59 protein-coding genes, 1 other RNA gene and 1 pseudogene (2 of these 61 cut by a window edge) are annotated in these 56,422 nt (G+C 51.6%); 41 read left to right on the top strand and 20 right to left on the bottom strand.

The genetic code is table 11. From position 1 onward, the window contains the following. Both edd and ACP15Y_RS07170 read left to right on the top strand, forming a co-directional pair. Positions 1–905 carry the end of a phosphogluconate dehydratase gene (edd, locus tag ACP15Y_RS07175; RefSeq protein WP_424982318.1) on the top strand. It extends 922 nt beyond the left edge of the window, so the window shows 905 of its 1,827 coding nt (coding positions 923–1,827); its start codon lies beyond the left edge, outside the window; the stop codon is at positions 903–905. Positions 906–967: 62 nt separating this feature from the next. Then, complete coding sequence (locus ACP15Y_RS07170) at positions 968–1,549, top strand: hypothetical protein (protein ID WP_424982317.1); 582 nt, start codon at positions 968–970, stop codon at positions 1,547–1,549. 11 nt (positions 1,550–1,560) lie between these two features. Here ACP15Y_RS07170 and ACP15Y_RS07165 read toward each other — a convergent pair whose 3' ends face one another. The 4 genes from ACP15Y_RS07165 to ACP15Y_RS07150 are packed head-to-tail and all read right to left on the bottom strand — an operon-like array spanning position 1,561 to position 5,969. Then, positions 1,561–2,328 (bottom strand): class I SAM-dependent methyltransferase, encoded by a 768-nt coding sequence (locus tag ACP15Y_RS07165; RefSeq protein ID WP_424982316.1) that lies wholly within the window; start codon positions 2,326–2,328, stop codon positions 1,561–1,563. Between the two features lie 3 nt (positions 2,329–2,331). Next, positions 2,332–3,807, bottom strand: a complete 1,476-nt coding sequence (locus tag ACP15Y_RS07160) for a hypothetical protein (RefSeq protein WP_424982315.1) — start codon at positions 3,805–3,807, stop codon at positions 2,332–2,334. Positions 3,808–3,817: 10 nt separating this feature from the next. Beyond that, positions 3,818–4,747, bottom strand: a complete 930-nt coding sequence (locus tag ACP15Y_RS07155) for a DUF6384 family protein (RefSeq protein ID WP_424982314.1) — start codon at positions 4,745–4,747, stop codon at positions 3,818–3,820. A gap of 34 nt (positions 4,748–4,781) precedes the next feature. After that, a complete protein-coding gene (locus ACP15Y_RS07150) occupies positions 4,782–5,969 on the bottom strand; it encodes a cell surface protein (protein ID WP_424982313.1) in 1,188 nt (395 codons plus the stop codon). Between the two features lie 132 nt (positions 5,970–6,101). On the opposite strand from ACP15Y_RS07150, the gene ACP15Y_RS07145 reads away from it, so the two are divergent. From ACP15Y_RS07145 to ACP15Y_RS07065, 17 genes are all read left to right on the top strand, one after another. After that, positions 6,102–6,599, top strand: a complete 498-nt coding sequence (locus ACP15Y_RS07145; protein WP_424982311.1) for a CoxG family protein — start codon at positions 6,102–6,104, stop codon at positions 6,597–6,599. 122 nt (positions 6,600–6,721) lie between these two features. Then, a complete protein-coding gene (locus ACP15Y_RS07140; protein WP_424982310.1) occupies positions 6,722–7,975 on the top strand; it encodes an ABC transporter substrate-binding protein in 1,254 nt (417 codons plus the stop codon). Continuing rightward, positions 7,975–9,693 (top strand): ABC transporter permease, encoded by a 1,719-nt coding sequence (locus ACP15Y_RS07135; protein ID WP_424982309.1) that lies wholly within the window; start codon positions 7,975–7,977, stop codon positions 9,691–9,693. Before ACP15Y_RS07140 ends, ACP15Y_RS07135 begins: the two co-directional genes overlap by 1 nt. Next, a complete protein-coding gene (locus ACP15Y_RS07130; protein WP_424982308.1) occupies positions 9,694–10,338 on the top strand; it encodes an ATP-binding cassette domain-containing protein in 645 nt (214 codons plus the stop codon). 209 nt (positions 10,339–10,547) lie between these two features. After that, positions 10,548–11,564: a BMP family lipoprotein gene (locus ACP15Y_RS07125; protein WP_424982307.1), complete on the top strand. Its 1,017-nt coding sequence runs from the start codon at positions 10,548–10,550 to the stop codon at positions 11,562–11,564. Between the two features lie 32 nt (positions 11,565–11,596). Continuing rightward, positions 11,597–13,174, top strand: a complete 1,578-nt coding sequence (locus tag ACP15Y_RS07120; protein WP_424982306.1) for an ABC transporter ATP-binding protein — start codon at positions 11,597–11,599, stop codon at positions 13,172–13,174. 23 nt (positions 13,175–13,197) lie between these two features. After that, entirely contained in the window at positions 13,198–14,316 is a 1,119-nt protein-coding gene (locus ACP15Y_RS07115) for an ABC transporter permease (protein WP_424982305.1), read from the top strand. A gap of 3 nt (positions 14,317–14,319) precedes the next feature. Next, on the top strand, positions 14,320–15,288 hold the full coding sequence (locus ACP15Y_RS07110) for an ABC transporter permease (RefSeq protein WP_424982304.1): 969 nt from the start codon (positions 14,320–14,322) through the stop codon (positions 15,286–15,288). Between the two features lies 1 nt (position 15,289). Continuing rightward, the gene (locus ACP15Y_RS07105; RefSeq protein WP_424982303.1) at positions 15,290–15,691 is read left to right on the top strand and encodes a cytidine deaminase; all 402 of its coding nucleotides are present in this window, start codon (positions 15,290–15,292) and stop codon (positions 15,689–15,691) included. A gap of 6 nt (positions 15,692–15,697) precedes the next feature. Beyond that, a complete protein-coding gene (locus ACP15Y_RS07100) occupies positions 15,698–16,498 on the top strand; it encodes a purine-nucleoside phosphorylase (protein ID WP_424982301.1) in 801 nt (266 codons plus the stop codon). After that, positions 16,495–17,484: a deoxyribose-phosphate aldolase gene (gene deoC / locus ACP15Y_RS07095; RefSeq protein WP_424982300.1), complete on the top strand. Its 990-nt coding sequence runs from the start codon at positions 16,495–16,497 to the stop codon at positions 17,482–17,484. Before ACP15Y_RS07100 ends, deoC begins: the two co-directional genes overlap by 4 nt. 9 nt (positions 17,485–17,493) lie before the next feature. Beyond that, positions 17,494–19,863, top strand: coding sequence for an aldehyde dehydrogenase family protein (locus tag ACP15Y_RS07090; protein WP_424982299.1), 2,370 nt, complete (start codon positions 17,494–17,496; stop codon positions 19,861–19,863). An 11-nt stretch (positions 19,864–19,874) separates the two neighbouring features. Beyond that, entirely contained in the window at positions 19,875–20,168 is a 294-nt protein-coding gene (locus tag ACP15Y_RS07085; protein ID WP_424982298.1) for a DUF6958 family protein, read from the top strand. Between the two features lie 22 nt (positions 20,169–20,190). After that, positions 20,191–21,507: a thymidine phosphorylase gene (gene deoA, locus ACP15Y_RS07080; RefSeq protein ID WP_424982297.1), complete on the top strand. Its 1,317-nt coding sequence runs from the start codon at positions 20,191–20,193 to the stop codon at positions 21,505–21,507. 8 nt (positions 21,508–21,515) lie between these two features. After that, entirely contained in the window at positions 21,516–22,733 is a 1,218-nt protein-coding gene (locus ACP15Y_RS07075) for a phosphopentomutase (RefSeq protein ID WP_424982296.1), read from the top strand. 10 nt (positions 22,734–22,743) lie between these two features. Further along, positions 22,744–23,373 (top strand): uracil phosphoribosyltransferase, encoded by a 630-nt coding sequence (gene upp / locus ACP15Y_RS07070; protein ID WP_424982295.1) that lies wholly within the window; start codon positions 22,744–22,746, stop codon positions 23,371–23,373. After that, on the top strand, positions 23,373–23,792 hold the full coding sequence (locus ACP15Y_RS07065; RefSeq protein WP_424982294.1) for a hypothetical protein: 420 nt from the start codon (positions 23,373–23,375) through the stop codon (positions 23,790–23,792). The genes upp and ACP15Y_RS07065 overlap by 1 nt, the downstream gene beginning before the upstream one ends. Here the strand turns inward: ACP15Y_RS07065 and ACP15Y_RS07060 are convergent. From ACP15Y_RS07060 to ACP15Y_RS07045, 4 genes are all read right to left on the bottom strand, one after another. Further along, entirely contained in the window at positions 23,789–24,406 is a 618-nt protein-coding gene (locus ACP15Y_RS07060; RefSeq protein ID WP_424982293.1) for an HAD family hydrolase, read from the bottom strand. The two genes, ACP15Y_RS07065 and ACP15Y_RS07060, sit on opposite strands and share 4 nt — an antisense overlap. Before the next feature lie 35 nt (positions 24,407–24,441). After that, positions 24,442–24,996, bottom strand: a complete 555-nt coding sequence (locus ACP15Y_RS07055) for a TadE/TadG family type IV pilus assembly protein (RefSeq protein ID WP_424982292.1) — start codon at positions 24,994–24,996, stop codon at positions 24,442–24,444. Positions 24,997–25,006: 10 nt separating this feature from the next. Beyond that, a complete protein-coding gene (locus ACP15Y_RS07050; protein WP_424982291.1) occupies positions 25,007–25,555 on the bottom strand; it encodes a TadE/TadG family type IV pilus assembly protein in 549 nt (182 codons plus the stop codon). A gap of 90 nt (positions 25,556–25,645) precedes the next feature. Further along, positions 25,646–26,128: a pilus assembly protein N-terminal domain-containing protein gene (locus ACP15Y_RS07045; protein WP_424982290.1), complete on the bottom strand. Its 483-nt coding sequence runs from the start codon at positions 26,126–26,128 to the stop codon at positions 25,646–25,648. Positions 26,129–26,523: 395 nt separating this feature from the next. On the opposite strand from ACP15Y_RS07045, the gene ACP15Y_RS07040 reads away from it, so the two are divergent. The 8 genes from ACP15Y_RS07040 to ACP15Y_RS07005 all read left to right on the top strand — a co-directional run bounded on the left by ACP15Y_RS07040 (position 26,524) and on the right by ACP15Y_RS07005 (position 34,686). Continuing rightward, the gene (locus ACP15Y_RS07040; RefSeq protein WP_424982289.1) at positions 26,524–26,700 is read left to right on the top strand and encodes a Flp family type IVb pilin; all 177 of its coding nucleotides are present in this window, start codon (positions 26,524–26,526) and stop codon (positions 26,698–26,700) included. Positions 26,701–26,828: 128 nt separating this feature from the next. Then, the gene (locus tag ACP15Y_RS07035; RefSeq protein ID WP_424982288.1) at positions 26,829–27,332 is read left to right on the top strand and encodes an A24 family peptidase; all 504 of its coding nucleotides are present in this window, start codon (positions 26,829–26,831) and stop codon (positions 27,330–27,332) included. Positions 27,333–27,431: 99 nt separating this feature from the next. After that, positions 27,432–28,412: a Flp pilus assembly protein CpaB gene (gene cpaB, locus ACP15Y_RS07030; RefSeq protein WP_424982287.1), complete on the top strand. Its 981-nt coding sequence runs from the start codon at positions 27,432–27,434 to the stop codon at positions 28,410–28,412. A 5-nt stretch (positions 28,413–28,417) separates the two neighbouring features. Then, the gene (locus ACP15Y_RS07025; RefSeq protein ID WP_424982286.1) at positions 28,418–29,851 is read left to right on the top strand and encodes a type II and III secretion system protein family protein; all 1,434 of its coding nucleotides are present in this window, start codon (positions 28,418–28,420) and stop codon (positions 29,849–29,851) included. Positions 29,852–29,882: 31 nt separating this feature from the next. Then, complete coding sequence (locus ACP15Y_RS07020; protein WP_424982285.1) at positions 29,883–31,142, top strand: AAA family ATPase; 1,260 nt, start codon at positions 29,883–29,885, stop codon at positions 31,140–31,142. A gap of 30 nt (positions 31,143–31,172) precedes the next feature. Next, positions 31,173–32,681, top strand: coding sequence for a CpaF family protein (locus ACP15Y_RS07015; protein WP_424982284.1), 1,509 nt, complete (start codon positions 31,173–31,175; stop codon positions 32,679–32,681). 5 nt (positions 32,682–32,686) lie between these two features. Then, entirely contained in the window at positions 32,687–33,682 is a 996-nt protein-coding gene (locus ACP15Y_RS07010; RefSeq protein ID WP_424982283.1) for a type II secretion system F family protein, read from the top strand. A gap of 20 nt (positions 33,683–33,702) precedes the next feature. Continuing rightward, complete coding sequence (locus ACP15Y_RS07005) at positions 33,703–34,686, top strand: type II secretion system F family protein (RefSeq protein ID WP_424982282.1); 984 nt, start codon at positions 33,703–33,705, stop codon at positions 34,684–34,686. A 96-nt stretch (positions 34,687–34,782) separates the two neighbouring features. Here ACP15Y_RS07005 and ACP15Y_RS07000 read toward each other — a convergent pair whose 3' ends face one another. Continuing rightward, entirely contained in the window at positions 34,783–35,565 is a 783-nt protein-coding gene (locus ACP15Y_RS07000) for a tetratricopeptide repeat protein (protein WP_424982281.1), read from the bottom strand. Positions 35,566–35,740: 175 nt separating this feature from the next. Here ACP15Y_RS07000 and ACP15Y_RS06995 point away from each other — a divergent pair, with 175 nt between their 5' ends. Next, positions 35,741–37,093, top strand: coding sequence for a leucyl aminopeptidase family protein (locus tag ACP15Y_RS06995; protein WP_424982280.1), 1,353 nt, complete (start codon positions 35,741–35,743; stop codon positions 37,091–37,093). A gap of 2 nt (positions 37,094–37,095) precedes the next feature. Here ACP15Y_RS06995 and ACP15Y_RS06990 read toward each other — a convergent pair whose 3' ends face one another. After that, the gene (locus ACP15Y_RS06990; RefSeq protein ID WP_424982279.1) at positions 37,096–38,040 is read right to left on the bottom strand and encodes a 2-hydroxyacid dehydrogenase; all 945 of its coding nucleotides are present in this window, start codon (positions 38,038–38,040) and stop codon (positions 37,096–37,098) included. A gap of 87 nt (positions 38,041–38,127) precedes the next feature. Next, on the bottom strand, positions 38,128–38,946 hold the full coding sequence (locus ACP15Y_RS06985; protein WP_424982278.1) for a c-type cytochrome: 819 nt from the start codon (positions 38,944–38,946) through the stop codon (positions 38,128–38,130). Positions 38,947–39,228: 282 nt separating this feature from the next. On the opposite strand from ACP15Y_RS06985, the gene ACP15Y_RS06980 reads away from it, so the two are divergent. The 7 genes from ACP15Y_RS06980 to ACP15Y_RS06950 all read left to right on the top strand — a co-directional run bounded on the left by ACP15Y_RS06980 (position 39,229) and on the right by ACP15Y_RS06950 (position 43,449). Further along, positions 39,229–40,059, top strand: coding sequence for a prephenate dehydratase (locus ACP15Y_RS06980; protein WP_424982277.1), 831 nt, complete (start codon positions 39,229–39,231; stop codon positions 40,057–40,059). Between the two features lie 70 nt (positions 40,060–40,129). Beyond that, an RNA gene (gene ffs, locus ACP15Y_RS06975) (signal recognition particle sRNA small type) lies at positions 40,130–40,225 on the top strand. Between the two features lie 59 nt (positions 40,226–40,284). Continuing rightward, on the top strand, positions 40,285–42,084 hold the full coding sequence (locus ACP15Y_RS06970) for a DNA polymerase III subunit gamma/tau (protein ID WP_424982474.1): 1,800 nt from the start codon (positions 40,285–40,287) through the stop codon (positions 42,082–42,084). Beyond that, a complete protein-coding gene (locus ACP15Y_RS06965; RefSeq protein WP_236113048.1) occupies positions 42,081–42,404 on the top strand; it encodes a YbaB/EbfC family nucleoid-associated protein in 324 nt (107 codons plus the stop codon). The genes ACP15Y_RS06970 and ACP15Y_RS06965 overlap by 4 nt, the downstream gene beginning before the upstream one ends. Positions 42,405–42,421: 17 nt before the next feature. Further along, a complete protein-coding gene (recR, locus tag ACP15Y_RS06960) occupies positions 42,422–43,030 on the top strand; it encodes a recombination mediator RecR (RefSeq protein ID WP_424982276.1) in 609 nt (202 codons plus the stop codon). Positions 43,031–43,044: 14 nt separating this feature from the next. Beyond that, on the top strand, positions 43,045–43,179 hold the full coding sequence (locus ACP15Y_RS06955) for a hypothetical protein (RefSeq protein WP_424982275.1): 135 nt from the start codon (positions 43,045–43,047) through the stop codon (positions 43,177–43,179). Positions 43,180–43,206: 27 nt separating this feature from the next. Continuing rightward, on the top strand, positions 43,207–43,449 hold the full coding sequence (locus ACP15Y_RS06950; protein WP_424982274.1) for a hypothetical protein: 243 nt from the start codon (positions 43,207–43,209) through the stop codon (positions 43,447–43,449). 7 nt (positions 43,450–43,456) lie between these two features. Here ACP15Y_RS06950 and ACP15Y_RS06945 read toward each other — a convergent pair whose 3' ends face one another. Both ACP15Y_RS06945 and ACP15Y_RS06940 read right to left on the bottom strand, forming a co-directional pair. Next, positions 43,457–44,077, bottom strand: a complete 621-nt coding sequence (locus ACP15Y_RS06945; protein ID WP_424982273.1) for a LysE family translocator — start codon at positions 44,075–44,077, stop codon at positions 43,457–43,459. A 73-nt stretch (positions 44,078–44,150) separates the two neighbouring features. Beyond that, a complete protein-coding gene (locus ACP15Y_RS06940) occupies positions 44,151–44,591 on the bottom strand; it encodes an Lrp/AsnC family transcriptional regulator (protein ID WP_424982272.1) in 441 nt (146 codons plus the stop codon). Between the two features lie 150 nt (positions 44,592–44,741). Here ACP15Y_RS06940 and ACP15Y_RS06935 point away from each other — a divergent pair, with 150 nt between their 5' ends. Further along, positions 44,742–45,815, top strand: a complete 1,074-nt coding sequence (locus tag ACP15Y_RS06935) for an ornithine cyclodeaminase (RefSeq protein ID WP_424982271.1) — start codon at positions 44,742–44,744, stop codon at positions 45,813–45,815. 64 nt (positions 45,816–45,879) lie between these two features. Beyond that, a pseudogene (locus ACP15Y_RS06930) lies at positions 45,880–47,092 on the top strand (SulP family inorganic anion transporter). A 10-nt stretch (positions 47,093–47,102) separates the two neighbouring features. Here ACP15Y_RS06930 and ACP15Y_RS06925 read toward each other — a convergent pair. Further along, on the bottom strand, positions 47,103–47,513 hold the full coding sequence (locus ACP15Y_RS06925) for a hypothetical protein (protein WP_424982270.1): 411 nt from the start codon (positions 47,511–47,513) through the stop codon (positions 47,103–47,105). 129 nt (positions 47,514–47,642) lie between these two features. Here ACP15Y_RS06925 and ACP15Y_RS06920 point away from each other — a divergent pair, with 129 nt between their 5' ends. Next, positions 47,643–48,656 carry an AraC family transcriptional regulator gene (locus ACP15Y_RS06920; RefSeq protein ID WP_424982269.1) on the top strand — a complete coding sequence of 338 codons (1,014 nt, stop codon included), beginning with the start codon at positions 47,643–47,645 and terminating at the stop codon, positions 48,654–48,656. Between the two features lie 54 nt (positions 48,657–48,710). Here ACP15Y_RS06920 and ACP15Y_RS06915 read toward each other — a convergent pair whose 3' ends face one another. The 3 genes from ACP15Y_RS06915 to ACP15Y_RS06905 all read right to left on the bottom strand — a co-directional run bounded on the left by ACP15Y_RS06915 (position 48,711) and on the right by ACP15Y_RS06905 (position 51,875). Further along, the gene (locus tag ACP15Y_RS06915; RefSeq protein ID WP_424982268.1) at positions 48,711–49,193 is read right to left on the bottom strand and encodes a pyridoxamine 5'-phosphate oxidase family protein; all 483 of its coding nucleotides are present in this window, start codon (positions 49,191–49,193) and stop codon (positions 48,711–48,713) included. Between the two features lie 245 nt (positions 49,194–49,438). Further along, positions 49,439–50,563, bottom strand: a complete 1,125-nt coding sequence (locus ACP15Y_RS06910) for a hypothetical protein (protein ID WP_424982267.1) — start codon at positions 50,561–50,563, stop codon at positions 49,439–49,441. A 163-nt stretch (positions 50,564–50,726) separates the two neighbouring features. Then, positions 50,727–51,875: a DNA recombination protein RmuC gene (locus tag ACP15Y_RS06905; RefSeq protein WP_424982266.1), complete on the bottom strand. Its 1,149-nt coding sequence runs from the start codon at positions 51,873–51,875 to the stop codon at positions 50,727–50,729. Between the two features lie 176 nt (positions 51,876–52,051). Between ACP15Y_RS06905 and def the strand changes: the two genes are divergently transcribed. From def to truA, 3 genes are read left to right on the top strand one after another with little or no spacing between them, the layout of a single operon-like run. Then, entirely contained in the window at positions 52,052–52,567 is a 516-nt protein-coding gene (gene def / locus ACP15Y_RS06900; RefSeq protein WP_424982265.1) for a peptide deformylase, read from the top strand. Position 52,568: 1 nt separating this feature from the next. After that, a complete protein-coding gene (fmt, locus tag ACP15Y_RS06895; protein WP_424982264.1) occupies positions 52,569–53,495 on the top strand; it encodes a methionyl-tRNA formyltransferase in 927 nt (308 codons plus the stop codon). Further along, positions 53,495–54,247, top strand: coding sequence for a tRNA pseudouridine(38-40) synthase TruA (gene truA / locus ACP15Y_RS06890; RefSeq protein WP_424982263.1), 753 nt, complete (start codon positions 53,495–53,497; stop codon positions 54,245–54,247). Before fmt ends, truA begins: the two co-directional genes overlap by 1 nt. On the opposite strand, the gene ACP15Y_RS06885 is transcribed toward truA, so the two are convergent. The 3 genes in view from ACP15Y_RS06885 to dapD are tightly spaced (at most 1 nt apart) and all read right to left on the bottom strand, a layout consistent with a single transcriptional unit that may run on beyond the window. Next, complete coding sequence (locus ACP15Y_RS06885) at positions 54,236–54,841, bottom strand: hypothetical protein (protein WP_424982262.1); 606 nt, start codon at positions 54,839–54,841, stop codon at positions 54,236–54,238. The genes truA and ACP15Y_RS06885 overlap by 12 nt on opposite strands. Before the next feature lies 1 nt (position 54,842). After that, on the bottom strand, positions 54,843–56,003 hold the full coding sequence (gene dapE, locus ACP15Y_RS06880; protein ID WP_424982261.1) for a succinyl-diaminopimelate desuccinylase: 1,161 nt from the start codon (positions 56,001–56,003) through the stop codon (positions 54,843–54,845). After that, a protein-coding gene (gene dapD, locus ACP15Y_RS06875) for a 2,3,4,5-tetrahydropyridine-2,6-dicarboxylate N-succinyltransferase (RefSeq protein ID WP_424982260.1) crosses the window boundary here: on the bottom strand, positions 56,004–56,422 show its 3' portion. It continues 430 nt past the right edge of the window; 419 of the gene's 849 nt are visible here — the last part of the coding sequence; its start codon lies beyond the right edge, outside the window — the gene reads right to left on this strand; its stop codon occupies positions 56,004–56,006. It abuts the gene before it with no gap.

Here is a 56,422-nt window from a genome sequence, read left to right as displayed (position 1 = left end):
ATTTGATCGCCATGGCTGCCGCCGCAGGCATTCAAATCAACTGGCAAGACATGTCTGACCTGTCAGACGTGGCGCCATTGCTGACCCGTGTCTATCCAAACGGCATGGCCGATGTGAACCATTTCCATGCAGCAGGCGGCATGGGCTTTTTGATTGATCAATTGCTCAATGCAGGCCTGGCCCATGACGATGTGAAGACCATTTGGGGTTCCGGCTTGCATGTTTACGCGCAAGAACCAAAGCTGATTGATGATCGCATTCAAATGGAACCTGCGGCCAAAGAATCCGGCAATGAAAATGTGCTCACGCCGTGCAACAAGCCCTTCGCGAAAAATGGCGGTTTGAAACTGCTTAAAGGCAATTTGGGTCAGTCCGTCATCAAAATTTCGGCGGTGAAGCCAGAACATCGTGTTGTGGAAGCGCCAGCCAAAGTGTTCCATTCGCAAGATGAGCTGAATGACGCCTTTAAAGCAGGTGAACTGAACGAAGATGTGGTTGCTGTGGTGCGGTTCTCTGGGCCAAAAGCCATCGGGATGCCAGAGCTACATAAGCTGACACCACCATTATCCGTGCTGCAAAATCGCGGCATCAAAGTGGCTTTGATCACCGATGGCCGGATGTCTGGTGCATCAGGCAAGGTGCCTGCCGCCATCCATATGACGCCGGAGGCTGTCGATGGTGGCCCCATCGCCAAGATCAAAGATGGCGACATCATCCGCCTTGATGCTGAAGCTGGCGTACTGGAAGTGCTGGTGGATCAAGCTGAATTTGATGCCCGTCCGGTGGCCACGCAGGACTTGAGCGCGTCGCATCATGGCTTGGGCCGTGAACTGTTCACAGGCATGCGTCAATTGGTCGGTGCCGCCGATCAAGGTGCAAGCGCTCTCGGTGAATTAATCAAATAAGACTTGAATTTTTTAAAATAAAAACTAAATACTCTCTCATTGAAAGATGAGAGGGTATTTTCATGTTTAAGTTTGCCCGAATGGCAATGCTTTTGGCTGTGCCATTCACTTTGAGCGCCTGTGTTTCGCTCAGCACAATTGGCACCATCCAAACCATGTCGAAACTGGATGTGGTCAATGATCCGATTGAAGAAATGGTGTTTGCGGTGGAAGCAGAACGCAGCCTCAAGCCCGTGACTGAAAAGACATTTTTCGTCTTTGCACTGACGCCAGAAGGCGGCAAAACGCAAAAAACATATGTAGGATTGCGCAAAGCAAGCGCGGGCGAAATTCCAGGCGCCAATAGAAGCGTTCCGGCCGGACAAAACTTGCACGTTTTTGTATTTCCCGAAGCGGAAAAACCAAAGCTGCGCGCCATCCAAGCAGAAATTCGCAGATTTAAATCAGAAAAGGTGAAGGGCAGCCTGTCGATTGGCGTCGAGCCGGAATTTTGCAGAACCACGCCACAAATTGCGCCCAACTCAACATTCAGTATCTATGTGGCGCGCACCCAAACAGAAAATTTGATGCCGCTATTGGCAGATATGAAAGTGAAAGAACTAGAGGCAAAGAGTGGCCCAAACTTTTTGGCGCCTTGCCCCTAACGGGAAAAGCACTAAAGCCGCGTTGCGCTATAGGCTTCGGTGACATAGGGGAAAGAGACATGCTCTTTCCCTTTGATCGCAGGATGATTTGCCGCCAAATCGCGCAATTTTTCTGCAATATCCGCTTGCACCTGTTCGTCCTGCGCGGCGATAAAGCTGACCGACAGGAAGCGGTTGACGATCACGTCTTCGGCAGTCCCATCATGGCTTTGCGCAAAGCTTTGCTTTTTTAAGGGAGAAAAATGCGCTGAGGGCAAAGGCTTTTTCCAATCGCCTTTGTAATAGCGCGGTGCATCACCCTCAAACGGCGTGATCAGTTTGGTGATCGCTGCCACCCAGTCCACAGTTTCATCGCGCACATTCCAGATCAGACCCAACTTGCCGCCGGGGCGAAGCACGCGGGCCATCTCATTCACCGCCATGTCGCTGGCGAACCAGTGAAAGGATTGTGCGCAAATCAGCGCGTCGACACTCTGATCTGGTAAGGGAATGGCCAACGCATTGCCCTCTAGTGTTTCGACTTGTGGCAAATTGGCGTGCAATGTTTTGCGCATGGCTGCGACTGGTTCCACGGCGATCACATGATCGGACAGTTCACAAATGCGCTTGGTGAACTTGCCTGTACCTGCGCCCAAATCCACCACTTTGCTGCTTTGGCCAATTGCCAACGCGTCCCGCATCCAATCCAAGCTCGCCGCCGCATAATCTGGACGCCCAGATTGATATTTATCGGCATTCTTTTGATAGCCGGTGCGGGCGCTTTGGTGGATGTCGGTCATAAACTAGAACTTGCCGCCTGTTTTAAAGCCGCCATGATCGCGCTTACCTTTAGAACCACGTGGCGTGCTGCGCGGGCGGGAAAACTCTGAAGAGCTGGACCCGAAAGTGCCATAATCTTTCGATTTACGGCGTTTTTTCGAGCTATAGGACTTGCTTCCCCAGGGGTTGCTATATTTGTTTTTTGATCGACTGCGCTTCGGGCCACGATATTTCTGTGCATCTTGCCATTTGCCCCAATAGCTGGAAGCGGTGATGGCACCTTTCAGAAATTCACCCAAAAGATCCTCAACAAGATCATCGTCAAAATCAAATGAAGGGCGATCATAGCGTTTTTGCTTGAACTCCCATTCAATATCTTCCAATTCGCGCCGACGCGCCGCCAGCATTTTCAAACGGTCTTTACTGGCGTGTAACTCGGTTTCCAGCGAGACGATTTCTGAGCGTACCGCATCAATCTTGCGTACAATTTGGTCGTCTTCACGCGTCGCCGTTTGGCGTGCCGCAGCATAAAGATCTTCCAAGCCTTCACGTTGCAATCCAGAGGCCAGCAAGTCTACCGCTTCGCGATAGGCCGGGTTTTGGCCTTGCGAAAATTTGCGTTGGCGATGCACAAGCTCGTCACGCTTATCCTCGAGTTCGATCAAGCGAGCATCAATTGCCGACATAATCTCTTCGGAGCGATCTGCTGTCTCTCGCGCTTCCTTGCCGCCATGCGCATCAAATGCCGCATCTTCAAGCACGCTTAGCTTTTGCCGCTCAGCGTCGATATCCTCTTGCAGCTGGTCTGCATGTTCGCGCAAGCGCATCGGAATTTCATTCAAAATAACGAAATTCGGCTTCGCATCATGATAGCGCACCATCCGCGCCACCCAGCCATCTAACATACGTGTAATGTTGCTGGCCTTGTAGGCATTGGTGTTGTAGCCGCGTTCGAACAAATACATAAACAATGGATCGTTGCGGTAAGGCGCGCCTTTTTCCTCACGATCCTGCTCCGCCACTTCGGCCTTTTCATTGGCATGGTCAAAGGTGGCGATGGCATCGTCTACGGCTTGCTTTTGCGCCTGATATTTCGGGTCTTTATCGAGACTGTCAAAAACTTCAGTGCTTAGCTGATCCAGTTTTTTCTGCGCAGCTTCAAATTCCGCCATGGCCGTGTCGCGCTTGTCGCGCGTGGATTCAATATCCTTATCCACTTCCGCTAAGAGGCCCGAAATCTCGTCCAGCTTGCCCGCCTGACGCGATAAAATCAGGTTGGCTTCTTTTTCCGCGCGGGAAATATATTCGGTAACTTCCTGGCGCTTTTGCGGGTCAAGGCGCACTTTGGCCAGGGCCAAAAACTGCTCGCTTTCCACTTCGCGTAGCCGCGCAATTTTTGATGACGCATCCGCCGACGAGCGGTTGAGCGCGCGTTCTTCATCGCGAATGTCGCGCATGGAGCGATCTAAGCGCCGCAGTGCTTCTGGACCTGATACCATTATTGCTGCCCTACCACTTTGTTATCGCGCCGCCCAAAACTGGCTGCGTGTAATCCACGTTCAAGTAGCCAAATTGTTTCAAGCCCATAATGTTGTTTTGAATGATGCCATCATCCAGCTTGTCGTCGCGCACGGCTTCAAATTGAACTTCGCTAACGCGCACGCCCCATTGTTCCACCAATTCGGCCACGCCGGATTCTTCATTGGTGATGGTTTGCGGCAATATGTTGCCGTCCGGCCCAATGGCCTCAACAATCACATAATAATTGCGGGCATCTTGATTGACCTCGGGATAAACCCAAACGCCAGTATCCGCACCTTCGCGATTGACAATTTCAACGCGATATTCGCTTTGTAGCGTTGTCAAAAGCCCGTTGAGATCGTCCAAAAACTTCTCAGCTGCGACCTGATCACCCGCGCTGGCGGCAAGTTTGCCGCGGTCAGCAATTTCTGCCGCTTGCACATTGGCTGCATCCACTTTTGACGTGGCCTCAATTTGCATAACCAGCTGATCAAATTGGCTTGGCAATTCCTGATTGAGATAGGCCTGCGTTGCCGCCACTTGGCCGGCCTGCATGGGCTGGTAAACCAAAAAATAGCCTGAAAGGCCGATGCCAAGCGCTAGGCCAATACCCAGCGCCCATTTGCCCCAACTGCCGCGCGACACATAGGCGCGCGCCAGCATATAGCCGAACCCGCCAGTGGGCGGATTATAAGTGAAACGAGATTCTTTAAGCGCACTCACACCTTCTTGCAAAATGTGATCAGGCACATCAATGCCCTGCTGGTGATAGATTTCACGCAGGCGATCCACCAGCGTGGAGGCACGGTTCTCTTCATTCAGTTCCCGCGCCACCAGATCATTGCGATGGCGCAGTGTATCCACCACGTCCATCGCCATCATCACATCGTCAAGCGGTAAAGACTTGTCTTTGCTCAAAACGCTTATCCCGTTTCGTCTCTATGCCGTTTGCTTAGCTTTGTTTCTCTTCAACCAAAATGGTGTTGCCTTCGGCTGCCAATTTGGCCAAACGTTGCTTGCCATCTTCAACGGCATCGCGAATTTCAGCAGAGTTCTTTGTGCTTTGTTCGCGCATATCATTGATGATTGAGCGCGACTTCTCTTGGAAGTTGACAACGCTATCAACAAGCTTCTTCACCGCATCGGCGCGAATGGTTGGGCCGTAGCCAGCTTTAAGCGCTTCTTCCTGCACGGTGTCGCCAATTTCAGCCAATGTCTCAAGGCTTTTAGACATGCCTTCTTTCATCGCATTCAGCGTTTCGGTGCTCTCATGCAAACCAAACAGGCCGGTGAAGGACGCGCTCAGGGCGGTCAACACGGTTTCGTTTGTGGAGAAGAAGGAGATGGATTGCTGATAAACCCGCTCTTTGGCGTTGGTGGTTTGCATCAAGCGCGCCATGATCACTTCAGACGTGTTGTATGAAATGGTCAAATTGTCGGAAAGATCTTTCGCAATCTGATAGCGACGCTCTTCCTGCTGCATTTCGCGCAAGCGCTCATCGCGTGCCATTTCCAAACGCGCCCGATCGGCTGGTGTGCCATCTGCAAAATTCTCAAGCTCTTTCGTGGCGTTGCTCAAATGCTCTTTGCGCTCATTCAGCTTTGCCTCAGCTTTATCAAGTACTTCCAAAGCCATCACTTCTGATTGCTTCAGGGCACCGCGGAAATCGCGATAGGCTTCCAAAATTGTATGTTCGCGGTCAACCTGATCTTTGGTGTCTTTGGTGACTTCAAGATAGGTGGTGCGGATTTTTTCAAAACGGGTCGGAATATCGCCGCGTGTGACCTTCATCCAAACGTTAGAAGCGCGCTCCAGCATATCCAGCTTGCCATCTTCAAGCTGATCAACCATGCCCTTGGCATCGTCGCGGATGCTGTCAAAACCGTTGGTGATGTCTTCGTAGCGTTCACCAATGTTCATGGCTGCGATTTGCTCGCGCACAACTTCATTGAACACGCTGGCTTGGTTCAATGTCCGCCCGATCAAAATGATGCGGGTTTCATCCAATTCGGTAATTTCTTGCAAAAGCCCGGTGATCGGGGCTTCTTCAACTGTTGTCGGCCAGAGGCCCATTTCGCGGATCGCGCCCACTGCCTTGTCCAAATATTGCAATGGTTTTTCAGCAATCTCATTTGCCATAATCTTTTCCCCGTTCAGCCTTGGAACCAAAAGTGTTAGATATTTCTTTTATCGTCATCAATTGACACAGTGCAAGCATGTTACCATGTGTTGTTGATATTGGAATTGTTTCGCTTGAGGTAAAGGCCTTTTATGAAATTTGTTGGACATTACCGCATTACTGCACCGCGATTGTCGGTTTGGGAGGCGTTAAACGACACCGAAGTTTTGAAGGCTTGTATCCCTGGATGCGACCGAATTGAGTGGGTGGATAGCGAAAACCTTGAAGCATCCATCACCGTCAATCTTGGCATAATGAAGCCAACTTTTTCGGGTGATTTAACGCTATCCAATGTTGAACCTGCGCGGGCTTACACCCTTTCGGGCGGCGGTCGCGGTGGTCTGCTGGGATTGGCGCGCGGGTCAGCAGATATTGAATTGCAAGATTGGGGCTTGGCCAATGAAGCCTGCATTTTGAAGTTTGAGGCCCATGGTGAGGTCTCCGGCTCTATTGAAAAGCTGGGTTCAAAAATTGTCGGCAAAAGCGCTCAAGGCGTCATTGATCGGTTCTTTAGCCGCTTTGCCGCGCAAATTGACGCAGAGGCCATTCCCGTCGAAACGGAAGACGCGGCAGATGCCCAGCAAAACTAAATGCATTTCACACTTATGTGAGTAAAAGTTGTAGCCTTAAGGGGCTGTACTTCTGCCAGCAATAGCGTAACAAATGTCCTTAATGTTCAATCATTAAGCACCGCAGGTGCGAAGGATATTTTATGCGTAAAAGCCGGTTTTTCCGACCATTATCTGCAAAACAACTCGCTTTGGCGTCGATACTGGCCCTAAGCGCGGGTACGCCCACTTTGGCGCAAGACAGCGCGCCAGATCCTGCCGATTGGCAAAATGTGTTGGAGCAGGCAAAGGGTCAAACCGTATATTTCAACGCATGGGGCGGTGCACCAAATATCAATAATTACATTGCTTGGGCGGGCGAGCAGGTCAAAGCCGAATATGGCGTGACCATTGAGCATGTGAAGCTGGAAGATACTGCCACCGCCGTTGGGCGCGTAATTATGGAAAAAGCAGCGGGTCGCAATACAGATGGTTCTGTCGATCTCATCTGGATCAATGGTGAGAACTTCGCCGCCATGAAAGAACAGGGCCTCCTGATCGATAGCAATTGGGCCGAAAAACTGCCCAACTATCAATTTGCCGATATTGAGGGCAAGCCGACCCTAACTTATGATTTTACCGTGCCAGTCGAAGGGCAGGAAAGCCCGTGGGGCATGGCGCAATTGACCTTTTACTATGACAGTGAAATTTTGGCGGAACCGCCAACCACGTTGGAAGAGCTTGCCACTTGGGCAGAGGCAAACCCCGGTCGCTTTACCTATGCTGCACCACCAAACTTTATTGGCACCACTTTCTTGAAACAGGTGCTTTACGGTGTGGTGGATGACCCATCTATCTTGCGAGAGCCCGCAACCAAAAAGGTTTTCGAAGAAGCCACAGCGCCACTTTGGGCCTATTTGGAAGAGCTCAAGCCAAATCTTTGGCGAGATGGCGTGATCTACGCAACGGACACAACACAATTGAAGAACCTGCTTGCTGACGGCGAAATCGACATTGCCATGACCTTTAATCCCGGTGAAGCGTCATCTGCCATCAATGCCAGCGAGCTGCCGCCAAGCGTGCGGTCATTTGTGATGGATTATGGCTCCATGGGCAATTCGCACTTTGTGACAATTCCTTACAATGCCAAGGCCAAGGCAGGTGCAATGGTGGTTGCCAATTTCCTCCTATCTGCTGAAGCACAAGCACGCAAAGCAGATGAGAATGTTTGGGGCGACCCTTCTGTGCTGGCCATCAATGATTTGCCAGACGAGCAAAAAGCCTATTTCGATGCGCTCGAATTGGGTGCGGCCACATTGCAGGGTGAAGAGTTTGGCCAAACCTTGCTGGAGCCACATGCAAGCTGGGCCACTATGCTTGAGGAAGAATGGTCCAAACGCTTCATGCGCGATAATTAATGACCATGACTAACCGGGCGCTAAATGCACTTTTTTGGGTGGCGCCCGCCCTGGTGATTCTGTTGCTTACAGGCCCGCTGCTGGCGGGCCTGATTGGCGTAGCGGCGCCGGCATTGGGCTATTTCCCCACATTGGGCGGGGTCGATTTAACGTTGGAGCATCTGCATAAGGCGATGCATGTGCCTGGGTTTTGGCATTCAGTGCATTTGTCCATTTGGATTGGCCTGTCCACCACAATCATTTCATTCGTGATCGTTATCGGCTTCTTCGCCGCATTTTGGGATGCCCCATTTTTTGCAAAAATCTCCCGCTTTGTTTCGCCACTAATGGCGGTGCCCCATGCGGCAGCGGCCTTCGGTTTTGCGTTTCTGTTTGCCCCTTCCGGTTGGCTGGTCCGCCTGTTGTCGCCTTGGGCGACAGGGTTTGATCGCCCACCAGATTGGTTGATCATCAACGATCCTATGGGCTATGCGCTTTTGGCAGGCTTGGTGTTGAAGGAAGTGCCTTTCCTGTTTTTGATGAGCTTAAGTGCTGCATCGCAAGTCAATGTAGATCAACGCCTTAAACTTGCGCGATCCATGGGCTATGGCCGTGTTTGGGCATGGATGATCGTCGTGATGCCCGCTTTATATCGCCAAATCCGTTTGCCGATATTCGCGGTCATTGCCTTTTCCAGCTCAGTCGTCGATGTCGCCCTGATCCTTGGCCCCAATTTGCCACCAAGCCTACCCGTTCAGATATTGCGGTGGATGAACGACCCAGATTTTGGTATGCGCTTTGTGGCGGCGGCGGGTGCCATTTTTCAGCTTGGCGCCACCCTATTTGCACTGCTTATTTGGTGGCTGCTGGAATGGGTCTGCCGCTATGTGATGGCGCAAATGCAGATCAAAGGCGCGCGCTATCAAAATGATCAGTTTGTGCGTGTGTTCTTTAATGTCGCCATGCTCGGCATGGTCACCATTTCTGCCGCTAGTTTGGTGATTTTAGGTATCTGGTCCATCGCTGGCTATTGGCGTTTCCCTGAGGCTTTGCCGCGCACAATGGATTTGATGCGCTGGGTCGATAATGCGTCAAATCTTTGGGGGCCGGTGTTCAACGCGATTAAGATTGGTCTCGCCGCAGCACTGATTTCGCTCATGCAGACTTTGATTTGTCTTGAGAATGAAACGCGGCACAATATTCGCCTAACGCAAAATGCCTTGCGCCTGATCTATCTGCCACTGATCGTGCCGCAAATCGCGTTCATTTTCGGCATTTCAATTTTGCTGCTGCGGTTCGGCATCGATGGCAGTTTCTGGCCCGTCACCATCATGCATATGGTGTTTGTATTCCCCTATATGTATTTGGCGCTGGAAGCGAGCTTCCACAATTTGGACCCGCGCTACATGCAAACGGCCACAGCGTTGGGCAAATCGCAAAACCGAATTTTCTTCCAGATCAAATTGCCGATGCTGCTTAAACCAATCCTCACCGCGCTTGCGCTGGGGTTTGCCATCTCAGTGGCGCAATATCTGCCAACGTTGTTGGTTGGTGCAGGGCGGGTGCCCACAATCACAACTGAAGCGGTGGCGCTGGCGTCTGGTGGCGATCGTCGTTTGATTGGCATTTATGCACTGGTGCAAACATTGCTGCCCGCAATTGGTTTCGCGCTGGCATTGGCCTTGCCTAAATTGATTTATCCCAACAAAATCTATTTCACGAAACAGCGGGAGGCGTAATTGCCCGATCACAGTTTGGTTCTCAAGGATTTGCGTATTTTGCTGGGAGATGAAGTTCTGTTTCACCTCAATGCAGAAATCGGGGCGGGCGAAGTGTTGACTGTGATGGGACCGTCCGGTTCGGGTAAATCCACACTCCTAAATGCTATTTCAGGCTTCTTATCGCCCCGCTTCACATGCGAAGGGCGGATTATTTTGGATGGGGAAGACATTACCCACAAAGACCCAAGCGCCCGCAAAGTCGGGTTGATGTTTCAAGAACCCCTTTTGTTTCCGCACATGAGTGTGGAAGACAATATGTTGTTTGCGTTGCCTCGCGGTGGCTCTAAGCATGAGCGGTGTGAAAAAGTGCGTGAAAAGCTGCGTGCCGTGAATCTGGAAGAGCTGGGCGCACGCGATCCGCTTACCCTTTCTGGCGGGCAACAATCGCGCATTGCATTGATGCGTGTGCTGCTGTCACAACCACGCGCACTTTTGCTGGATGAGCCATTTTCTTCGCTTGACGTCGACCTGCGTGAGCGGGTTCGCGAGTTTGTTTTTACACAAGCAAAGCAGAATCGATTGCCTGTTTTGATGGTGACCCACGACAAAGCTGACGCAGAGGCCGCTGCAGGCCCGATTATTAACCTGTTGAATCACAAATAAAAATTTCGTCCTTCTGGTCAAAAATGCAATTATTTTTACCAACTGGTTAAAAAAATCTTGAACTTTTTGTAGGGGATAGGTAACGATTGCGTGGGGATTTAGGCGTTTTTACTTGCGGAGGGACCAAGAAAGCGCTTGAATTAAAAACACCACATTCGGACCTTATTCTAGGTCCTGTACGTGTGGATAAGTTGACAAGGGAGATATTCATGTCAGTCCAGAATAAAAAGTTCACCGGCGCGAAAGCCGTTCTCGGTACAGCCGTTTTTGCTGCATTGATGACAGGCACCGCATTGGCAGAACCTGCATTGATTTATGATGCTGCCGGCAAAAACGATAAGTCGTTCAACGAAATGGCTTACAATGGTGCCGAAGCATTCAAAGAAGAAACCGGTAATTCATACCGTGACTTTGAAATTCAAACTGATGCGCAGCGCGAGCAAGCCTTGCGCCGTTTCGCACAGCAGGGCTCAAGCCCAATCGTTGTGCCAGGCTTCACATGGGCAGAGCCACTCAACGTTGTTGCTCAAGAATTCCCAGACACACACTTTGCCATTATCGACTCTGTAGTTGATCTGCCAAACGTGCGTTCTGTGTTGTTTAAAGAGCAAGAAGGTTCATACCTTGTTGGCGCTTTGGCGGCCATGAAGTCTGACTCAGGCACAATCGGCTATGTAACAGCGTTTGACTTCCCATTGTTGCAAGCGTTTGGTTGCGGCTATGTGCAAGGTGCAAAAGCTGTAAATCCTGACATTGAAGTGCTTCAAAACTTCATTGGTACTGACTTTGGTGCGTTTAACGACATCAACACTGCAGGCGAAGTTGGCCGCTCACAGCTTGAGCGTGGTGCAGACGTAATTTACGCCGCAGCAGGTGCTGCTGGCGAAGGTGCGTTGCAAGCTGCCGCAGACGCTGGCAAATTCGGCGTTGGCGTTGATAGCAACCAGAACTATTTGTTCCCAGGCAACATGCTCAGCTCAATGGTGAAGCGTGTTGACGTTGCAGTGCAAGATGCATTCAACGACGAAGCCAATGGCGAATGGACTTCTGGTGTACAAACACTTGGCCTTGCAGAAGGTGGTGTTGGTGCAGCTATGGACGAATACAACGCAGATTTGGTGACCGACGAAATGATGGCGAAACTCGACGAATTGACTGCAAAAATCAATTCTGGCGAGATTGAAGTCCATGATTACCGGTCAGACAATTCCTGCCCTGTTTCATAAGTCGAAAATAAAGACAGGAATGGTTACTCGACATGGTTGAGCACCAGACAACAACTGCCCAGCAGCCTTCAAAGGCTGCTGGGTCTGAATATGCCATTGACTTGAAAAAAGTGTCCAAAGCGTTTGGACCAGTTCAAGCCAATAAGGACATTGACCTCGCTGTAAAGCGCAATTCCATCCATGGTATTGTGGGTGAAAATGGCGCGGGTAAATCTACCCTGATGTCAATTCTTTATGGCTTTTACACTGCCGATAGCGGGCAGATCTGGGTCAATGGGCAATTGGTGAACATCAAGGACTCCAGTCACGCGCTGGAGTTGGGCATCGGCATGGTGCACCAGCACTTCATGCTGGTTGAAAATTTCACCGTTTTGGAAAACATTATTCTGGGTGCAGAAGGCGAATATTTGCTTGCATCCAGCATGGCAAAGGCGCGCGAGGAATTGGAGCGACTGGCCAAAGATTATGGGTTGGATGTTAACCCGGATGCGTTGATCGAAGACCTCTCTGTGGGTCAGGAGCAACGCGTTGAGATCTTGAAAGCGCTTTATCGCGGCGCGGATGTGCTGATTTTGGACGAACCGACAGGCGTGTTGACGCCGACGGAGGCCGACCAGCTGTTCCGTATTCTCGAGCAATTGCGCGATGAAGGTAAAACCATCATTTTGATCACGCATAAATTGCGTGAGATTATGGCCGTCACCGACACTGTTTCGGTGATGCGGCAAGGCGAAATGGTCGGCACTGTCGCTACAAAGGACACGTCACCCGAGCAATTGGCCGAGATGATGGTCGGGCGTCGCGTGCTGTTGCGCGTCGACAAAACGCCCGCTGTACCCAAAGACAAGGTTTTGGAAGTCAAAGGCTTGTCGGTAACCGATGATATTGGTGTGCCACGGGTCAAGGACGTGAGCTTCGACGTGCGCGCTGGTGAGATTGTCGGTATTGCAGGGGTTGCTGGTAATGGCCAGTCAGAACTGTTGCGCGCCATCTCAGGCATGGAAGCGCCGTTGCTCGGCCAAATTCGCATCAACGGCGAACTGGTGCGATTTGATGGTGATGATAGCGCTGCCAAAGTGCGGAAAATGGGCTTGGCCCATGTGCCGGAAGATCGGCTCAAAATGGGCCTGGTCACGAACTTTGAAGAATGGGAAAACTCCATTCTCGGCTATCACGATTCTGAAAATTATGGCTCTGGGCCGTTTCTTTCGCCCAAGCAATCTATTGCTGAAGCGGAGCGGCGGATCGAAATGTTCGATATTCGCCCGCGCAATCCACGTTTGAAAACCGCAAACTTCTCTGGCGGCAACCAGCAAAAAGTTGTGTTGGCGCGAGAAATGGATCGGGATCTGGATGTGCTTATCGTGGGGCAACCCACACGCGGCGTAGATATCGGTGCGATCGAGTTCATTCACAAGCATATTATTGAATTAAGGGATAAAGGCATTGCTGTTTTGCTGGTCTCAGTGGAGCTGGACGAAATCCGCGCACTTTCCGACCGGGTCTTGGTGATGTTTGACGGGGAAGTCGTCACCGAATTGGCACCGGATGCCAGCGAACGTGATTTTGGCCTGTCCATGGCCGGGGTTGATCCCAAAGAGGGGGCTTAGCAAATGTCTGGAGTAATCAAACTATGAGTGCGCGCCAGCCTTTGCCCAATTGGGTAACAATTGTTTTGATGCCAGTGCTCAACGTGCTGCTGGCATTTGTGATCGGCGGTCTGGCCGTGGCCATCATCGGTGAAAATCCGCTTGATGCTATGTGGGCCTTGTTTTACGGGGCCTTTGGCACTGGCATGGGGTGGGGCTTTACGCTTCACTACGCCACCAACTTCATCTTCACAGGCCTCGCCGTGGCGATCGCTTTTAAGGCAGGCATGTTCAATATTGGTGGGGAAGGGCAAGCCTATGTGGCTGGCCTAGGTGCCATCATGGTGGCGCTCTGGCTCGACCAAAGCCATTGGACATTGGTGCTGCTCGGCTCAACCCTGGCGGCTATGGCCATGGGTGCGCTTTGGGCCATGGTACCAGCGTGGTTGCAGGCTAAACGCGGCAGCCACATCGTGATCACAACCATCATGTTCAACTTTATCGCTTCTGCCTTCATGAGCTATATGTTGGCCCAGGTGATCACCGCACCCGGTGCAAATGCGGAAACCCGCACCATTGCAGAGCCGGGCCGGTTGCCATTGATGTCTGATTGGTTTGACACTTTCCAATATTCGCCACTCAACATCACCTTTTTCTTCGGTATTGCGGCATTAATCTTCACCTATGTGCTGATCTGGCGCACCAAACTGGGCTACAAAATCCGTACCCTCGGCGCTAATCCTGAAGCTGCCCGTTATGCCGGTATTTCAGCGGTTTCCATCATCATTATTGCCATGGCCATCTCGGGCGCTTTGGCAGGCTTGATGGCGGTGAACGAAGCTGTGGGTGTGCAAAAGCGCTTGGTGGTTGGCTATGTACAGGGCTTTGGCTTTGTCGGCATCGCCGTGGCCTTTATGGGGCGTTCGCATCCCGTTGGCATCGCCTTGGCCGCACTCCTGTTCGGCGCGCTTTATCAAGGCGGTCAGGAACTGGCGTTTGAATTGCCAGCCGTGCCGTCTGATCTTGTGGTGGTGATCCAAGCCTTGGTGATCCTATTCACAGGCGCCATGGGCGATATGTTCCGTCCGCTTTTGGAACGCATATTTGCCCGAAGGGTAAAGCCGTCGCCCGAAGCGCCAACAACTGCAGATTCGGAGGCATAGATCATGGGTGCAACAGATATTATTCTCTTGCTCGATTCCAGTGTTCGCTTTGCCGTGCCGTTGATGTTGGCCGCGCTAGCGGGGCTTTATTCCGAGCGATCCGGTATCGTTGATATCGGCCTTGAAGGCAAAATGTTGGGTGGGGCGTTTGCTGCCGCTGCTACAGCAGCCGTCACTGGTTCAGTCTGGCTCGGCTTGGCTGCGGCAATGGGCGTCTCAGTCTTCATGTCCATGATCCATGCGATGGCATCGATCAACTTCCGAGGCAACCAGATCATTTCCGGTGTGGCGCTTAACTTCTTGGCCGCAGGCTTCACTGTGTTTCTGGGGCATGCATGGTTCCGCCGTGGCGGCACCACACCAAACTTGCGCCCTGACGAACGTTTCTCCAATATTGAGCTGCCCTTCGCCAGCGAATTTGGCCAAGTGCCGATCATTGGTGAAATCTATGAGCAATTGCTCTCCGGTCACTCGATCATTGTTTATTTTGCCTTCCTCGCCGTGCCCGTAACAGCATTCGTGCTGTTCCGCACACGCTTCGGTTTGCGCTTGCGCGCTGTGGGTGAAAACCCCAAAGCACTCGACACGGCGGGTATCTCCGTTGCGTTGCTGCGGTATCAGGCATTGATTGTCACAGGTTTGCTTTGCGGTGTTGCAGGTGCGTTCCTATCTACTGCTCAGGGCGCAAACTTTTCTGAGAACATGACTTCGGGTCGTGGCTTTATCGCGCTTGCGGCATTGATTTTTGCCAAGTGGCGCCCGTGGCAAGCCATGTGGACATGCTTGTTGTTTGGTGTGCTCAGTGCAGCGCAAATTCGTTTGCAGGGCGTAGAGTTCCCATTGATTGGCGAAGTTCCAGTGCAAGCCATTCAGGCACTGCCTTACATCCTTACCGTGGTGCTGCTCGCTGGCTTTATCGGCCGGGCCAACCCGCCAAAAGCCATTGGCCAACCTTATGTAAAGGAGCGCTAAGATGGATGCGGTTACCCAAGCCCTTTATGATGCTGCTCAAGCCGTGCGCAAACATGCGCACGTGCCTTATTCCGACTTTCCAGTCGGCGCCGCCATTTTGGCGGATGATGGGCAAATCTATGCGGGCTGCAACATTGAAAATGCGGCTTACCCGCAAGGCAATTGCGCTGAAACCGCAGCTATTTCGGCAATGATTGGCGCCGGCGCGAAGAAAATCCACCGCATTTTTGTCATCGGCAAAGGCGTTGATCCAGTCACCCCATGTGGTGGCTGTCGCCAACGCATTCGCGAATTCGCGACACCTGATACGCAGATCACATGCACAGGTGAAGATGGTGACGCCAAAAGCTACACCATGGATGAGATTTTGCCGGATTCCTTTGGCCCGGAATTTCTGGAGTAGGGACCAATGACCGCAAAATTTAACATGCGTTTGATTCAAGAACGCGCGGGCGATGAACCTATTGCTGCTGCGCTTGTTCTTGGATCAGGCTTCGCCGCGCTTGGCGAAATGCTGAAAGATCCTGTGATCATCAATTATGATGAGCTGCAGGGCTTTCCCGGCGGTGGCGTAACGGGCCATGGCAAAAATTTGCTGGTTGGCGAGTTGGAAGGCAAGCGCGTGGCGCTGCTCACAGGTCGCGCGCATTATTATGAACATGGCAATGCAGCCGCCATGAAAATGGCAATCCAGACGTTGGCAGGCTTGGGCATCGACACATTGATGCTCACCAACGCCGCCGGGTCCATTGTCAATGATATTCGTCCCGGTGATCTGATGCTGATCAATGATCACATCAATTTCTCCGGCCTCAACCCATTGATTGGGTTGGCGGGCGATAAGCGCTTCGTCAATATGGTGGACGCTTACGATCCGGCCCTGCGCCAAAAGGCCCTTGATATCGCCGAGCGCGATTTTTTGGACCTTAAACAAGGCGTTTATACATGGTATTCTGGTCCCTCATTTGAAACGCCCGCTGAGATCAAAATGATCCAAGGCTTTGGGGCTCAAGCGGTGGGTATGTCCACCGTGCCAGAATGTATTTTGGGCCGATATTACGATATGCGCGTTTGGGGATGTTCATTCATCACCAATATGGGAGCGGGCATGTCGGATGAACATCTCTCTCACGACCATACGCAAACCATGGTCGCATCTGGCGGAGAGCGCATGCAAAGTTTGCTGACAAAAATGATTGCAGAACTATGAGTTTAAAAGCAGTTGAAATGCCGCACGCGGCAGAAGAGCATAAACGCAATCCCGGTTTCGATTTGGATTTGGGCTGGTTGCGTCATGTGCGGATGAATCGCTCAGCATTGGAACGTCGGGCCGCCACCATCGGCACCCGCCGCTCAGTGAAAAAGCAATGGCAGGCCGCTTGGCTGCTTCACGCCATCACCAATATCGATTTGACCACTTTGAATGGTGACGACAGCAAGGGCCGCGTCGAACGCCTGTGCGCCAAAGCGCGTCAGCCTGTGCGCACCGATATTTTGAAGGCGCTGGGCGTTGAAGATTTGGGCATCACCCCAGGCGCTGTGTGTGTTTATCACAACTTTGTCGCCGATGCGGTGGCTGCACTCGAGGGCACCGACATTCCAGTTGCTGCCGTTTCAACCGGGTTCCCTGCGGGCCTAACGCCTTTGGAAACCCGCATCGCTGAAATTGAAGCTTCAGTGAAAGCTGGCGCCAAAGAAATTGATATCGTGATCGAACGACATCAAGTGCTCACGCAAGATTGGCAGGGCCTTTATGATCAGGTCAAAGCCTTCCGCGCGGCATGTGGTGAAGCACATTTGAAAACCATTTTGGGCACAGGCGAATTGGCCACCCAAACCAATGTCGCCAAAGCCTCGTTGGTGTGCATGATGGCCGGGGCTGATTTCATCAAAACCTCAACTGGCAAAGAAAAGGTCAACGCAGATCTGGTGACCTCGCTATCCATGATCCGCATGATCCGTTGGTTCCATGAGGAAACGGGCATTGAGATTGGCTACAAGCCTGCGGGCGGCATTTCCAAAGCCAAAGATGCAATCACATATCTTGCGATGATGAAGGATGAGCTGGGCAATAAATGGCTCTCTCCACATCTTTTCCGCTTCGGCGCATCCAGCCTTTTGAACGACATTGAGCGGCAGCTCGAGCATAATGTCACCGGGCGCTATGCGGCCGATTATCGTCAGCCTCTGGTTTAGGTGGGCAACATGAACGTTAAAGAGATTTTTGAAACCATGGAATATGGTCCTGCGCCGGAAGGCAGCGCCGAAGCACATGAATGGCTTGATGGCTATGGCCGCAAATTTGGTCATTTCATCAATGGCGAGTTCACCAAACCGGGCAAAACTTTTGCCTCCACCAACCCTGCTAACGGCGAGGAATTGGCGCAAATCAGCCAAGCCAAAAAGGGTGACATTGATTTAGCCGTTTCTGCCGCACGCAAAGCCCAATCAGATTGGGAATCCTTGTCTGGCTATGAGCGGGCGAAATATCTTTATGCCATCGCCCGACAAGTGCAAAAGCATTCGCGCTTGTTTGCGGTGCTCGAAACCCTAGACAATGGCAAACCAATTCGCGAAAGCCGTGATTTGGATATCCCATTGGTCTCGCGTCATTTCTATCACCATGCCGGATGGGCGCAGCAGCGCGATCGCTTGCTCCCCAACCAGTCTGCTTATGGCGTTTGCGGGCAAATCATCCCATGGAACTTCCCACTTTTGATGTTGTCGTGGAAAATCGCGCCAGCCCTAGCAGCGGGCAACACTGTTGTGCTGAAACCAGCTGAATTCACGTCGCTGACCGCGCTTCTGTTCGCAGAAATCTGTCAAGAAATCGGCTTGCCGAAAGGCGTGGTGAACATTGTGACGGGTGACGGCGACGCAGGCGAAGCCATCGTCAACCACGCGGGTATTGATAAAATCGCCTTCACGGGCTCCACAGGTGTGGGCAAAGCCATCCGCAAGGCCACGGCGGGCTCAGGCAAAGGCCTCTCGCTCGAACTGGGCGGCAAGTCACCGTTCATCGTGTTTGAAGATGCAGATTTGGACAGTGCTGTTGAAGGCGTTGTGGACGCGATTTGGTTCAATCAGGGCCAAGTGTGCTGTGCTGGATCGCGCCTATTGGTGCAAGAAGCGGTTGAAGAGCGCTTCATCAAAAAGTTGAAAGCCCGCATGGCAACATTGCGCGTGGGTGATCCGCTCGACAAAGCCATTGATATCGGTGCCTTGGTGGCGCCAGTACAGGTGGAACGGGTTCAGGATTTGATGAAAAAGGGCGAGGAGCAGGGTGCTGTTCGTTATCAGCCGGATGGCACAATCCCTTCCAATGGCTGCTTTGTGAAGCCAACGCTTTATACCAATGTACAGCCCGCCAACATCATTGCGGAAGAAGAAATCTTTGGTCCCGTTTTGGTCGCCATGAGCTTCCGCACGCCAGACGAAGCTGTGACCTTGGCCAACAATTCGAAATATGGATTGTCCGCCAGCATCTGGACCGAGAACATCAACCTCGCTTTGGACATTGCACCACGGGTGCAAGCCGGTGTTGTGTGGATCAACTCCACCAACAATTTCGATGCGGCGGTCGGCTTTGGTGGCTACAAAGAAAGCGGCTTTGGTCGTGAAGGTGGCAAAGAAGGTATGCGTGCCTATCTGCGTCCGGAATGGGAGCTTAAGCTGAAATCTTTGGGTAAAGCCCCAGCGCAAGCAAAACCAAAATTGTTTGCAACCGACGGCATTGACCGCACCGCCAAACTTTATGTGGGTGGTAAGCAAGCCCGGCCAGATGGCGGCTACGCCCGTTCCGTGGTGAATGCTGATGGCAAACTGGTTGGCGAAGTCGGCGAAGGCAATCGCAAAGACATCCGCAACGCGGTGGAAGCTGCGCGTGGCGCATTGGGATGGGGCAGCAAAACGGCCCATCTGCGCGCGCAAATCCTCTACTATATGGGCGAAAATCTCGACTATCGCCGCAATGAATTTGCGGATCGACTACGCGAAATGACTGGCGCATCTGCTGGTGCCGCCAAGAAAGAAGTTGAGCTTTCCATTGAGCGCTTATTCGCTTTTGCAGGATGGGCCGATAAATATGATGGGGCGGTGCACAACCCGCCAGTGCGTCAAATGGCAGTCGCCATGGTAGAACCTATCGGCGTTATCGGCATCGCTGCGCCAAATGATAATCCGCTGCTCGGTGCGATTTCTTTGCTCGCGCCGTCTATGGTCATGGGCAACACCAGCGTGCTGATCCCTTCCGAAACCGCACCATTGGCCATGACTGATTTCTATCAGATTTTGGACACAAGCGATGTGCCCGGCGGTGTTGTAAACATCGTCACCGGGGCCAAAGACGAGCTAACCAAAACCTTGGCCGAGCATGATGGCGTTGACGCCATGTTCTATTGCGGCGATGCTGAGGGTGGCAAAAAAGTTGAGCAATATTCGGTGCACAATCTCAAACAGACTTGGACCAACAAAGGCAAAGCCATGGATTGGACCGATCGCGAGATTTGCGAAGGCGAATATTTCTTGGAGCGGAGCACTCAGGTCAAAAATGTTTGGGTGCCCTACGGCGCATAGGAGCCTGACCCATGAGCGACAAGGTTGAAGTTGAAAACGTAAACACACCGGGCAAAATCACCCGCGTTGACGCGGCGAAATATAACGCCATGTACAAAGCGTTGATGCAGGTTTTGCCCCATGAAGCACCGGGCATGGTCGTCAAAGATGTGATTGCCGAAGCCAAAAAACATCTGCCGGATGATCTGTTCCCCGGGGGCAGCACCGCAGGCTGGTGGGTGAAATGCGTGCAACTTGATCTTGAAGCGAAAAAGAAAATCGCACGGGCGGAAAAACCGCCTGTGCGGCTTTATCGCCTAGACTAAAAGCCATCGAGGAAATTCGAACATGTTCTTGCCGGCAGAAATCATCGCCAAAAAACGCGATGGTGAAACCCTTACCCCTGCTGAAATCAGCGCCTTTATCGAAGGCGTGGTCAGCGGTGCGGTAAAGCCGGAACAGGCCGCTGCTTTTGTCATGGCAGTCTATTTCCAGAATATGGATATGGACGAACGCGTAGCGCTCACCTTGGCCATGCGCGATAGTGGTGAGGTGCTCAATTGGGATGAGTTGGACGGTCCCGTCATCGACAAACATTCCACCGGCGGCGTGGGCGACAATGTTTCCTTGATGCTGGCCCCCATCTGGGCCGCTTGTGGCGCCTATGTGCCCATGATTTCGGGTCGTGGTCTTGGCCATACTGGCGGTACGCTTGATAAATTTGATGCCATCCCCGGCTATCAAACCAGCGTAGACAATGCCTTATTCCGCAAGGTCGTTGCCGAAGCAGGCTGCGCCATTGTAGGGCAAACCAACAATCTCGCGCCTGCAGACAAAATCCTTTATGCCATCCGCGATGTCACTGCGACGGTGGATAATGTTTCCCTGATCACAGGCTCCATCCTGTCCAAAAAACTGGCCGCCGGATTGGACGCTTTGGTGCTTGATGTGAAAGTCGGCTCTGGTGCCTTTATGAAGTCAGCGGACGAGGCAAAAACCTTAGCCGAAAGCCTTGTGCAAGTCGCCAATGGCGCAGGCGTGCGCACCAGCGCCTTAATCAGCGACATGAACCAACCGCTCGCCAGCGCGGCAGGCAATGCGCTTGAAGTGCAGAACGCGGTGCAGTTTCTCACAGGCAAGCACCGCGATGCTAATCTCGAGCAAGTGGTTTTGGAACTGGCGGCCCATGGCTTGATGCATGGGGGCCTGTCAGCCGATCTGGATGCAGCGCGGCAAAAGGCACAAGACGTGCTGGATAATGGCAAGGCGGCAGAGCAGTTTGGCAAAATGATCAGCGGCCTTGGCGGCCCAACAGATTTTATGACGCGGACAGAACATTATTTGCCCAAAGCTAAAATCATCCGTGACGTGACACTCGGACAGGTTGGCTATGTCACCGAAATCAACGCCAAGCAGGTGGGCATGGGCGTGGTGATTTTAGGCGGCGGTCGCAAAGCGCCGGGTGATCCGCTGGATTATGCGGTCGGCTTCGATCAGCTCGCTTCACTTGGGCAAAAGATTGAACAAGATACACCCATCGCGCGTTTACATGCCAATGATGAAGCCTTGGCCGATGAAGCGGAAGAGCGATTGAAAGCGGCGTATAGCCTTGGCGATGCGCCGCAAACCCCACCATTGTATTATGGCGTGATTGAGCAAGATTAGGAGGCCCTATGCCCCGAGCAATATTATGTGTGTTGGACAGTTTTGGCATTGGCGGCGCGCCTGATGCAGTAGACTTTGGCGACGAGGGCGCCAACACGCTCGGCCATATTGCTGAGAAATGCGCTGCAGGTGAAGCCGACAAAGAAGGCGTACGCCAAGGCCCGCTCTTCTTGCCCAATATGGATATGCTAGGGCTTGGCCTTGCAGCCAAAGCCGCGGCGGGCACCGTGCCGCCGGGCTTGAGCGAAGATCACAAAGCGGGCGTCTGGGCGCACGCAAAAGAGGTCTCCAAAGGTAAAGACACCCCATCGGGCCATTGGGAAATTGCGGGCGTGCCCGTTTCATTCGACTGGGGCTATTTCCCCGAAACAGAACCTTGCTTCGCACCGGACCTGATCGAAAAATTTATTGAAGAGGCCAAACTGCCCGGCATATTGGGCAACAAACATGCGTCTGGCACCACCATCATCGCGGAACTGGGCGAAGAGCATATCAAAACCGGCAAGCCGATCTGCTACACCAGTGCCGATAGTGTGTTCCAAATTGCTGCCCATGAACAACATTTTGGTTTGGATCGCCTTTATGAGATTTGCGAAATCGCCCGCAAATTGCTTGATCCCCTTAATATTGGCCGTGTGATCGCACGGCCTTTTAACGGTGAAAATGCTGACGATTTTCAACGCACGGGCAACCGTCGAGACTTTTCGGTTCTGCCGCCAGAGCCAACCCTTCTGGATCGCGCCAAGGAGGCAGGCCGCAAAGTGTTGGCCGTGGGCAAAATCTCGGATATTTACGCCGCCCAAGGCGTGACCCACAAAATCAAAGCCAGCGGCAACATGGCGCTATTTGATGCGACATTGGATGCGATGGATATGGCGGAAGATGGTGATTTGATCTTCACCAATTTTGTCGATTTCGACATGGAATATGGTCATCGCCGCGACGTGCCGGGATATGCCGCTGCGCTGGAAAAATTTGATCGCCGTTTGCCCGAATTGGTCGCCAAAATGCGTCAGGATGATGTGTTGATCCTCACCGCAGATCATGGCTGCGACCCCACATGGAAAGGCACAGATCACACCCGTGAACAGGTGCCTGTTTTGTGTTTTTCCCCAAATTTGCACAAAGCCAGTGCAGGCGGGCGAGAAACATTTGCAGATATAGGTGAAAGCGTGGCAAGTTGGCTAAAACTGCCAGCCGGACCCTATGGTAAGAGCTTTTTGTAAGAGGTAGAATATGGAAAACGTCACCGTTGTCGAACACCCGTTGGTGCAACATAAATTGACCATTATGCGGAACAAGGACACATCAACGGCGAGTTTCCGTCGGCTCCTGCAAGAAATTGCGCACTTGCTCTGCTATGAGGTCACCCGCGATCTCGAGACCGAAATGATCGAGATCGAAACGCCAATTCAAAAGATGCAAAGCCCGGCCCTCAAAGGCAAAAAGCTCGTGTTCGCTTCAATTCTGAGGGCGGGCAATGGCTTGCTCGAAGGCATGTTGGATTTGGTACCAAGCGCCCGCGTGTCTCATATCGGCCTTTATCGCGATCCAGAAACATTGGAAGCGATTGAGTACTACTTCAAAGCACCATCTGACATTGCTGATCGTTTGGTGGTTGTGGTTGACCCGATGTTGGCGACAGCCAATTCGGCCGTCACCGCGGTAGATCGAATTAAACGCCGTGGTGCCAACAATCTACGCTTCTTGTGTCTGTTGGCTGCGCCGGAGGGCATCAAACGCTTCCAAGAAGCGCATCCAGATGTGCCAATCTACACCGCTGCGATTGACGAAAAGCTCAATGAAAAAGGCTATATCGTGCCGGGCTTGGGCGATGCGGGCGACCGTATGTACGGTACGCGCTAATGCAGCCTGAAGATTTGATGGGTGAGTGGCGGCTTTTGTCCGCCACTTTAACGGTGGCTGGTGAGGACAATTCGATCCTTGACCCCAATCGTCATTTTGTCAAGCTGTTCACAGCCAGCCATTTCGCCTTCTTTTCTCGCTTGCCAGAACGGCCACGCTACACCCTACCGCCCAGCGATAGCGAGCTGATCGCAGGTGGAAAATCTTTTGATGCTGGCGGCGGTCAGTACGATCTTGAAGGCGAAAATTATATTGAGCATATTGATTATTGCTCATTCCCCAATTATGAGGGCATTTCCATCGCCTTCAAACTGTCCTTCGAAAATGGTGTGCTCACCCAGCAAGGCACCTATCCTTTGGTGAAATTGGGGCTGGGTGAGGTTGATGGTTATCTCGTCGAAACCTATGAGAAGCTCTAAGCCTTTAGCGGCAATCCCAGCGCGATTAAATCTTCACGCAATTGCTCGGGGCTTTCAAAATGAATGGCCTTCATGCCGATATGCTCAGCAGCCACCACATTGGGATAGCTATCATCAATGAACACACAGCTTGAAGCATCGAGGCTGTAACGTTCCAAAAAGCGGTGATAGATCCGATAGTCCGGCTTCACCAGTTTTTCTTGGCCGGAAACCAAAATACCATCAAACTTTTGCAAGAACTTATAGTTTTCCAGCGTCAGCTGAAATTTCTCTTTTGAATAGTTGGTGATAGCAAAGGTCGGAAGATCCGCTGCAATAAGCTCTTCATGGATCGCAACTGTTCCATCGAAGATACCAGCAATGGTCTCTAGCCAGCGTTTATCATAGGCCACAATCTGGTCCGTATAGGCGGGGAAACGGGCACACAGCTCCGCAATGCCATCGGCATAAAGTTTGCCAGCGTCAAATTCCAAATTCCACAAGCCGGAATAAACATTTTCGACAAACCAAACAGCTTCTTCCTCAGTGTCAAACACATTGCGATAAAGATTGAGCGGATTCCAATCGATAAAAACGCCACCCAGATCGAACACGGGGATCAGATAATCAGACATAATTTTCCTGAAGATAGGGACCAGATGAGGCAACCCTAGATCAGTTGGATGATTCCATCAAACCGCGATCTAAAGAAATAACGCTGCTGAAAGCTGAACGTGGAGTTCATGACGAAGCCGATCACTGGATCAGCCTCATTCCAAGCTTCACCCATAATCATAAATCTGTTGCGATTTGCATCTGCAATTTCAGGGGGGATATCGACATATTGACTGTCTTTAGTCAAAGCGGTGCCGCCATTGTAAGTTCGAGACCAGATCACCCATGCTTTCGCGTCGCCATCTATGCGTAGGCTTGTCACGCGCTGGCGCAAATTAGAGGAGGAATAGGGCTTGATGGTAAATTCGGCAGCCTTGAAATAATCGTCGACTGTCGAGGTTTCGATCTCATCTTCGGCCCGTGCAACAAGGTCGGCCACAGAACCAGCCACAACAGAAACTTTTCGATCAACAATGATGAAAGTGCTCACATCGATCGTGCCAAGATAGAGTGTCAGTAAAACGGGCAGCACCAGCGCAAATTCAACGGCGGACACACCTCTATTGTCGTATAAACCGCTATTCAATTTTCTGATGAAATGTCTCAACATGCGCACGGTCCTAAAATGGCTCATTCATAAATACGCGAGAGGCGCTCATAAGCATGGCGCTGTTGCCATCAAGGTTGCCAAATTGGAAGCCCATAATGTTCAGAATGGTTGGCCATTTATAATAGGCTTCGACCAAAACCACCTCATTGCGCTGGCCAGGTTTAAAGCTTGCGGAAATGATCCATTTGCCATCTTTGTCGACCGGGCTGGAGGTCGAAGCATTTGAGAAGCTTTTGATCGTGCGCACACGAATTTTAATTTTGTTACAGTCAAAGAGACCAAAAGTATGTTCACATATTTTGGCTCGGAACTCAGGCATGTTGTAGCCCTTGTTCTGCGCTTCACCAGTGCGAACAACACGGCTTGCATCATGCACCGCACTGTCAAACACTTGCGAGGCCAGCAACACCAAGCCAGTTTCTAAGATAGCACCGATAATGGCGAAGAAGGGTAAAGCAAGCAGACCAAACTCAACAACGGTAACGCCGCGCTCGTCTTTGCCAAAACGCCCCAACCGTAAAGATTTATATGCCCGTCGACATTTCTTGGCGAACAACATCACTCTTTCCTTAAGTTAAGTGATGAAAGCATAACGCTGCAAAATTACTGAATCATTGCAATAATTCGTTGTAACTAGAGGTAGTCGCAACTATTTCGATGCTTCTTCTACAATCGTTTTGGACCCGGCCACTTCGCCAAGATAGTCCACATCGTCGCCCATCATTAGCGCTGGGCTACATTCTGGTGTACATGAAATTGTATTGCGTTGAGTGCCGTTATAAACCAGCACGATATTGTCCTGCTGGTTCACCACCTCCACAACCAGATCAGCAATTGGATTGCCAACTGAATCTAGAGCGATCAGGTTGGTCTGGCCGAAGGTTTTCCCGGTCAATACAATGGTTTCAGGGTCTTGGATGGTGGCGTCCGCAATTGCTGGATTGCCAATAACCACTGTCGATGCAGCTGAGGGCAGGCGTAGAATACGCGCCATATTCACCTGCACATCAATTTCACCATTCGGGTCTGCGGCGAAAATGGTGCTTACACCGGCGGCAGCCATCAAGCTCACGGCAACAGCGCCAGCGGCAGTCCAAGAACGGATCACTCTCAAAACACGTTGGCCAAGCATGATATTAACCCTTTATTCAACATATACTTTCCAGCATCATCGAATAGAATGGTGAATAAAGTGCAAATGATTGTCGCATAACTGCATTATATGCTGATCGCCGAACGCATTATATATATGCGTGAAACAATCCTAGGGCTATTTCGCCATAGGCGCACATCGTATGCATTATCAATCAAATGGGCTTCGGCGACCTAAATGCCGAAAATAGTTGCAAATATTTTCTTTTAACCACTTGATAATCATAAATATATCAAGTGCCATTATTGGCGATTGCAAGATTTCGATTAACACAATTTCAAGACTCCAAGCCTAACGTTGGGCCTGAGTTCGATGGTGAGGATCGGACAATGTGCAGTCACGTTGTGTCGTGACGACGAGCAAGGAGCAAAGAAATGAAATTGGTAAAACGTTTTTTGAACGATGAGTCTGGCGCGACAGCTATTGAATATGGCTTGATTGCCGCTTTGATCGCAGTTGTGATCATCGGTGCAGCAACTGCATTGGGCGATTCATTGATTGGTATCTTCAACCAGATTACAACTGAACTTGGCGGCACACCAGCTACCTAAGCTTCAGCGTTCTGGAAAGAATAATCGAAAGGGAGGCTTTTTAGCCTCCCTTTTTTTGTGCGCATTTACATTTGGCTAATCTTAAACCCGCACATTGTGCGGGCTAATTCTTAGAAGATCTGGACAACATGAACACACTCTTGCTTGCGATTTTCCCCATAATGATGGCCTTTTGTGCAGCATATGATTTGCTGACCATGCGCATTCCCAACTGGCTCTCTGCAGTGCTTATTGTCGGCTTTCTTGCCACAGCTCTCTTCGCTGGTATGCCCTGGCAACTGATTGGGATGCACTTTGTGGCCTTCTTAATCGCGCTGGTTGTATGCATCGCATTGTTCATTCCCGGTTGGATCGGAGGCGGTGACGCTAAATTCGCCGCAAGTACAGTTTTATGGATGGGCATGACGGACACAGTTCCCTATTTGCTTTATGCAGCGGTCGCGGGTGGTGTGCTAACCATCATAATTCTCGTGTTTAGATTTGCTGTGAACCCGGCCATGCTTCCAAAATGGCAGTGGTTGGTGAAGCTGCATGACAAAAAAGTCGGGGTACCTTACGGTATCGCGTTAGCCGCAGCGGGACTTATCGTCTTTCCCAGCACAAGCATTTTTGCCGCGCTGGCCACGCTCTAAGCTGCTCAAATCACGCAACTTTTCGTTAACTCTATTTGACAAGGCTCCATTAACCAAACCTTGACGCTTTAGTTCGATACTAGCCGGGAAAATCTGCGCATGTTTTGCGTGGAGACTTTGAGTTTAACCGGGGAAATTGAAATGAAGCCGGCGCGTTTGATTCTAGTTTTGGTCGCATTGATTGCAGGGGGCATGGCAGCTTTTTTTGCCTTGAACTCCAATAGAGGCCCAGCGACCACGCCACAAGTGGCTGAAGAAAAGCCAACCACACAGATGAAAGTGTTGGTGGCAAGCCGGACCATTGGTATTGGCGAGCGGTTGGACCCCGGTTCTGTGAGCTGGCAAAAATGGCCAGAGGATGCAATTCGCCCTGAATTCATCACCGATGAGCGTCTGCCAGATGCACCGCAGCAAATGCAGGGCACGATCTCTCGGTTTGAAATTTTTGAAGGCGAACCGATCCGCGAAGCGAAATTGGTGCGCACCGGCCAGGGCTATCTTTCAGCTGTCATTGGCAAAGGTATGCGTGGCGTTTCAATTGAAGTATCGGCAGAAAGTGGCGCTGGTGGCTTCATCGTGCCGAATGATCGTGTGGATGTTGTGCTGACCCAAATCAGCAATTTGGGCGACACATCGCAAACCATTTTGAACAATGCCCGCGTATTGGCGATTGGTAAAAAACTGGGCGAAGTTGGCCCGAATGCCGGCGGCGGCGCGGGTGAGCAAGCATCACCGGAAGCGTTTGAAGACAAAACAATCGCAACGCTTGAGCTGACACCAAGACAGGCCGAAACCATTATCAATGCGTCTAAGTTTGGCGAGTTGTCACTTATCCTTCGCTCGATCGTGGATTTTGTTGAAGGCCCGGCGACGGGTGGCGATCTAAACCAGGCAAGCATCAAGTTAATTCGTGGGGGCAAACCCAGCGCCGCATTGGCAGGCAATGACAAAGAAGAGACCACGCCAAAGTCTAACAGTGAACCAATGCCTTCAAACGATAGCGGCCCTGTTTTTTCAACAATTCCGCCTCCGGCCGGCCCACCTCAGTTCGATAGTCCACCACCCGTGGTGAAGGAGTAATGGCGATGTCAAAATCAGCACAGACCAATCTGAACATTGTCCATTTTGATAACTGGGTTATGACGATGAAAAAGAACTTTCTTTTGCTAACACTCCTGTTGTTGCCCTTCTTTATGGGCACAGAGGCAGCATGGGCCAATGCCACAATGCGCGTTTCCGCCAATCAAATTGGCCAAACCTATGCGGTTGAAGTGGGGCAGAATAAATCATTGATCGTTGATCTTCCGGTGTCTGCCGCAGAGGTAATCGTCTCAGAGCCCGCAATCGCCAATGCCATTGTGCGCACAAAACGTCGTGCAATTGTGCAGGGGCGTGCATCCGGCGATACGAATGTGATTTTTCTTGATGCCAAAGGCAACCCGATTGTGATTTTGGATGTGACCGTAGGTCAGTCCGGCGGTGGTATCGAATCCACGCTCGCACGATTGCTGCCAGGGTCATCAATTGAGGCAACCATATCCAACCAACGTGTTGTATTGTCGGGTTCAGCCCGCAGCGATGATGATGTTCAAAAAGCAATCTCTATTGCAGAGCAGTTCAGCGGAAGCGAAGTAGTATCTGTGATCAATGTCGCCGGTGCGCAGCAGGTTATGCTGAAAGTTATCGTGGCTGAAGTACAGCGCGAAACAGTGAAGCAATTGGGTATTGATTTGAATGCCAGCCTCAATGTGGGCGGCGTCGCAACTTCATTGCTGACCAATCCTGGTCTTGGTGGCGTATCCAACGTGGTCGCGTCAAATTCTGGAAAACTCGGCTTTTCATTTGGCAACCTTTCTGTTGACGCGACAGTGAAAGCGCTAGAACGCCGTGGTGCGTTGCGCACATTGGCTGAGCCAACATTGACCGCGCTATCTGGTAAAAGTGCTGAATTTCTGGCTGGTGGCGAATTCCCAGTGCCTGTTGGCTATAAAGATGGCGAAATCACTTATGAATTCAAAGAGTTCGGTGTAGAGCTGAATTTCACGCCAACCGTGCATTCAAACAACGCAATTTCTTTGGATGTGGAAACGAAAGTTTCGGAGTTGAATGCTGAAGGTGGATACACAGCTGGTCCAGTTAACATCCCCGCAACAAAAGAGCGGCGCGCCAAAACATCAGTTAAGCTGCCCACAGGATCAACCTTGGCACTTGCTGGCTTGATCGAAGAGAAATCTCGTCAGCGTTTTAATGAAGTGCCGGGCTTGAGCAAGATTCCAGTTCTTGGTGCTTTGTTCCGCTCTCGCGACTTTGTCCGCGCAGAAACTGAATTGTTGATCTTGGTGACACCATATCTCACCGCTGCTGGGCACATGAATGATTACACTTTGCCAACCGAGAAGATGGAATTTGCCGGTGATGCTGAAGCGGTATTCTTGGGCAGAATGGAAAAGTTATATGGCGTCGGTGACGGTCCAAAAGGTCTCGATCTTAAAGGCGGCGTTGGCTTTGTATTGGATTAATCGGGCACAAAACGAGTTGGAAGTATAAATTATGTCAGATGATATTCGTCAGAATGTGAACGGCGCGTCGGATATTCCCTCGGGTGCGCGCTTGGTGCCTCACATTACAATTCAGGCATTTTGCGAAAACGCGATGACTGCCCAATCGGTTGAAAGCGCGGTCAATGACCGGCGTATGCACAAGGTTGCGTTGACCACCCATAATGGTGGTATTGAAGCCGCGGTAGAGACCTACAAGGTCAATCCAACGCCAAACCTGATCATCATTGAATCGAACCTGGCAGGTAATGATTTGCTGTCCGCGCTGGATCGCTTGGCTGAAGTTTGCGATGCATCCACTCGGGTGGTGGTTATAGGCAGCGTCAATGATGTGGAACTATATCGTCGTTTGATCCGCTATGGCGTGTCGGAATATATGGTGACCCCAGTTGAAACGCCAGCATTGGTCGATACGATTTCGGATCTGTTCGCGTCAGAAGGCGCAGAACCTATCGGCCGCACAATCGCATTTATTGCCGCCAAAGGTGGCGCCGGGTCTTCCACTGTTGCGCACAATACCGCATGGGCGCTCAGCCAGCAGGTGCGCCGCGATGTGTTGATCATGGATATGGATTTGCCGTTCGGCACTGCGGGCCTGAACTTCAATCAGGAGCCACCACACGGTATCGCCGATGCTGTGTTCTCCAATGACGATGTTGATGATGTGGTCATTGAACGTTTGATGTCAAAATGCGCCAATCACATCAATTTGCTAACGGCCCCGGCGAACCTCAATCGCGACTATGATTTCCACGATCAAGCCTTTGAAGGCATCATTGAAATTTGCCAGAAAAACATGCCGCTTGTGGTGTTGGATTTGCCGCATACTTGGAATGGATGGGTGCGCCACACCCTCTCAACCGTTGATGAGGTGGTGATCGTTGCTGAGCCAGATTTGGCCAATTTGCGTAATGTGAAATTCATGATGGATACGCTCAAATCTCTGCGTATGTCAGAAGCCGAACCAATTTTGATGATGAATAAAGTTGGGGTGCCGAAGCGGCCAGAACTGAGCACATCTGAATTCGCAAACACAATTGAAGTCGATATTTTTGCTGAGATTGCGTTTGAAGCTGCATTGTTTGGCACGGCGGCGAACAATGGTCAGATGATCGCGGAAGTGAACAATTCTCATAAGCTGAACGATGCCTTTAACGGTTTGGCGCGCCGTGTAAGCGGTCGCGATAGCGCAATGAGCAACGATGCGAACGGCTTGTTGCCGGGCATTTTGAAAAAATTAAAGCTGGGATAACCCACGGTTTAGCGTGAAGTAAGGTTAGTCATGTTTGGGAAACGCACAAGTTTTGGCGGAAATACAGATCAGCAACAGGCCAAGCCGAAGGCTCAGCCGAAGCCTGCTGCGCCGAATCCAGTCGCGAAACAACCAACCCCGAAGCCGCAAGCGGGTCAGTCGGGCAATTTGAAAATCAACAAGCCGCAAATCGGTAAAGAAGAAGTTGTTGATGTCGACAAGGCACCCAAAGATCGTGGTGTAGATTCCGAATATTTCAAAACGAAATCTTCCGTTTTCAATGCTCTTATTGACTCGATCGATTTGAGCCAATTGGCAACGATGGAGCAGGATTCTGCGCGCGAGGAAATCCGCGACATCGTATCGGAAATCATCACGCTGAAATCAATCGTGATGTCAATTTCCGAGCAAGAAGATCTGCTCGAAGATATTTGTAACGATGTGCTCGGCTATGGCCCATTGGAGCCATTGCTGGCGCGCGATGACATTGCCGATATCATGGTCAACGGCGCTGGCCGAACCTATATCGAGGTGGACGGCAAAGTGCGTCTCACCAATGTGCGGTTTCGTGACAACTCCCATTTGATGAATGTGTGTCAACGCATCGTAAGTCAAGTTGGTCGTCGGGTAGATGAATCTAGCCCGATTTGTGATGCGCGTTTGCCTGATGGCTCTCGTGTGAACGTTATTGCACCGCCTTTGGCGATTGACGGTGCGTCCCTCACCATTCGTAAATTTAAAAAAGACAAGCTCACCCTCGATCAGCTTGTAAAGTTTGGCTCTATCTCACCAGAAGGGGCGAAAGTTTTGCAAGTGTTGGGACGGGTACGCGCCAACATCCTGATCTCTGGCGGTACGGGCTCGGGTAAAACAACTTTGCTCAACTGTATGACGGGTTTTATTGAATCCGACGAGCGGATCATTACCTGCGAAGATAGTGCGGAACTACAGCTACAACAGCCACACGTTGTGCGTTTGGAAACCCGCCCGCCTAACCTTGAAGGCGAGGGTGAAATCACCATGCGTGACTTGGTGAAGAACTGCTTGCGGATGCGCCCAGAGCGGATCATCGTGGGTGAGGTGCGTGGCCCTGAAGCATTCGATTTGCTGCAAGCCATGAACACAGGTCACGATGGCTCAATGGGCACCTTGCACGCCAACTCACCGCGTGAAGCTCTCAGCCGTTTGGAATCCATGATCACCATGGGCGGCTATTCGCTGCCATCGCGCACCATTCGTGAAATGATCGTTTCGTCTGTTGATGTGGTGGTGCAAGCTGCCCGTTTGCGCGATGGCTCGCGCCGCATCACCCACGTTTCTGAAGTGTTGGGCATGGAAGGCGACGTCATCGTAACGCAGGACGTATTCCTTTACGACATCATTGGTGAAGACGCGAATAGCAACCTGATTGGTCGCCACAGATCAACAGGCATCACAAAACCGAAATTTGCCGAACGTGCACGCTATTACAATGAAGAGCTGAATCTTGTTGAAGCGCTCGAAGCTGCTGCTGTTCCCGATGAAGAGATGAGAGGCTAACAATTATGTCACCGCTTCTGTTGTTCTTACTCACCGCAGTGGCCATTGGCGCAGTTGGCCTGGCCTTTGTGCCTGGCGTTGCAGGTAGTGGTCGTGCGGGGAAGCGCATGAAAGCGCTCAAACAGTCTGACGGCCGTGCCGCTTCCGGTCGTCGCCAAAGCCGCGCTGACGCGGACGGACGCAAGAGCAAGGATCGTCGCCGTAAATCACTACAAGAAGTGTTGGACGAGCAGAACGAAGCCAACAAACAGCGCAAGAAAAAAACGCTCAAAAAACGTCTCATCCAAGCGGGTATGAAGGGCAATGTAGCTGCATTCTACCGCAATTCGGTGATCATTGGTGTTTGCGTGTTTCTGTTTACTTGGGTCACAGGCGTGCCGGTTTATTTCGCGCTGGTGTTTGGTGTTTGCGCTTTTTACGTGCTGCCCCGTTGGTATGTCGCAAACCGCACAAAGGCTTTTCGGTCTAAATTTCTGGATGAATTTCCCAACGCCATTGAAGCGATCGTGCGCGGTGTGAAAGCCGGTATGCCGATCAACGATTCAATGAAAGTTGTGGCGGCAGAGGCCAAAGAACCCGTAAAAACCGAGTTTATCCGTGTGGTTGAACAACAATCCGTCGGTAAAAATATGGGCGAAGCAATTTTGATCATGTTTGAGCGGCTTCCCATTGCTGAAGTGAACTTCTTTGTGGTGGTGATCACTGTGCAGCAGCAATCTGGTGGTAACTTGTCAGAAGCCCTCGGCAACTTGTCTAAAGTGTTGCGGAACCGGAAAAAGATGAAGGCCAAGATTAAGGCCATGAGCTCTGAAGCCAAAGCATCTGCGGGCATTATCGGCGCGTTGCCATTCGTTGTTGGCACGCTGGTGTCTCTGGTGAGCCCCACTTATCTTTTGCCGCTGTTTCAAACTCCAATCGGAAACATCTGGTTGGGTGTTGCGGGCTTCATGATGGCGATGGGTGTGTTTGTAATGTACCGCATGGTCCAGTTTGAATATTAGAGTGCTACGAAAGAGTTCACATGGAAACGCTAATTGAAACACTCACAGATCGTCAGTTTCTGATCGCCGTTTTGGCGGCGATATCGGTTGCGGCAATTGTGTTTACATTTGGCGCGCAGCTCACAGATGGCAAGGATATGAAAAGCCGTATCCGCAGCGTGGCCAGCGAACGTGAACGGTTGCGGACCGACGAGCTCGCGCGGCTGCGAGGCGAAGATAAGAAATCCAGCGCTGTCGCCAAACGCAAAGATCTAATCCAACGGATTGTGGATCGCTTTTCGCTGAAAAAGGCATTCGCTGACGAGCAAACCAGCTTCAAGCTGGCGCAAGCGGGCTATCGCGGCCCCAATGCGGTCATGACCTATGTGTTCTTGCGCTTTGCCATTCCGCTGGGTGTTTTTGCAATCGCCCTTTTCTACATCAAGTTTATCATTCTGCCAGACGCACTGCTGTTCTTGCAGATCACATACGCATTTGGCGCGGCAATCCTATCGTCATATTTGCCAGTATTGCTGCTCTCTAACAAGATTACTAAGCGCCAACAGTCCATCAAGCGAGCCTGGTCCGATTGCTTGGACTTGATGCTGCTCTGCGTGGAAAGTGGCATGTCCATTGAAGCAGCATTTCAAAAAGTAGCCATTGAAATTGTTAGCCAAAGCCCTGAGCTTGGAGAGGAAATGACGCTGACCACAGCGGAATTGAACTTTTTGGAGAGCCGAGCCAAGGCCTATGAAAATATGGCCAAACGGATCAATTTGGATGAAGTAAAATCAGTGATGACAGCGCTTATTCAGTCTGAGCGCTACGGTACATCAATCGGCACATCGTTGCGCGTTATGGCCGAGGAGGGCCGGGACATGCGTATGATGGAAGCTGAAAAGAAAGCTGCGTCTTTGCCGCCTAAACTCACCGTGCCGCTGATCCTGTTTTTCTTGCCAGTACTTTTTATCGTCATCATGTCGCCCGCGATGATCACCGCATTCGGTACACCCGGTGTGAACTAGAAAAACAACACGTAAATCTAAAACAAAACAAAACCCAAATGAGGTCATCTCATTTGGGTTTTTTGCTTCTAAGCGATCTGAAATTCGGCGCGAGACCTAGGAATTGTCCTTGATGCGATCCCATTTGTTTTGCTGGGTCAGTAGGGCGCGGATATAGGCCATATTGGCCTCTACATCTTCCGCCGGCAATTCTCGCGCATAAATGCTGCGGGCTTCATCAAAGCGGCCCTGCAGGCCCACGACCAATGCCAGATTCAACCGCACTTTGCGCGAGGCTTTCGGCATAGAGACTGCACGGCGTAGCGCGGCCTCGGCTTGATCTAATTTGTTGGACATGGCGAAAGACAGGCCCAAATTCGCATATAGCGATGGCTCGTTCGGCGCGATCACCAAGGCTTGATTGTACAGCGAGCGGGCGCGTTCGTTCTGGCCCATCTGATCATAGATGGCACCTTGAACGCTCAATGCATTCCAGTTTGGCCGTTCCGGCCGGATGGTCGCATCCAAAACATTCATGGCACGATTGAAATTGCCATCTGCGGCCAATGCTTTTGCATAGGCGAGGGCAACATCAGAATCGTTTTTATATCTCAGTCGCGCTTGTTCCAAAACAGAAACGGCCTGGCTCGTTTGGCCGATCGCGCGAAGCGCTGCAGCAAAATAAATTGCAGTCTGCTTGCTGGGGCTTTGTTGATATTTCGCCCCTAGATCTTGTACGGCAGCGTGCTTGGCTTCGTTCGACATGCCAGAGAAATCTGGCGTTGCCGTGCCGCCACCAGCACCACGCGGTGAAGCACAGGCATTTAGCGCCAAAGCCGCAACACCGGCGAGGGCCAACATCTTGGCTGTGCGAATAATGCTCTTTTGCCGATCAACCATGCGAACCTCTGCACAAAATAAAGCGGTGCGCACACTGCGCGCCCTTCTTATGCAATAAATCATTAACCCTAATAGTCAGTTAAAATGCCGTGCAGGATGCAGCCTTCATTGCGTTTGCATTGCCAAGCGCTTCGCGGTAACTCTTGGTCAAACCAATCCAAATGAAAGCGGAAATATGTCTGTTTCAAATCCCATCACAGTTCATTGTCTCTGGCAGGATGAAGCCTTGCCCTCAAACCTGACGGCGCAACAACAAGCTTGGGCGAAATCCCATAAGTTTGCTGGCAACAAGGGCGAGCTTGTGGCGCTGCCCGGGGCTGATGGTGACGTGTCGGCCTATTTGTTCGGCATGGGGGCGCAAAAAGGAGCGGACCCGTTTGTCACCGGCCTTGCTGCAGCAGCATTGCCAGATGGCAAATATGAGCTGAAGGGCAATTTCGACAATGCGACATTGGCAGCAACAGGCTTCCGCTTGGGCGCCTATGATTTTGACAATTTCCGCAAATCGGCAAAAACAGTTGAACTAAGCGCCCTCGAAGGGGCAGATGCCGCGGAAACTGATTTGCTGGTAGAAGCCGCAACACTCGCGCGCGACCTGACCAATCGGCCAACCAATGATCTCGGACCAGAAACCTACGAGAAAGATATTCGGGCATTTGCACAAAGTCATGGCGCAAAAGTCTCATCAATTGTGGGGGAGGAGTTGCTCGAGCAAAACTTCCCGATGATCCACGCCGTGGGCCGTGCGTCGGCAGAAGAGCCACGGCTGCTTGATTTCACCTGGGGTGATGAAAGCGATCCAAAGGTTACTTTGGTTGGCAAAGGCGTCGTGTTCGACACTGGCGGTCTCGACATCAAGCCAGCGCAGTCCATGTTGCTGATGCGCAAAGATATGGGCGGCTCCGCCAATGTGTTGGGCTTGGCCCACGCGATTATGAAAGCCAATTTGAAGGTGCGGTTGCGCGTGTTGATTCCTGTTGTTGAAAATTCCATTTCAGCCAATGCGTTCCGCCCCGGCGACATTCTCAACTCACGCAATGGCATGACCGTAGAAATCGGCAACACAGATGCCGAAGGCCGTTTGGTTTTGGCCGATGCCTTGAGCTTGGCGGACGAAGAAAGCCCCGAAATGATCATCGACATGGCCACACTAACAGGCGCAGCGCGCGTTGCGGTGGGCACAGATATTGGCGCGCTCTATTCGACCGATGATGGGCTGGCGCAAGAATTGGTCGCCAAAGGCAAAGCCAACTCAGACGCGCTTTGGCAAATGCCGCTCTGGGATGAGTATGACGCGATGCTCAAATCAACAATCGCTGATGTGAACCACATTTCAAATGGCCCATTCGCCGGGTCCATCACGGCAGCCCTGTTCCTGCGGCGTTTTGTGAAAAACGCCAAAAGCTGGACCCATATGGACATCATGGCATGGTCACCATCGCCGCGCCCGGGTCGCCCGGCCGGGGCCACCGAGCAAGGTCAACGCGCGGCCTATTTCATGCTGAAAGAACGGTTTGACAAAAAATAGATTTAGTAGCCTTGGGCGGGGTCAACAATGTGTTTCAATTGTTCGCCCCGCTCAAACCGTCCAATTTGCTCTGCCACCAAATTGACACCACCTTCAAACGACGAAATTGCGGCGATATGCGGCGTGATATAGCAATTTTCTAAGTCCCATAGCGGGCTATCTTTCGGCAATGGTTCGGTTTTAAACACATCCAAACTCGCAGCACCTAATGTGCCATCATTGAGGCAGGCCACAATGTCATCTTCGTCCTGATGGCCGCCCCGCGCCGCATTGATCACCACTGGTCCATGCGGCAATACTTCTCGGCGCAGTTTTTCAAATGTTGCCCGGCAAAGAATATTCTGTGTTTCCGCCGTAAGCGGCAATAGATTGACCAAAATGTCGGTGTGCCGCAGGAAATCGTCTAGCTGCTCTGTGCCCGCAAAAGAGTGTACGCCATCCAACTCTTTTTTGCTGCGGCTCCAGCCATTGACCTGATAGCCAATCATAGACAACTTCTTCGCAGCATCTTCGCCCAATTGGCCCATGCCCATAACCCCCACGGCAATATCGCCAGCAGGTGCAGGGTAATATTGGGTCCAATGATGCGCGCGTTGGTCTTGGCGATAATGGGTCAGCTCGCGATGGTGCATGGCCACATTGGCAATCACATAATCGCTCATACATTGCGTCAGCGTCTCGTCCACAAACCGCGTGATGGGCACACCCGTTGGCAAATGGGGATGTTTGAGGATTGGGTCTACGCCCGCACCAAGCGACAAAATGGCTTCTAGATTGACCAGCCCATCAAATACGTCATCCCGTGGTTTCCACACATAAAGATAGGTGATGTCTGCGGGATCAAACTTATCAGAAGAAGTGACAATTTTTTGGTTTGGCATCTTGGCCCGAAAGGCTTCAGCCCATTCATTTTCATCAATGCCGCCCAAATGCACCAGAAGCGTCATGCCATCCTCCAAATATGTTCAGAAATAAAAAAAGACCGCACCTTTATGGCACGGTCTTTTCAATGCATTCAAGCCAAAGAGTTAAGCTTAGTTGCTCACTTCTTCTGTTGTGGCAGCGTCGCCTTCAGCGTCCGGTGCAGCTTGTTCGTCAGTCGCTGGTGCTTCCTCTTCGGCTGCAGGAGCTTCCTCAGAAGGCGCTTCCTCAGTTGTTGGCGCTGCTTCCTCTTCAGTCATCGGCGCTTCTTCTTCTGCAGCAGGTGCCATCTCTTCAGTGGCTGGTGCGTCTGTGCTTTCTTCCATCATTTCTTCGGTTGATGTCGCATCAGCGTTCACATCTTCTTCGTCAATCACGGCAGCTTCTTCAACCGCTGGGAAAGGAACAGGATCAGCATCAAGTGTTTGCAAATAGGCCAACAAGTCAGCGCGGTCAGTTTCTTTTCTCAAACCAGCAAAGCTCATTTTGGTGCCCGGGGCGAAGCCTTTTGGATCTTCCAAAAATGCGTTCAGTGCTTCATAGGTCCAAACTTGACCCTCGGCGCCTTTGCCAGCCAAATCGTCTGAGTAGGAGAAGCCTTCATGTACACCAATTGTGCGGCCAACAATGCCGTAAAGCGCTGGGCCAACTTTGTTCTCGCCGCCTTCTTCAAAGGCATGACAAGAAGAACATTTCTTGATTACGTCCACACCGTCTTCAGCAGAAGCAGCAACCAGCAGTTCAGCCAATGGCACAACTTCTTCTTCCACTTCAGCAACAGCAGCGCCTTCTTCAGGCTCTTCCAAGGTGTATCCGCCACCTGCGCCAGCTTCTGTGTGATAAATCGCGTCAGACAAAAAGCCTACGCTAAACACAAACACAAGGGTGCCCAAAGCAGCCCCGATAAATTTTTCCAGATCAATCCGATTCATTGTTCAGCTTTCTCCGCGTCGCTTCCCCGCCAGCGACATATTCCGCCTGAGCCCATCTTTACGGTGGAAAAGAGGGCCAATTGATTCTTAGCCCGCCAAATGACGTGCTTTTGCGCGCGGACCTTATCCATAAGCCGCTTTTTGCGCAACTCCCTTATCACCATCTGCGACATTTCGCATGAAATTTTCCCAAAATTCCAGCAATAAATGCCCTTCAATTGACTTCGAGAATAAAAAAAATGAATAGTGCGCGGCGAAAAAACAAAAATTGAGGAAATTTCGATGCTTAAAGTGGCGTTTCAAGGTGAATTGGGGGCTTTTGGACATGCGGCGGTGCGCGCCACATTTCCAAACGAAAAGGAATTCCCTTGCACCACGTTTGAGCAGACAGTGGCAGCGGTTCAAAATGGTGATGCAGATTATGCCATGGTTCCAGTGGAAAACTCGCTCTATGGCCGGATTACAGATATTCACCACCTCTTGCCTGAGAGTGGATTGAAGATCATTGGCGAATATTTTCACCGCGTAAATATGAACCTTCTTGGGGTGAAAGGCTCAAAGCTCGAAGACATCAAGGAAGTGCAAAGCCTTTCTGTCGCACTGGGCCAATGCCGCAAATTCATCAAAGACCATGATCTGATCCCTGTAAACTCGGTTGATACCGCTGGATCAGCTCGCGAAGTTGCAGAGCGTGGCGACAAGAGCCGCGCCGCCATCGCATCAAAATTGGCTGGCGAAATCTATGGGCTGGATTTGATCGCCAGCGATATTGAAGATGAAGATCATAACACCACTCGCTTTTTGATCATGTCACGCGAAATGATTGATGTTGATCCAACTAAGCATAAGGTAAAAACCACCTTTGTTTTCCGCGTGCGCAACGTGGCGGCGGCGCTTTATAAAGCCATGGGTGGCTTTGCGACCAATGGGGTCAACATGACCAAGCTAGAAAGCTACATGGTGGATGGCAACTTCACAGCCACACAATTTTACGCCGATATTGAAGGCCATCCAGAGGACCCCGGTGTGAAGGATGCCTTCGAAGAATTGGCCTTCTTCACACATCATATCGATATACTGGGCGTCTATCCCGCAGCAGAGAAGCAGGAATAGCGCGCCGGCACGCAAATTCTTTGGGCGCACCCCCTTGCACTTTGGCGCAAAGTGCATGATATAGGGCGTCGGGAGATTGGCGCGGACGAACCGCTCGCCAACTGGGTCAGGTCCGGAAGGAAGCAGCCCTAACGAGTTAGGAACGGGTCGTTGCCAGTCTCCTTTATGTCTTTGCCCAAATATTTTGCGCCCCACCTCAGAATCGGTGTCAAATAGACGTCGAATATCAAACGCACATCCAGCAGGCAGGCAGAGTTGGCAGATCAAAATTCCTCATATGTAGTGCTCGCGCGTAAATATCGCCCAGAGAGCTTTGAGACCTTCATTGGTCAAGAAGCCATGGTGCAGACCTTGAAGAACGCGTTTGAAGCAAACCGGATCGCCCATGCCTTCATGCTCACTGGTGTACGCGGGGTGGGCAAAACCACCACAGCGCGTATTCTGGCTCGCGCCCTTAATTTTGAAGATGACAATGGCCCGCGCCCCAATCTTGAATTGGCGGAAGAAGGCAAGCATTGCCGCGCGATCATCGAAAGCCGTCACGTGGACGTGGTCGAAATGGATGCGGCGTCACACACGGGCATCGACGATATTCGTGAGATTATCGACAGCGTGCGCTATGGCCCGGTTTCCGCGCCTTACAAAGTGTTTATCATCGATGAGGTGCACATGCTCTCCAAAGCGGCCTTCAACGGCCTCTTGAAAACGCTGGAAGAGCCGCCCCCATATGTGAAATTCATCTTCGCCACCACAGAAATTCGCAAAGTGCCTGTCACCATTCTATCGCGTTGCCAACGCTTTGATTTGCGGCGCGTGGAGAGTGGCACGCTCAACGAATATTTGGGCGGCATTTTGGAAAAAGAGCAGATCGCTTTCCAGCCGGACGCGTTGAAAATGATCATTCGCGCAGGCGAAGGTTCCGTGCGCGACAGCCTGTCATTGTTGGACCAAGCCATTGCCCATGCTGGCGGAGAAATCGGCACCGATACCGTCAAGCAAATGCTGGGTCTTGCAGACAGGGCATTGATCCTCGATTTGTTCGAAACCCTTATGCGCGGTGATATTGGCGATGCGCTTGAGCAGATGCGCCACCAATATGATGCGGGCGCAGATCCGCAGACTATCATTTCTGATTTGGCCACCGTCACCCATTTGGTGACCCGCCTTAAAGTGGTGCCAAGTGCAACAGACGATCCGGCATTGACACCGGATGAAAAAGAGCGAGGCCGCGACATGGCGCAAAAGCTAAGCGTCAAAGTGCTTTCACGTGCGTGGCAAATCCTCAATAAGGGGATCGGCGAAATCAATCATAATCATGATGCGGTGCAAGCTGCGGAAATGGTGCTCATCCGTTTGGGCTATGCCTCCGATTTGCCTTCGCCTGACGAGTTGATCAAAAAAATTCAATCCAATCCGCAAGCAGCAGCTGCGTCGCAACATAGCGGCGGCGGTGGCGGCGGAGAGGCGCCTCGCGCTTTCGCCAATGGCGGCGGCGTGAATGCCATTGGCCAAAAAGCACCTTCTGCAGCGCGAGAACAAAGCCCGCTGCGGGCCATGGCCACCAATCCTGATCCAACGCCTGCCGCGGTTCAAGAGCCAATCATCGAGGTCAAATCCTATGAGGAGTTGATTGAAATGGCGGGCGCAAACCGCGAATTGGTGCTCAAACACGCGCTTGAAGCTCATGCGAGCCCGGTTTCATTTGCCAATGGCCGTATTGAGTTGGCGCTAACAGATGAAGCTGACCACACATTCGTGCCGCTATTGTCAGCTAAATTGCGCGAATGGACCAACCAGACTTGGATGATTTCCGTTGCGCGCGAAAAACCAAGCGATACCATCGCTGCACAAAAACAGCGCGCCCGCGATGCGCGGCAAAAAAAGGCAGAGCAAGTGCCTGAAGTAAAAGCGGTTTTGGATGCATTTCCCGGCGCGAAATTGGTAAATATCCGCGCGCTAACAGATGATGATGGGCCAGAAGACTGGCTTGAAGATGATTTTGAAAATGAAGAAGGTGACCTATGAAAGACATGATGGGCATGATGAAAAAGGCGCAGGAAATGCAGGCACGCATGGGCGAAATGCAGGCCGAGCTTGAAGCGCTAGAAGTTGTGGGCACAGCTGGTGGCGATGCTGTGCAAGTGACATTGACCGGCAAAGGCGAAATGCGCGGCGTGAAGATTGATCCGGATTTGCTCAAGCCTGATGAGGCTGAAATCGTAGAAGATTTGATCATCGCAGCCCATGCTGATGCCAAGCAGAAATCAGAAGAGATGGCACAGGAGAAAATGAAGGAAATCACCGCTGGTTTGCCTATTCCTCCTGGCATGAAGATGCCGTTCTAAGCGACGAGACCTAGTCTATGTCCTCACGGTCGGGCGGCCCCGAAATTGATCAGCTTATCCAACTCTTGGCGCGACTGCCGGGCCTCGGCCCGCGGTCAGCGCGCCGTGCTGTGTTGCACCTGATCAAGAAAAAGGAAACTTTGATGGTGCCGCTCGCCTCCGCGCTTGATCGCGCGGTGGATAGCGTGATGACCTGCCAAACCTGCGGCAATGTAGATACAATCTCTCCCTGTCATATCTGTACTGACCCAAAGCGAAACGCCTCCGGCTTGTTGATCGTTGTGGAAGATGTGGCCGACCTTTGGGCATTGGAACGGGCTGGCGTTGGCGCGGCGCTTTATCATGTGTTGGGTGGCACATTGTCGCCACTTGATGGTGTTGGGCCGGAAGATCTGAATATACATAGTCTTGTGCACCGCGTGGAAGCTGGCAATATCACCGAGATCGTGTTGGCGGTGAACGCCACCGTCGATGGGCAAACAACAGCCCACTACATCACCGACCAACTGCAATCATTCGACGTGAAAATTTCACGCCTGGCCCATGGGGTGCCTGTTGGTGGTGAGCTTGATTATTTGGACGAGGGCACCTTGTCCCAAGCACTGAAAGCACGCACAGACTTTTGATTTAAGGAGTGGACATGCCAGCATTTTCGAAGAAGCAGTGGATCAAAGATTATCTTGCCGCTTTATCGAATATGGCAGTTGGCGACACTCTTTCAGTCTTCCTGCATCCTCAAATCGAGCAAGTTGAATTTCCCAACGCGCTCACCTAGCAAAAGACCACACGCGATCTAACTGCGATGCTACAAGGCGCCGAAGCGGGGCGGAAGGTTCTGCAGGGGCAAAACTTTGAGCTGATCAACTTTATGGCAGATGATCAAAATGGCGCGCTGGCTGAAGTGATCTGGTCGGGAAAGCTCGCTGTTCCTATCGGCGATTTGCAGCCCGGCGATGAAATGAAAGCACATTTCGCTTGTGTCTTTGAATTTAAAGACCAAAAGATATTCCGCCAGCGCAATTATGATTGCTTCGAGCCGTTCTAAAGCGATGTCATTGTTGAAAATTTGCCCACAACATCCAGATTGCAATGGCAGCCATGAGCAATCCAAAGCCCTGATTAATCACCTTTTGCTGTGGCCCACCGCGAAAGCGGCGCATCAGCAGATCGCCCATTTGTGACCAAAACAAAAAGGCCACTAAATTATTGGCGGTGAAAACAACTGCAATGGCAAGAGCACCGGTCAGCGGCGCGCTGGGGACTAACTCGCTCGGCGCAAATTGGGTGAACATCAACACAATGATCAAATAGGCCTTTGGATTCAGCAACAGCAAAACGGCGCCATCTGTAAAACCTGCAGTGCGCGCGTGTTGCGCGTCCGCAGTCATCTTTATGGCTGGCGCTTTGAAAAACCGTATGGCCAAATAAAAAACATATAGACTACCCAACACCCCGATCACTTTGGCGAATGTCGGAAAGGCGTGCAGGCTTTGCAGTAGACCAATGCCGATCAAGATGGTGACCAACAATGTCGCCACATGATAGCCGACCAAAGCTGGACCAATGGCGCGAGCGCCTGAATGCGCCGCAAGTGCGGCAAAAAACATATTGCCCGGCCCCGGCGAATAGGCGAGGGGAAACAGAAACAATAACAGCGCAATCCATTCAAACATTCGGTCATCCTTTTTGACCGAACATGCTGTATAGACCGCGAATAATCGACCCGATTTTAACCGGTGTTTACGGCTAGACTGAACTCAGCAAAATGCTGGTTTCGCTGTTGAGAATATTGTCAATCATGCGCACCTCGCGCAGCACGCGGTCGAACTCCGGCAAGCTTGAGGTTTGAATTTCCACCACCAAGTCCCATGCGCCATTGGTGGAGTGAATGTGCTGCACTTCGGGCATCCCGCGCAGCCGCCGGATCACGTCGCTGGTGGTCTTGCCCACCACTTCAACCATCATGATCGCGCGCACCATGTCGTGCCCATAATCTTCCCGCACACGCACAGTGAAGCCGAGGAGGGCACCCACTTCAGTGAGCCGATCCAGTCTGTTTTGCACCGTGCCGCGCGAGACACCTAAGATATTGGCCAATTTTGCTAGCGACGCACGCCCGTCTCGACGCAGCAAAGAAATCAATTCGCGGTCCAATGCGTCATAAACATAATGGGGAATCTCAGCCATGCCGATGCCTTTTGTAAATATGCACAAATTGACTATACAAATTTAGTAATATGAGTGGCAAGAATTATAAATCATTGCCATTTTTTTTGAACGATCCATTGCGTACTATTTTATTTCCAAGTTTCCGCTTTGAATGACGAGGGATATTCAATGGCTAAATTCCACCGCGACACACTTAACCTGGTGCCGTTTGTCAGCGTCGATAATATGATGAAATTGATCTTGCATATCGGCGTTGAAGAGGCGATGGCTGGCATCGCTCAAGCCATTGAAGAGGATTTTGTCCGCTGGGAACTTTTTGACAAGACGCCCCGCGTTGCATCTCACTCAAATGAAGGTGTGATCGAGTTGATGCCCACCAGCGATGGTGAGGTTTATGGCTTTAAATATGTGAATGGCCACCCCAAGAATACCAAAGATGGCATGCAGACGGTCACGGCGTTTGGCCTGCTGGCCGACGTGGCCAATGGCTATCCTGTGTTGCTGTCTGAAATGACCATTCTCACCGCCTTGCGCACCGCTGCCATGTCTGCGGTTGCTGCAAAATATCTCGCGCCGAAAAATGCAAAGACCATGGCCATCATCGGCAATGGCGCTCAGTGCGAATTCCAAGCTTTAGCCTTCCGCAAAATCTGCGGCATCGAAAATGTCCGCCTTTATGATACGGACCCGAAAGCCACTGAAAAAGCCATGTTCAACCTGCAAAATAGCGGCTTGAACCTCACCTCCTGCATCACGGGTGAAGATTGTGTGGCCGGGGCCGACATCATCACCACCTGCACCGCAGATAAGCAATATGCCACCATCTTGACCGACAATATGGTCGGCTCTGGCCTGCACATCAACGCCATCGGCGGTGATTGCCCGGGTAAAACCGAGCTGCATAAAGACATTCTTTATCGCTCAGAAATCTTCACTGAATTTACGCCGCAAACACGCATTGAGGGCGAAATTCAGCAATTGGCAGAAGATTATGAAGTCACCGAATTGTGGGAAGTCATGTCCGGCAAAAAAGATGGCCGCAAGTCCGACGGGCAAATCACGCTGTTTGATAGCGTAGGTTTCGCTGTCGAAGACTTCTCTGCCCTTCGCTATATTTATCAATCGATCCAAGGCACCCAATTCTATGAAGATTTGGACATGCTGGCCGATCCAGACGATCCGCGCGATCTTTATGGCATGGTGCAACGCGCCGCCAAGCAGAATATGACAGCAGCGGAATAACAAAATAGCCCCGGTTCTCCGGGGCTTTTCTTTGTGCCATTTCGGCGCGACCAAAAGAAAATTCATGACAGTCGCTAATCTGGCGATATATGATTTGCCCATGCGACTCCCAAAAATTCTCACCACGATTCAAACCTATAGTTGGCCGCTTTTTCTTGCCGATCTGATTGCAGGCATCACCGTTGCCATGGTGGCGCTGCCGCTCAGCTTGGCCATTGCCATCGCCTCGGGTGCAACGCCAGAAAAAGGCATCGTCACCGCAATTGTTGCGGGCTTCTTGATTTCCTTGTTTGGTGCTGGCCACTTTCATGGCGGGCATCATTTTGTTGATCGCCGGATATTTCCGGGCAGGCAATCTCATCGCCTTTGTGCCGGAAGCGGTGGTGGCCGGCTTCACCATTGGCATCGGCATCATCATTGGCACCAGCCAGCTCAACAGTTTCTTCGGCTTGTCTTTGGCAGAAGTACCCGCAGAGTTCTTCGAAAAAGTACACGCTTTCTGGGACGCCCGCGACACGATGAGCTTGGTCACCTTGGCCATTGCTTTGGCCACTTTGGTGATGATCGTCGCCCTGCGCCGCATAGCCCCCAAATTTCCTGGCCTGATCGTGGCTGTTGGTATTGGCTCACTCGCCGTGTTTGCCTTTGCCCTGCCGGTCAGCACGCTTGGGTCGCAATTTGGCGAACTGCCCAGCAGCTTGCCCATGCCGCAACTACCCGTGCTAACAATGGAGCGTATGGTGGAGCTGCTCCCTTCGGCTTTTATCATCGCCTTTCTCGCAGGCGTGGAATCGCTATTGTCTGCCATGGTGGCGGACAAAATGATCGAGGGCCATCATCGCCCAAATGCGGAGCTAACCGCGCAAGGCATCGCCAATATCGGCTCGGCCTTGTTCACCGGGCTGCCCGCAACAGGGGCCATCGCCCGCACGGCAACCAACATCAAAGCAGGCGGCAAAACGCCCGTGGCCGGGTTGGTGCACGCCGTCACCATCCTGATCGTTATGTTGCTGGCCGCGCCGCTCGCTGGTTATTTGGCCATGCCCGCCCTGGCTGCACTGTTGATGGTCACCGCATGGAACATGATGGAAGTGGACAAATGGGGTGAGTATGCCAGAGGCAAAAAGAGCGACTTGTTCCTCTTACTGCTCACACTGGTCCTCACCGTTGCCGTTGACTTAACGGTCGCCATCGGCGTCGGCGTTATCATCGGCTTGGCGCTAAATCTAAACCGGCAAAAATCAATTCAAAGCGATTGGCGACCGCCCAACCGCTAAAAAACGGCGATCAGCCACGCTTTGTCCACCATGGGTCTAAGGCCGATGAATAGCGGGCAATGGCATAGCGCCAAGGCACAATAAACACGAAGGGCACAACAAAGGCACAGGCAAACAACACCTCCATTGTTGCTTCGTCCATTGTGCCCGTTTGCCAGCGCGGCAGCGCAACAAACAGAACCCAAATCAGTTTCCAGCCGAGCTCAAACCAAAGCAGCGGCAACATAAAGATCGGCGCGAACAGTCCTAGAATAGAGAGCATGGCCAACGCACTCAGCATGGCAGTAACAACGCCATCCATCAGCGGCATCGTCACCACTGGTCCAAACAGGTCTGGCACAATTTGTATCGATAAGCCAACCAGCAGCAACAAGTAACATCCGCGCAACAAATGAAGGCGTAATAGGGAAGGGCTTTTCATGTCTCATGTCCTTCTTGCAATTCGCATCTGGAATAATGATCTTGTGGAGATGGATTTGTAGCTCGGCATCAAAATATGTCCATGATCTAAAGTTGCTTGATATTTGATCTTTTGTAACAGGAGACAAGTTTGGCTCATTCTACGGTATCAGCTGGGTTGGCGGCGGGCCTTCTGGCCTATGCCCAGTCGCGCTGCACCAATGCGGCAAACTTACGGGCCAAAGTGGGCCTTACTGATAAGGATTTGATCGATCCAGATGCGCGGGTGTCTTTGCGGCAATATCTTGTCTTGATGCATCACGCGCAAATCGCAACCAAAGATCCTGCCTTTGCCCTGCATTGGGGGGAAGATGTGGGCATGGCGGACATCTCGATCGTCGGACTGATTATGAATGCAGCACCAACCATGGGGGCTGCATTCCAGCAATTGCAGCGCTATGGACGGCTGGCGATGGAAATCAATGATCCAGCGGGAAGCCCGCATTTTGAACTGCATCAACAGGATGACCGCCTATTTATGGTCTATGAAGGCACCACTGTTCAAAATGTGCCTGAATTGGTGGAAAACGCCTTTGTGCGGCTCACCTGTGGCCCAAGGCAATTCCTCACCGCGCCACATATTTTGTCGGTATATTTTACACACGCCGCACCGTCTTATCAGCACGAATATGAGCGCATTTTTGAGTGCCCTGTGCATTTCGATGCGAAGTGGAATGCCATGGAACTGCACCCCGACGTTGCATCATGGACTGTCGCGCAAAGCCCGGAATATATGTCCAAACTTCTTGAAGAAAAGGCTGAGCAACTTCTGTCAAACATGTCGGCGCAGCAAAGTTTGTGCGGTCAAGTCGAACAGGCACTTCTGCCGCTATTGCATTTGGGCAATCCCGGCGCTGATCAGGTTGCAGCTCAATTGGGCATGAGTCGCCAAACGCTGTTTCGGTATTTGAAAAACGAGGGCACCACCTACCGACAGGTGCTTGAGGATTTACGTCACACCAGCGCCATATCTCATTTGAAAAGTCAGACATTAAGTATCGGCGAAATCGCCTATCTTCTTGGGTTTTCTGACCTTGCCGCCTTTTCCCGCGCCTTTAAGCGTTGGACAGGCCGGAGCCCGCGCGACTTTCGGCAAAATCTCTAAACCAAACCAGTGGCGCCGCCGTACACCCGAAGGGGCCGGCAGCGCAAATAAGTGTTAAGCCGCGTGTCTAAAGCTTAACGTTGCACGTTGGCCAACATCTGGCTCTTCATCGGTGATATTGGCTTTGATGGTTTCAAACAAAAACACCGCACCGCTTTCCGTGCTCAGCCAAATTTCGCCATCACGCGGAATAAACTTCACCAGCACCAGATCATGGTCCTGCTTGCCTTCGTCAAACCAAGCCGAAGCAACAATGCTCCAGATCTGGTCTAGCTTGTCCTTGTCATCCGAAACGCTCAGCCCGCCATTCACATAGCCGTGCAACCCAGCACTATTGTCTGCCATCGCAAATCGAATATCCTTGCGCGCAGTGGCGGCATCCGCAGCGTCGGTGCCCTTGGCCGTGATAAACCAAATCGCCCCATCGTCATCCTGCGTCAGGTTCGGCGTCATCGGAAACAACCGCCCGTCCACGTCCATCAACCCAGCCTTAACATCGGCCAACCGCTTCCAAAATTCTTTCTCAAAATCCGTCATAATTTCAAGCTCCTTCTGTTGACAAGAGCAACGAGTGGGAAGGGAAGATGGTTCCTTGATTTTGTGGAAAGTGTGAGCGACCACAGTGAAATTTGATAGCGGAAACATCCAATTGCGAGGACACGAGAAATTCTTGGTCTCTGAACAACCTAACTCCACCACCGTCACCACCGGACTTGATCTGGAGGCCTGTTTGTTTCTTAGGCAGAGGGAACCGACAAATCTATGGTGTGTTCTGCAAGAGTTTAAAGCACACCAAGAAGATTTTTGGCAGCTGCGATCACTGCCTCAAGTTTTTCAGGGTTGAGCGCGAAATAACCCGTGCCACCAGCCGGAATTGCCCATTTAATTGTAGTATCGACCATTAGGTCCACTTTCTTGAGACACCATGCAAGGCCAGTATTTAAAGCGGCGGTCAGTGCTTCAATGATGTTTTGGAGTTGTGTTGGGTCCGGAAGTTCCTTTGAGATTTCATTCTTGAGATCTTCCAATGGCCGCAAGACGATAATCAATTCCTGCGCAATCGGTACGTCATCTAGAGGCTCAGGTGGCATGTTTCCGCCAATCCCGTGCCTGTTAATGGGAACCTTGCGTAGTTCAACTTCGAGCGCGTCAATGTGTTTTTCCAAATAGTACTTAGCTCGGACTTTTTCGATCTCCTCCGCTACCGCCTCCGGACCAGCTTTCCATATAACATCGTCAATTAAAGCAACACGTCGTTGCAATTCCCATTCCAATGGCTTTCCGTCAAGAAACCCTTGGTACCATTCGCGCCAAAACGCTCCATTTTTACCCGCCCATTCATACCAATTTTCAAAAAATTTAAGTGCGTAAGTTTGATTTCTCGAACTTACACCTCTCCACAATTTTTCGTTTCTAAGTGCTTCTGCTCGCCGATCTGCTAGCGCTTTAGTGGTCAGACCAACATTCTTTGCAACTGCGTGAATTTCAAAGCTAAATAGACCATCTTCGAAGGAAACTTCTGTTGAATTCTCTAACCCGAAGCCATCATCGGGGCCCACATGGAAGTGGATTTCGGGCATCCCACTTGCGATCGAAGTACTAAAGATGCGTTCTTTTCGCGTGAACGCTAAGTGGTGGGTTTCTGGACGATTTGGCGGATCATATGGGCTTGAAAATTGCTGGGTTTCTCGATTTACTCCCGCCAAGATCGTAATGGCGCATCTGAATAAATTGAGCGCGAATTCACCAGAAATAGCTCTAGGAATTTCATCAGGATATGAAATTTCAGATAAGTTTCTAAGTAAGTGCCGAGTCATCAAAATCTGACGAGAGTAAGCTGACAGCCAACCAAGCCTGCGCAGCCCTTTCTCAAATCCCTCGACAGATTTCGCTCTATTTAAATCCATGAACCATCCTGGAAATTCACTTATGGCACCAAAAAAGTTGGCAACCGCCGGACACACTTATTACTCCTGTTTGGTATAGATTAATGTAAACCGTATTTGGTTGGGCAAGAAAAGAAATCAGTTGGCAAATAATTAGTATGTTTGGCGTTGATTCAGGAGATGATCAGTCCCCCTCAAGCATCACTTTGGTTTCTTCAAATTCCAGCTGCTCAATCCGTTCGCCGCGTTTTGTCACTTTGCCGGTAGAAATCAAAATCTGTTCCACATCGCGGTTGGCCTGTTGGAAATGGGTTTGCAGCTTATGCACCCGCTCAGAAAGGCGGCTGACATCGGCCAGCAAATTGGTAACTTCTGACTGGATGATATGAGCTTGCTCGCGCATTTTTACATCGCGCAGCAGGGCTTGGATGACTTGGATGGACAGCATCAAGAGTGACGGCGAAACAATCACAACGCGCATCCGCAAGGCCTTTTGCACAAGATCGTCAAACTTCTCGTGGACGTCGGCAAAAATCGCCTCTGACGGCACAAACATAAAGGCCGTATCTTGGGTTTCTCCGGCGATAAGATATTTTTCCGAAATATCCTTCATGTGTTTGGTCATGTCAGTGCGGAATTGGGTCATAGCGCCTTTTAGTTCTACCGCATCTTGCGCATCATTAATGCGCTGCCAGCTCTCCAGAGGGAACTTCGCATCCACCACCAAGTCGGGCGCTTTGTTGGGCATCAACACCAAACAGTCGGGTCGCGAATTGTTGGAAAGCGTGGCTTGAAACTGAAAGGAGCTGGCAGGTAATCCATCAGAAATGATTGCTTCCATGCGCCCTTGGCCAAACGCGCCGCGCGATTGTTTGTTGGCCAAGATATCGCGCAGCGACACCATTTCGTTTGAAAGTTCTGAGATGTTGGCTTGCGCCCGGTCGATCACAGCAAGTCGTTCATTAAGCTTGGAGAGGCTTTCCTCAGTTTTGGTGCGCGATTCAGTCACCGTTTGCCCCATGCGATGGCTGGCACTGTCGATTCGGTCGGTCAACGCCTTAGCCAAGTCGGAGGTGCGGCTGCCAAAAATCTCTGACATGGTGTGCATGCGCCCGGTCATTTCACTTTGCACGCGCATCAAGTCGGCCAGATGCCGTTCCATCTCATGGTTGCGCTCGGCAATGCGCGCTGCCTCCAGCGCGCGCTGTTGCCCGGCACGCCAGCTGCCCACCAGCGCCACAATGGCCAAAAGCAGCAACAGGCCAACGCCGATTAAGGTGAGTTCAAGTGCTGTGAAATCATGCCCAAAGGCATTAAAAAGTACATCATCCATAAAAAGAACATATCGTGATTCGTGCGCCCATGCCCCGATAAAGCGCGTGCGACTTTAATGCTGTCACGCTTGTGCCTATATCTAAGGGGAATAGCCAAGCAATCTGCCGAATTTCTTGACCCGTAGGGCTAATCGGCCTATCCAAGCAGCCAAACCTGAACCAAGAGAATTAGACCATGACCATCCGTCCTATTTTACATATCCCAAACGATGTTTTGCGCAAGGTCGCCAAGCCGGTTGAAACGGTGGACGACGAAATCAAAACACTGATCAAAGATATGTTCGACACCATGTATGATGCGCCGGGCGTTGGCCTTGCTGCGCCGCAAATTGGCGTGTTGCATCGGGTGATCGTGATGGACCCGGCGAAAGAAGATGATGAGCCAAGCCCCATCGCCATGGTCAATCCGGAAATTACGTGGTCGTCAGAAGAAACGTGGGTCTATCAGGAAGGCTGTTTGTCGATCCCTGAATATTATGAAGATGTCGAACGCCCCGTGAAAGTGCGCGTGAAATATCTTGATGAGAAGGGCGCTGAGCAAGAGCTGGAAGCTGAAGAATTGCTGGCCACAATCGTGCAGCATGAGATCGACCATTTGGATGGCAAATTGTTCATCGATTATCTGTCGCGCCTGAAGCGCGAACGCGTCACCAAGAAATTCCAAAAGATCGCGAAACGCGCAGCGGGGTAATATGCGGGTCATCTTTATGGGCACGCCTGAGATTGCTGTGCCAACTTTGAGCGAAATTATTGGCCGTGGCCATGATGTGGTGGCGGTGTACACCCAGCCGCCGCGACCTGCAGGCCGTGGCAAGAAAGACCGGAAATCGCCAGTACATGAATTGGCTGAAGGTTTCGGGCTGGAAGTGCGCACGCCGCTCAACTTCAAAGACCCCGCTGAGGTGGAGGCTTTCCAAGCACTGGACGCTGATGTCGCCGTTGTGCTGGCCTATGGCCTGCTGCTGCCGAAGGCGATTTTGGACGCACCGGAAAAAGGCTGCCTCAATCTGCATGGTTCATTGCTGCCCCGTTGGCGCGGTGCGGCCCCGATCCAGCGGGCCATTATGGCGGGTGACACGCAAACCGGCATCATGGTCATGCAAATGGATGAAGGGCTGGACACGGGCGATGTGGGGCTGATCGATGAAATCCCCATCAGCGCCAATATGACCGCTGGCGAATTGCATGATGAAATGATGATCCGCGGTGCGGATATGATGGGCCGTGCCCTATCAGCTTTAGAGCGTGATAGTTTGCACTTCACCCCGCAATCCAGCGAAGGCGTGACATACGCCAAAAAGATCGACAAAAAAGAAGCCCGGATCGATTGGACGCAACCGGCGGAGACAGTGCACAACCAGATCCGTGGCCTGTCGCCATTCCCCGGCGCTTGGTTTGAAATTGAGATCAACGACAAACCTGTCCGCGTCAAAATCATCAAGGCCGCCTTGACCGAGGGCAGCGGCGAACCAGGCACAGTGCTGGATGATGAAATGCGTATCGCTTGCGGATCTGGCGCTATTTTGCCGCTCACAGTGCAGCGCGAAGGTAAAGGCGCGATGGATGTAGAAACATTTTTGCGTGGTCCCGGTTCACTTAAGGGCAAGGTGGCGCGATAGTGCCCCGCTATAAGCTCACAGTTGAATATTTCGGCACGCCCTATCATGGCTGGCAATCTCAGCTAGATGGCATGGGCGTGCAAGATGCTGTTGAAAAGGCAATCGAAAAATTCTCTGGCGAGCGCGTAAAGGTGCAGGCCGCAGGCCGCACAGATTCTGGCGTGCACGCCACAGGGCAGGTCATCCATTTAGACCTTTCCAAAGAGTGGGATCCCTATCGCATTTCTGAGGCGATGAACCATCACCTCAAGCCGCATCCTATCGTCATCACAGCTTATGAAGCGGTACCCAATAGTTTTGAAGCGCGCTTTTCCGCCTTGGCGCGGCATTATGAATTTATCATTCTCAACCGCAAAGCCCGTCCGGCGATTATGCGCAATCGCGTTTGGCATGTGCCGCACGATCTTGATGCAGCAAAAATGCATGAAGCTGCCCAATTGATTTTGGGCAAACATGATTTCACCACCTTCCGGGCATCTCTATGTCAGGCAAACTCGCCCATCCGTTCGCTTGATCGGTTGGATGTAGAGCGGCGCGGCGACATGATCCACATCTTCGCCTCCGCCCGCAGCTTTTTGCACAATCAAGTGCGCTCGATGGTGGGATCATTGGTCGAGGTGGGGCGCGACCGTTGGACGCCAGCAGATTTCCGCGCAGCATTGGATGCAGCAGATCGCTCAGCTTGCGGCCCCGTATCGCCGCCAGATGGGCTATATCTGATCGGTGTAGATTATCCGCCCCTAGACGCCTGACGGTTGCGTTTGCTGTTGCATGTCCAAGAATGTACTTGGATCAATGCCCGCAGCCGCGAACATGATGTTCACTGAAATCATTGCCGCAATCAGCACCGCCATAATGGTCGCCACGAAAAAGATGATGGTTTGGGGCACACTAAAGCCCAAAATCAACCGTGCTGTCCGCCAAAATACAATGATTGTCAAAATAACAATGATAAAATAGCCAACCGTGGCGAGCAGTTGGAAAATAAAAATTGCGACGATGATCAGCGTGAAAAAGAAGCTCGACCAATTGTTCACCACCATATAGGGCAACATGCGCTCGCGCTGCCCCACAATGCTCAAAAAGCCGTAAGCCACGATAAATGGCGTGGCGTAGAGGATTGTATAGCTGACCAAATTGGCCCAAGCGGGTATCTGCAAATCGTCGGGCGAGGGGCCTGAAAATAGTTCTTGCAAAAATAGGCCAATAAATACCGCAATAAAGCTGCCTACCAGCCCCGCCTGGCTAAAATTGAAATAGCCAATTTTGTCCTTTTCCCCACGGATCAGCGCAAAGACACCTTTGGCGGCGTCGATCATTTCTTCAAAGTAGGGGCGGTTATTCATATCAGCTCTTTTGGTTTAGAAAGGCACGCAAATAGTCTGTGTAAACGCTTTGCAGCCGTTCCACCATGGCCATAGGCACTTGCTCGTCCACTTGGTGCATGCCTTTGCCCACCAAGCCAAATTCGGCAACCGGGCAATAATCAGCAATAAACCGCGCATCTGAAGTGCCGCCACCAGTGGAGCGGATAGGTGTTATATTGGCGTGTTTTTGCACGGTTTCAATGAGCAAATCTACATCTGCTGAATCATTTGAGACAAATGACCGCGACACTGGGTGATGGATTTTCAATTCCACATCACATCCATTCGCAGGCACCGCCAAAATTTGCTGGCCCAGCCAATATTCCAGCTTGAATGCATCCCAAATATCGTTGAACCGAACATTGCCATGCATGGACCCGCGCGCGGGGATCACATTGCCGGCTTTATTGCCCACATCAATGGTGGTCAGTTCCAAATTGGTCGCTTGGAAATTTTCATTGCCCTCATCCAAGGTCGCATCTGAAAGCTGCGCTGCAATTTTGGACAGCACAGGCAGCGGATTATTCGCTTTATGTGGATAGGCAACATGGCCTTGGGTGCCAGTCACGGTGATGGTGAAACTCAAAGAGCCTCGGCGACCAATCTTCACCACATCGCCAAATTCTTCTGCGCTGGATGGTTCGCCCACAAGGCCAAAGTCAAATTGATAGCCTTGCTCTTTTGCCCATTGTAGCGCTTTCACGGTGCCATTCACCGCATCGCTTTCTTCATCGCCGGTGATCAGCAGCGAGATTGTGCCTTTGTCGGCCTCGCCACTCTCTACCAGCTCGGGCAATGCGGCGCAAAAAGCGGCAACGCCGCTTTTCATATCTACCGCACCACGGCCCCACATCACGCCATCCACTTCGTCTGCGCTGAAGGGATCGTGTGTCCAAGCCGCTTCGTCGCCCACTGGCACCACGTCGGTGTGCCCTGCAAACAACAAGTGTCGGCCACCCGTACCACGGGTCGCAAACAGATTTTGCACCGGATAAGAGCCGTCGCCCTCAAAAGTGAGCATGTGGCACTCGAACCCCAAGGGCGTCAGAAAATCTTGCAAGATTTCCAACGCGCCATCATTGGCGGGCGTCACTGATTTACAGCGGATCAAATCCCGTAAAAGATCGAGTGCCTGGCTCACTTACGCCTCCCGAAGCAGATCGTTGATGGAGGTTTTAGAGCGGGTGCGCTCATCCACCTGCTTCACGATCACCGCGCAATAAAGGCTGGGGACCGGTGTGCCATCTGGGAAAGGTTTGCCCGGCATAGATCCAGAAACCACAACAGAATATGGCGGCACTTCACCCATATGAATTTCACCAGTTTCCCGGTTCACAATTTTGGTGGATTGGCCAATGAACACGCCCATGGAAATCACAGAGCCTTTGCCCACGCGGACGCCTTCCACAATTTCAGACCGCGCGCCGATAAAGCAATCATCTTCAATGATCACAGGGCCAGCTTGCAATGGCTCCAAAACGCCGCCAATGCCCACACCGCCAGAAAGGTGAACGCCTTTACCGATTTGCGCGCAAGAGCCAACAGTGGCCCACGTGTCCA

Source organism: Maritalea sp. S77, assembly GCF_049801075.1.
Lineage (GTDB): Bacteria > Pseudomonadota > Alphaproteobacteria > Rhizobiales > Devosiaceae > Maritalea.
The sequence above is the reverse complement of the archived record's forward strand: the minus strand, read 5'-3'. Positions and strand labels throughout refer to the sequence as shown.

Excerpts from the sequence above, each read along its gene's own strand:
- ACP15Y_RS07170 (WP_424982317.1), top strand. The coding sequence starts at position 968 with ATGTTTAAGTTTGCCCGAATGGCAATGCTTTTGGCTGTGCCATTCACT.
- ACP15Y_RS07165 (WP_424982316.1), bottom strand. The coding sequence starts at position 2,328 with ATGACCGACATCCACCAAAGCGCCCGCACCGGCTATCAAAAGAATGCC.
- ACP15Y_RS07160 (WP_424982315.1), bottom strand. The coding sequence starts at position 3,807 with ATGGTATCAGGTCCAGAAGCACTGCGGCGCTTAGATCGCTCCATGCGC.
- ACP15Y_RS07150 (WP_424982313.1), bottom strand. The coding sequence starts at position 5,969 with ATGGCAAATGAGATTGCTGAAAAACCATTGCAATATTTGGACAAGGCA.
- ACP15Y_RS07145 (WP_424982311.1), top strand. The coding sequence starts at position 6,102 with ATGAAATTTGTTGGACATTACCGCATTACTGCACCGCGATTGTCGGTT.
- ACP15Y_RS07140 (WP_424982310.1), top strand. The coding sequence starts at position 6,722 with ATGCGTAAAAGCCGGTTTTTCCGACCATTATCTGCAAAACAACTCGCT.
- ACP15Y_RS07135 (WP_424982309.1), top strand. The coding sequence starts at position 7,975 with ATGACCATGACTAACCGGGCGCTAAATGCACTTTTTTGGGTGGCGCCC.
- ACP15Y_RS07125 (WP_424982307.1), top strand. The coding sequence starts at position 10,548 with ATGTCAGTCCAGAATAAAAAGTTCACCGGCGCGAAAGCCGTTCTCGGT.
- ACP15Y_RS07120 (WP_424982306.1), top strand. The coding sequence starts at position 11,597 with ATGGTTGAGCACCAGACAACAACTGCCCAGCAGCCTTCAAAGGCTGCT.
- ACP15Y_RS07115 (WP_424982305.1), top strand. The coding sequence starts at position 13,198 with ATGAGTGCGCGCCAGCCTTTGCCCAATTGGGTAACAATTGTTTTGATG.
- ACP15Y_RS07110 (WP_424982304.1), top strand. The coding sequence starts at position 14,320 with ATGGGTGCAACAGATATTATTCTCTTGCTCGATTCCAGTGTTCGCTTT.
- ACP15Y_RS07105 (WP_424982303.1), top strand. The coding sequence starts at position 15,290 with ATGGATGCGGTTACCCAAGCCCTTTATGATGCTGCTCAAGCCGTGCGC.
- ACP15Y_RS07100 (WP_424982301.1), top strand. The coding sequence starts at position 15,698 with ATGACCGCAAAATTTAACATGCGTTTGATTCAAGAACGCGCGGGCGAT.
- deoC (WP_424982300.1), top strand. The coding sequence starts at position 16,495 with ATGAGTTTAAAAGCAGTTGAAATGCCGCACGCGGCAGAAGAGCATAAA.
- ACP15Y_RS07090 (WP_424982299.1), top strand. The coding sequence starts at position 17,494 with ATGAACGTTAAAGAGATTTTTGAAACCATGGAATATGGTCCTGCGCCG.
- ACP15Y_RS07085 (WP_424982298.1), top strand. The coding sequence starts at position 19,875 with ATGAGCGACAAGGTTGAAGTTGAAAACGTAAACACACCGGGCAAAATC.
- deoA (WP_424982297.1), top strand. The coding sequence starts at position 20,191 with ATGTTCTTGCCGGCAGAAATCATCGCCAAAAAACGCGATGGTGAAACC.
- ACP15Y_RS07075 (WP_424982296.1), top strand. The coding sequence starts at position 21,516 with ATGCCCCGAGCAATATTATGTGTGTTGGACAGTTTTGGCATTGGCGGC.
- upp (WP_424982295.1), top strand. The coding sequence starts at position 22,744 with ATGGAAAACGTCACCGTTGTCGAACACCCGTTGGTGCAACATAAATTG.
- ACP15Y_RS07065 (WP_424982294.1), top strand. The coding sequence starts at position 23,373 with ATGCAGCCTGAAGATTTGATGGGTGAGTGGCGGCTTTTGTCCGCCACT.
- ACP15Y_RS07060 (WP_424982293.1), bottom strand. The coding sequence starts at position 24,406 with ATGTCTGATTATCTGATCCCCGTGTTCGATCTGGGTGGCGTTTTTATC.
- ACP15Y_RS07055 (WP_424982292.1), bottom strand. The coding sequence starts at position 24,996 with ATGTTGAGACATTTCATCAGAAAATTGAATAGCGGTTTATACGACAAT.
- ACP15Y_RS07050 (WP_424982291.1), bottom strand. The coding sequence starts at position 25,555 with ATGTTGTTCGCCAAGAAATGTCGACGGGCATATAAATCTTTACGGTTG.
- ACP15Y_RS07045 (WP_424982290.1), bottom strand. The coding sequence starts at position 26,128 with ATGCTTGGCCAACGTGTTTTGAGAGTGATCCGTTCTTGGACTGCCGCT.
- ACP15Y_RS07040 (WP_424982289.1), top strand. The coding sequence starts at position 26,524 with ATGAAATTGGTAAAACGTTTTTTGAACGATGAGTCTGGCGCGACAGCT.
- ACP15Y_RS07035 (WP_424982288.1), top strand. The coding sequence starts at position 26,829 with ATGAACACACTCTTGCTTGCGATTTTCCCCATAATGATGGCCTTTTGT.
- cpaB (WP_424982287.1), top strand. The coding sequence starts at position 27,432 with ATGTTTTGCGTGGAGACTTTGAGTTTAACCGGGGAAATTGAAATGAAG.
- ACP15Y_RS07025 (WP_424982286.1), top strand. The coding sequence starts at position 28,418 with ATGTCAAAATCAGCACAGACCAATCTGAACATTGTCCATTTTGATAAC.
- ACP15Y_RS07020 (WP_424982285.1), top strand. The coding sequence starts at position 29,883 with ATGTCAGATGATATTCGTCAGAATGTGAACGGCGCGTCGGATATTCCC.
- ACP15Y_RS07015 (WP_424982284.1), top strand. The coding sequence starts at position 31,173 with ATGTTTGGGAAACGCACAAGTTTTGGCGGAAATACAGATCAGCAACAG.
- ACP15Y_RS07010 (WP_424982283.1), top strand. The coding sequence starts at position 32,687 with ATGTCACCGCTTCTGTTGTTCTTACTCACCGCAGTGGCCATTGGCGCA.
- ACP15Y_RS07005 (WP_424982282.1), top strand. The coding sequence starts at position 33,703 with ATGGAAACGCTAATTGAAACACTCACAGATCGTCAGTTTCTGATCGCC.
- ACP15Y_RS07000 (WP_424982281.1), bottom strand. The coding sequence starts at position 35,565 with ATGGTTGATCGGCAAAAGAGCATTATTCGCACAGCCAAGATGTTGGCC.
- ACP15Y_RS06995 (WP_424982280.1), top strand. The coding sequence starts at position 35,741 with ATGTCTGTTTCAAATCCCATCACAGTTCATTGTCTCTGGCAGGATGAA.
- ACP15Y_RS06990 (WP_424982279.1), bottom strand. The coding sequence starts at position 38,040 with ATGACGCTTCTGGTGCATTTGGGCGGCATTGATGAAAATGAATGGGCT.
- ACP15Y_RS06985 (WP_424982278.1), bottom strand. The coding sequence starts at position 38,946 with ATGAATCGGATTGATCTGGAAAAATTTATCGGGGCTGCTTTGGGCACC.
- ACP15Y_RS06980 (WP_424982277.1), top strand. The coding sequence starts at position 39,229 with ATGCTTAAAGTGGCGTTTCAAGGTGAATTGGGGGCTTTTGGACATGCG.
- ACP15Y_RS06965 (WP_236113048.1), top strand. The coding sequence starts at position 42,081 with ATGAAAGACATGATGGGCATGATGAAAAAGGCGCAGGAAATGCAGGCA.
- recR (WP_424982276.1), top strand. The coding sequence starts at position 42,422 with ATGTCCTCACGGTCGGGCGGCCCCGAAATTGATCAGCTTATCCAACTC.
- ACP15Y_RS06955 (WP_424982275.1), top strand. The coding sequence starts at position 43,045 with ATGCCAGCATTTTCGAAGAAGCAGTGGATCAAAGATTATCTTGCCGCT.
- ACP15Y_RS06950 (WP_424982274.1), top strand. The coding sequence starts at position 43,207 with ATGCTACAAGGCGCCGAAGCGGGGCGGAAGGTTCTGCAGGGGCAAAAC.
- ACP15Y_RS06945 (WP_424982273.1), bottom strand. The coding sequence starts at position 44,077 with ATGTTTGAATGGATTGCGCTGTTATTGTTTCTGTTTCCCCTCGCCTAT.
- ACP15Y_RS06940 (WP_424982272.1), bottom strand. The coding sequence starts at position 44,591 with ATGGCTGAGATTCCCCATTATGTTTATGACGCATTGGACCGCGAATTG.
- ACP15Y_RS06935 (WP_424982271.1), top strand. The coding sequence starts at position 44,742 with ATGGCTAAATTCCACCGCGACACACTTAACCTGGTGCCGTTTGTCAGC.
- ACP15Y_RS06925 (WP_424982270.1), bottom strand. The coding sequence starts at position 47,513 with ATGAAAAGCCCTTCCCTATTACGCCTTCATTTGTTGCGCGGATGTTAC.
- ACP15Y_RS06915 (WP_424982268.1), bottom strand. The coding sequence starts at position 49,193 with ATGACGGATTTTGAGAAAGAATTTTGGAAGCGGTTGGCCGATGTTAAG.
- ACP15Y_RS06910 (WP_424982267.1), bottom strand. The coding sequence starts at position 50,563 with ATGGATTTAAATAGAGCGAAATCTGTCGAGGGATTTGAGAAAGGGCTG.
- ACP15Y_RS06905 (WP_424982266.1), bottom strand. The coding sequence starts at position 51,875 with ATGGATGATGTACTTTTTAATGCCTTTGGGCATGATTTCACAGCACTT.
- def (WP_424982265.1), top strand. The coding sequence starts at position 52,052 with ATGACCATCCGTCCTATTTTACATATCCCAAACGATGTTTTGCGCAAG.
- fmt (WP_424982264.1), top strand. The coding sequence starts at position 52,569 with ATGCGGGTCATCTTTATGGGCACGCCTGAGATTGCTGTGCCAACTTTG.
- ACP15Y_RS06885 (WP_424982262.1), bottom strand. The coding sequence starts at position 54,841 with ATGAATAACCGCCCCTACTTTGAAGAAATGATCGACGCCGCCAAAGGT.